This window comes from Streptomyces mutomycini (genome assembly GCF_001700505.1).
GTDB lineage: Bacteria > Actinomycetota > Actinomycetes > Streptomycetales > Streptomycetaceae > Streptomyces > Streptomyces mutomycini.
In genome coordinates, this window is record NZ_MAPV01000078.1 from 1 (window position 1) to 56036 (window position 56036).

Annotated in this window: 55 protein-coding genes, 1 pseudogene and 1 riboswitch (1 of these 57 running past the window's edge); of the genes and pseudogenes, 40 read left to right on the top strand and 16 right to left on the bottom strand. The window is 71.2% G+C overall.

What is annotated here, in order from left to right; translation table 11 throughout:
- The 4 genes and pseudogenes from BFF76_RS12110 to BFF76_RS12125 form a co-directional block, all read right to left on the bottom strand.
- A pseudogene (locus BFF76_RS12110) lies at nt 1-273 on the bottom strand (protease inhibitor I42 family protein); the annotation flags it as partial.
- Entirely contained in the window at nt 254-1837 is a 1584-nt protein-coding gene (locus BFF76_RS12115; RefSeq protein WP_031095128.1) for a peptidoglycan-binding protein, read from the bottom strand. The pseudogene BFF76_RS12110 and the gene BFF76_RS12115, both read right to left, overlap by 20 nt.
- Nucleotides 1838-1848: 11 nt before the next feature.
- Nucleotides 1849-2256, bottom strand: a complete 408-nt coding sequence (locus BFF76_RS12120; RefSeq protein WP_244167264.1) for a hypothetical protein — start codon at nt 2254-2256, stop codon at nt 1849-1851.
- 238 nt (nt 2257-2494) lie between these two features.
- Nucleotides 2495-3283, bottom strand: a complete 789-nt coding sequence (locus BFF76_RS12125) for a DeoR/GlpR family DNA-binding transcription regulator (RefSeq protein ID WP_079122379.1) — start codon at nt 3281-3283, stop codon at nt 2495-2497.
- Nucleotides 3284-3617: 334 nt separating this feature from the next.
- Here BFF76_RS12125 and BFF76_RS12130 point away from each other — a divergent pair, with 334 nt between their 5' ends.
- The 8 genes from BFF76_RS12130 (at nt 3618) to BFF76_RS12165 (ending at nt 12769) form a co-directional block, all read left to right on the top strand.
- On the top strand, nt 3618-4685 hold the full coding sequence (locus BFF76_RS12130; RefSeq protein ID WP_065848189.1) for an ABC transporter substrate-binding protein: 1068 nt from the start codon (nt 3618-3620) through the stop codon (nt 4683-4685).
- Nucleotides 4686-4719: 34 nt separating this feature from the next.
- Complete coding sequence (locus tag BFF76_RS12135) at nt 4720-5574, top strand: ATP-binding cassette domain-containing protein (protein WP_079122376.1); 855 nt, start codon at nt 4720-4722, stop codon at nt 5572-5574.
- Complete coding sequence (locus BFF76_RS12140) at nt 5571-6821, top strand: sugar ABC transporter permease (protein WP_053929664.1); 1251 nt, start codon at nt 5571-5573, stop codon at nt 6819-6821. The genes BFF76_RS12135 and BFF76_RS12140 overlap by 4 nt, the downstream gene beginning before the upstream one ends.
- Before the next feature lie 4 nt (nt 6822-6825).
- Nucleotides 6826-8337, top strand: coding sequence for an FGGY-family carbohydrate kinase (locus BFF76_RS12145; RefSeq protein ID WP_065848190.1), 1512 nt, complete (start codon nt 6826-6828; stop codon nt 8335-8337).
- Nucleotides 8334-9830 carry an FGGY-family carbohydrate kinase gene (locus tag BFF76_RS12150; protein WP_031095113.1) on the top strand — a complete coding sequence of 499 codons (1497 nt, stop codon included), beginning with the start codon at nt 8334-8336 and terminating at the stop codon, nt 9828-9830. The genes BFF76_RS12145 and BFF76_RS12150 overlap by 4 nt, the downstream gene beginning before the upstream one ends.
- A complete protein-coding gene (locus BFF76_RS12155; RefSeq protein WP_065848191.1) occupies nt 9827-10450 on the top strand; it encodes a histidine phosphatase family protein in 624 nt (207 codons plus the stop codon). Before BFF76_RS12150 ends, BFF76_RS12155 begins: the two co-directional genes overlap by 4 nt.
- A complete protein-coding gene (locus BFF76_RS12160) occupies nt 10447-11481 on the top strand; it encodes a 2-hydroxyacid dehydrogenase (protein WP_031095110.1) in 1035 nt (344 codons plus the stop codon). The genes BFF76_RS12155 and BFF76_RS12160 overlap by 4 nt, the downstream gene beginning before the upstream one ends.
- 118 nt (nt 11482-11599) lie before the next feature.
- A complete protein-coding gene (locus tag BFF76_RS12165; protein ID WP_031095108.1) occupies nt 11600-12769 on the top strand; it encodes a hypothetical protein in 1170 nt (389 codons plus the stop codon).
- A gap of 149 nt (nt 12770-12918) precedes the next feature.
- Here BFF76_RS12165 and aztA read toward each other — a convergent pair whose 3' ends face one another.
- Nucleotides 12919-13620, bottom strand: a complete 702-nt coding sequence (aztA, locus tag BFF76_RS12170) for a zinc ABC transporter ATP-binding protein AztA (protein ID WP_031095106.1) — start codon at nt 13618-13620, stop codon at nt 12919-12921.
- 65 nt (nt 13621-13685) lie between these two features.
- On the opposite strand from aztA, the gene aztB reads away from it, so the two are divergent.
- From aztB to BFF76_RS12220, 10 genes are all read left to right on the top strand, one after another.
- A complete protein-coding gene (aztB, locus tag BFF76_RS12175) occupies nt 13686-14579 on the top strand; it encodes a zinc ABC transporter permease AztB (protein WP_031095104.1) in 894 nt (297 codons plus the stop codon).
- Nucleotides 14576-15784: a hypothetical protein gene (locus BFF76_RS12180; protein WP_065848192.1), complete on the top strand. Its 1209-nt coding sequence runs from the start codon at nt 14576-14578 to the stop codon at nt 15782-15784. The genes aztB and BFF76_RS12180 overlap by 4 nt, the downstream gene beginning before the upstream one ends.
- Entirely contained in the window at nt 15781-16737 is a 957-nt protein-coding gene (aztC, locus tag BFF76_RS12185; protein WP_065848193.1) for a zinc ABC transporter substrate-binding protein AztC, read from the top strand. The genes BFF76_RS12180 and aztC overlap by 4 nt, the downstream gene beginning before the upstream one ends.
- 49 nt (nt 16738-16786) lie before the next feature.
- A complete protein-coding gene (gene aztD / locus BFF76_RS12190; protein WP_031095098.1) occupies nt 16787-17983 on the top strand; it encodes a zinc metallochaperone AztD in 1197 nt (398 codons plus the stop codon).
- A gap of 161 nt (nt 17984-18144) precedes the next feature.
- Nucleotides 18145-18328: riboswitch (cobalamin riboswitch) on the top strand.
- 30 nt (nt 18329-18358) lie between these two features.
- Complete coding sequence (locus tag BFF76_RS12195; RefSeq protein WP_065848194.1) at nt 18359-19069, top strand: energy-coupling factor ABC transporter permease; 711 nt, start codon at nt 18359-18361, stop codon at nt 19067-19069.
- Nucleotides 19066-19434 carry an energy-coupling factor ABC transporter substrate-binding protein gene (locus BFF76_RS12200; protein ID WP_065848195.1) on the top strand — a complete coding sequence of 123 codons (369 nt, stop codon included), beginning with the start codon at nt 19066-19068 and terminating at the stop codon, nt 19432-19434. The genes BFF76_RS12195 and BFF76_RS12200 overlap by 4 nt, the downstream gene beginning before the upstream one ends.
- A 6-nt stretch (nt 19435-19440) precedes the next feature.
- Nucleotides 19441-20190 carry a cobalt ECF transporter T component CbiQ gene (gene cbiQ, locus BFF76_RS12205; RefSeq protein WP_065848196.1) on the top strand — a complete coding sequence of 250 codons (750 nt, stop codon included), beginning with the start codon at nt 19441-19443 and terminating at the stop codon, nt 20188-20190.
- Nucleotides 20187-21023 carry an energy-coupling factor ABC transporter ATP-binding protein gene (locus tag BFF76_RS12210; protein WP_053929670.1) on the top strand — a complete coding sequence of 279 codons (837 nt, stop codon included), beginning with the start codon at nt 20187-20189 and terminating at the stop codon, nt 21021-21023. Before cbiQ ends, BFF76_RS12210 begins: the two co-directional genes overlap by 4 nt.
- Nucleotides 21024-21338: 315 nt before the next feature.
- Nucleotides 21339-21728 (top strand): hypothetical protein, encoded by a 390-nt coding sequence (locus tag BFF76_RS12215; RefSeq protein ID WP_031095087.1) that lies wholly within the window; start codon nt 21339-21341, stop codon nt 21726-21728.
- A 263-nt stretch (nt 21729-21991) separates the two neighbouring features.
- Nucleotides 21992-23476, top strand: coding sequence for a SulP family inorganic anion transporter (locus BFF76_RS12220; protein ID WP_065848197.1), 1485 nt, complete (start codon nt 21992-21994; stop codon nt 23474-23476).
- Between the two features lie 64 nt (nt 23477-23540).
- Here BFF76_RS12220 and BFF76_RS12225 read toward each other — a convergent pair whose 3' ends face one another.
- The 3 genes from BFF76_RS12225 to BFF76_RS12235 form a co-directional block, all read right to left on the bottom strand.
- The gene (locus BFF76_RS12225; protein ID WP_031095082.1) at nt 23541-24581 is read right to left on the bottom strand and encodes an NAD(P)-dependent alcohol dehydrogenase; all 1041 of its coding nucleotides are present in this window, start codon (nt 24579-24581) and stop codon (nt 23541-23543) included.
- Between the two features lie 260 nt (nt 24582-24841).
- On the bottom strand, nt 24842-26971 hold the full coding sequence (locus BFF76_RS12230) for an MMPL family transporter (protein ID WP_065848198.1): 2130 nt from the start codon (nt 26969-26971) through the stop codon (nt 24842-24844).
- 95 nt (nt 26972-27066) lie between these two features.
- Nucleotides 27067-27561 carry a MarR family winged helix-turn-helix transcriptional regulator gene (locus tag BFF76_RS12235; protein WP_079122377.1) on the bottom strand — a complete coding sequence of 165 codons (495 nt, stop codon included), beginning with the start codon at nt 27559-27561 and terminating at the stop codon, nt 27067-27069.
- Nucleotides 27562-27820: 259 nt separating this feature from the next.
- Here BFF76_RS12235 and BFF76_RS12240 point away from each other — a divergent pair, with 259 nt between their 5' ends.
- The 3 genes from BFF76_RS12240 (at nt 27821) to BFF76_RS12250 (ending at nt 31069) form a co-directional block, all read left to right on the top strand.
- On the top strand, nt 27821-28060 hold the full coding sequence (locus BFF76_RS12240) for a twin-arginine translocase TatA/TatE family subunit (protein WP_065848200.1): 240 nt from the start codon (nt 27821-27823) through the stop codon (nt 28058-28060).
- Nucleotides 28061-28181: 121 nt separating this feature from the next.
- Nucleotides 28182-29693: an SDR family oxidoreductase gene (locus BFF76_RS12245; RefSeq protein WP_065848201.1), complete on the top strand. Its 1512-nt coding sequence runs from the start codon at nt 28182-28184 to the stop codon at nt 29691-29693.
- A complete protein-coding gene (locus tag BFF76_RS12250) occupies nt 29690-31069 on the top strand; it encodes a cryptochrome/photolyase family protein (RefSeq protein ID WP_065848202.1) in 1380 nt (459 codons plus the stop codon). Before BFF76_RS12245 ends, BFF76_RS12250 begins: the two co-directional genes overlap by 4 nt.
- 51 nt (nt 31070-31120) lie before the next feature.
- On the opposite strand, the gene BFF76_RS12255 is transcribed toward BFF76_RS12250, so the two are convergent.
- Nucleotides 31121-31963 (bottom strand): DUF1206 domain-containing protein, encoded by an 843-nt coding sequence (locus BFF76_RS12255; protein WP_078850634.1) that lies wholly within the window; start codon nt 31961-31963, stop codon nt 31121-31123.
- 79 nt (nt 31964-32042) lie between these two features.
- Nucleotides 32043-32585, bottom strand: a complete 543-nt coding sequence (locus BFF76_RS12260) for a DoxX family protein (protein WP_053929674.1) — start codon at nt 32583-32585, stop codon at nt 32043-32045.
- Between the two features lie 218 nt (nt 32586-32803).
- On the opposite strand from BFF76_RS12260, the gene BFF76_RS12265 reads away from it, so the two are divergent.
- Both BFF76_RS12265 and BFF76_RS12270 read left to right on the top strand, forming a co-directional pair.
- On the top strand, nt 32804-34819 hold the full coding sequence (locus BFF76_RS12265) for an NADPH-dependent 2,4-dienoyl-CoA reductase (protein WP_065848203.1): 2016 nt from the start codon (nt 32804-32806) through the stop codon (nt 34817-34819).
- Nucleotides 34820-34852: 33 nt separating this feature from the next.
- Nucleotides 34853-35419 (top strand): PadR family transcriptional regulator, encoded by a 567-nt coding sequence (locus BFF76_RS12270; protein ID WP_031095056.1) that lies wholly within the window; start codon nt 34853-34855, stop codon nt 35417-35419.
- On the opposite strand, the gene BFF76_RS12275 is transcribed toward BFF76_RS12270, so the two are convergent.
- The gene (locus BFF76_RS12275; RefSeq protein ID WP_065848204.1) at nt 35416-36390 is read right to left on the bottom strand and encodes a DMT family transporter; all 975 of its coding nucleotides are present in this window, start codon (nt 36388-36390) and stop codon (nt 35416-35418) included. The genes BFF76_RS12270 and BFF76_RS12275 overlap by 4 nt on opposite strands.
- Entirely contained in the window at nt 36387-37199 is an 813-nt protein-coding gene (locus BFF76_RS12280) for a phosphatase PAP2 family protein (protein ID WP_107418424.1), read from the bottom strand. Before BFF76_RS12280 ends, BFF76_RS12275 begins: the two co-directional genes overlap by 4 nt.
- A gap of 151 nt (nt 37200-37350) precedes the next feature.
- Here BFF76_RS12280 and BFF76_RS12285 point away from each other — a divergent pair, with 151 nt between their 5' ends.
- The 6 genes from BFF76_RS12285 (at nt 37351) to BFF76_RS12310 (ending at nt 41735) form a co-directional block, all read left to right on the top strand.
- Complete coding sequence (locus BFF76_RS12285) at nt 37351-37995, top strand: TetR/AcrR family transcriptional regulator (protein WP_065848206.1); 645 nt, start codon at nt 37351-37353, stop codon at nt 37993-37995.
- A gap of 214 nt (nt 37996-38209) precedes the next feature.
- Nucleotides 38210-39223, top strand: a complete 1014-nt coding sequence (locus BFF76_RS12290) for an SPFH domain-containing protein (protein WP_053929677.1) — start codon at nt 38210-38212, stop codon at nt 39221-39223.
- Nucleotides 39220-40119, top strand: a complete 900-nt coding sequence (locus BFF76_RS12295) for an inorganic polyphosphate kinase (protein WP_031095047.1) — start codon at nt 39220-39222, stop codon at nt 40117-40119. The genes BFF76_RS12290 and BFF76_RS12295 overlap by 4 nt, the downstream gene beginning before the upstream one ends.
- 64 nt (nt 40120-40183) lie before the next feature.
- On the top strand, nt 40184-40678 hold the full coding sequence (locus tag BFF76_RS12300) for a nucleotide triphosphate diphosphatase NUDT15 (protein ID WP_053929678.1): 495 nt from the start codon (nt 40184-40186) through the stop codon (nt 40676-40678).
- A 55-nt stretch (nt 40679-40733) separates the two neighbouring features.
- The gene (locus tag BFF76_RS12305; protein WP_053929679.1) at nt 40734-41228 is read left to right on the top strand and encodes an FBP domain-containing protein; all 495 of its coding nucleotides are present in this window, start codon (nt 40734-40736) and stop codon (nt 41226-41228) included.
- 99 nt (nt 41229-41327) lie between these two features.
- Nucleotides 41328-41735: an SHOCT domain-containing protein gene (locus BFF76_RS12310; protein ID WP_031095038.1), complete on the top strand. Its 408-nt coding sequence runs from the start codon at nt 41328-41330 to the stop codon at nt 41733-41735.
- A gap of 93 nt (nt 41736-41828) precedes the next feature.
- Here the strand turns inward: BFF76_RS12310 and BFF76_RS12315 are convergent, their stop codons facing one another.
- Nucleotides 41829-42497 carry a GntR family transcriptional regulator gene (locus tag BFF76_RS12315; RefSeq protein WP_031095036.1) on the bottom strand — a complete coding sequence of 223 codons (669 nt, stop codon included), beginning with the start codon at nt 42495-42497 and terminating at the stop codon, nt 41829-41831.
- Between the two features lie 222 nt (nt 42498-42719).
- Between BFF76_RS12315 and BFF76_RS12320 the strand changes: the two genes are divergently transcribed.
- The 4 genes from BFF76_RS12320 to BFF76_RS12335 all read left to right on the top strand — a co-directional run bounded on the left by BFF76_RS12320 (nt 42720) and on the right by BFF76_RS12335 (nt 46899).
- Nucleotides 42720-43745 carry an amidohydrolase family protein gene (locus tag BFF76_RS12320; protein WP_065848207.1) on the top strand — a complete coding sequence of 342 codons (1026 nt, stop codon included), beginning with the start codon at nt 42720-42722 and terminating at the stop codon, nt 43743-43745.
- Between the two features lie 27 nt (nt 43746-43772).
- The gene (gene ligK, locus BFF76_RS12325) at nt 43773-44456 is read left to right on the top strand and encodes a 4-carboxy-4-hydroxy-2-oxoadipate aldolase/oxaloacetate decarboxylase (protein WP_031095032.1); all 684 of its coding nucleotides are present in this window, start codon (nt 43773-43775) and stop codon (nt 44454-44456) included.
- Between the two features lie 120 nt (nt 44457-44576).
- Nucleotides 44577-45497 carry an amidohydrolase family protein gene (locus BFF76_RS12330; RefSeq protein WP_065848208.1) on the top strand — a complete coding sequence of 307 codons (921 nt, stop codon included), beginning with the start codon at nt 44577-44579 and terminating at the stop codon, nt 45495-45497.
- Between the two features lie 43 nt (nt 45498-45540).
- The gene (locus tag BFF76_RS12335) at nt 45541-46899 is read left to right on the top strand and encodes an MFS transporter (protein WP_053929682.1); all 1359 of its coding nucleotides are present in this window, start codon (nt 45541-45543) and stop codon (nt 46897-46899) included.
- On the opposite strand, the gene BFF76_RS12340 is transcribed toward BFF76_RS12335, so the two are convergent.
- From BFF76_RS12340 to BFF76_RS12350, 3 genes are read right to left on the bottom strand one after another with little or no spacing between them, the layout of a single operon-like run.
- Nucleotides 46883-47701, bottom strand: coding sequence for an ABC transporter ATP-binding protein (locus tag BFF76_RS12340; RefSeq protein WP_031095026.1), 819 nt, complete (start codon nt 47699-47701; stop codon nt 46883-46885). The genes BFF76_RS12335 and BFF76_RS12340 overlap by 17 nt on opposite strands.
- 8 nt (nt 47702-47709) lie before the next feature.
- Nucleotides 47710-48819 carry a FecCD family ABC transporter permease gene (locus tag BFF76_RS12345; protein ID WP_053929684.1) on the bottom strand — a complete coding sequence of 370 codons (1110 nt, stop codon included), beginning with the start codon at nt 48817-48819 and terminating at the stop codon, nt 47710-47712.
- Complete coding sequence (locus BFF76_RS12350; protein WP_065848209.1) at nt 48816-49811, bottom strand: FecCD family ABC transporter permease; 996 nt, start codon at nt 49809-49811, stop codon at nt 48816-48818. The genes BFF76_RS12345 and BFF76_RS12350 overlap by 4 nt, the downstream gene beginning before the upstream one ends.
- A 249-nt stretch (nt 49812-50060) precedes the next feature.
- Here BFF76_RS12350 and BFF76_RS33750 point away from each other — a divergent pair, with 249 nt between their 5' ends.
- The 7 genes in view from BFF76_RS33750 to BFF76_RS12385 are tightly spaced (at most 58 nt apart) and all read left to right on the top strand, a layout consistent with a single transcriptional unit that may run on beyond the window.
- Nucleotides 50061-51041 (top strand): ABC transporter substrate-binding protein, encoded by a 981-nt coding sequence (locus BFF76_RS33750; RefSeq protein WP_065848210.1) that lies wholly within the window; start codon nt 50061-50063, stop codon nt 51039-51041.
- Nucleotides 51038-51826, top strand: a complete 789-nt coding sequence (locus BFF76_RS33755) for a 2,3-dihydro-2,3-dihydroxybenzoate dehydrogenase (RefSeq protein WP_065848211.1) — start codon at nt 51038-51040, stop codon at nt 51824-51826. Before BFF76_RS33750 ends, BFF76_RS33755 begins: the two co-directional genes overlap by 4 nt.
- 58 nt (nt 51827-51884) lie before the next feature.
- Nucleotides 51885-53084, top strand: coding sequence for an isochorismate synthase (locus BFF76_RS12365; RefSeq protein WP_053929687.1), 1200 nt, complete (start codon nt 51885-51887; stop codon nt 53082-53084).
- Nucleotides 53081-54730 (top strand): (2,3-dihydroxybenzoyl)adenylate synthase, encoded by a 1650-nt coding sequence (locus tag BFF76_RS12370; RefSeq protein WP_065848212.1) that lies wholly within the window; start codon nt 53081-53083, stop codon nt 54728-54730. Before BFF76_RS12365 ends, BFF76_RS12370 begins: the two co-directional genes overlap by 4 nt.
- 47 nt (nt 54731-54777) lie before the next feature.
- On the top strand, nt 54778-55410 hold the full coding sequence (locus tag BFF76_RS12375; RefSeq protein WP_065848213.1) for an isochorismatase family protein: 633 nt from the start codon (nt 54778-54780) through the stop codon (nt 55408-55410).
- Between the two features lie 5 nt (nt 55411-55415).
- The gene (locus BFF76_RS12380; protein WP_031095010.1) at nt 55416-55643 is read left to right on the top strand and encodes a phosphopantetheine-binding protein; all 228 of its coding nucleotides are present in this window, start codon (nt 55416-55418) and stop codon (nt 55641-55643) included.
- Nucleotides 55640-56036, top strand: partial view of a non-ribosomal peptide synthetase gene (locus BFF76_RS12385; protein ID WP_065848214.1) — the 5' end (the start) only. The gene runs 3551 nt beyond the window's last position; 397 of the gene's 3948 nt are visible here — the first part of the coding sequence; the start codon lies at nt 55640-55642; the stop codon falls past the right edge of the window. The genes BFF76_RS12380 and BFF76_RS12385 overlap by 4 nt, the downstream gene beginning before the upstream one ends.

A 56036-nucleotide genomic window follows, 5' to 3' on the forward strand; every position in this document is an offset into this window, starting at 1 on the left:
CGCGTAGTCCCGGCCCCGGCTGACGAGCACCGAACTGTCGGGCCCGGGGTCGACCAGATACCAGTACTCGCGGGTGGAGGCGTTCTGGTCGACGGTGAGCGTGAAGCGCTCGCCCGGCTCGGCAGTGATGCTGGTGTCCTTGACCGGGTGGCTCGTGGTGCGCGCGGAGCCGCCGGCCGGTTCGTCGCTGCCGGAGCCGCAGCCCGTGGCGAGAGCGAGGAGCGCGGCCGCCGCGATCGCGGCACCGCCCCTGCTACCGCGGAAGGTAGACACTGTACGCGTTGGGGAGATCACTGTCGGAAGCCTTGCCCATGTGGCCGTTGATGAAGTCGTCCTCGCTGACCCAAGTGGTCGAGCCCCAGGGGTTGTACACCTGAAGCATGTCACCCTCCTGGGCGATGATGGTCATCGCGTGGGCGCCGTCCTTGCCCGAAACGTCGACCGGCACCGGATGCCCCTGCGCCACCGACTTCTCGACTTCGGTGAGGACCGCCCTGCGGTCGGCGGCGCTGTCCAGGTCCTGACGCTGGTAGTCGCTGCCGGTGGCACTGCCGACGGCGGTGTCATTGATCCGTTCCTGCCCCTCGGGCCCCATGCCCGTCCAGTTCTCGCCGCCGTCGCCTTCGGTGTGCAGCCGGTGCTGTTCGGCCACCAGCCGCTGCCTGAAGGCGTCGGGGTCGTCCTCCTGCCCGTCGGGACCGCCGGTGAGTTCGAGCGCGTACAAGGGGTCGATCATGGCGCGGGAGGTGACGGTGGACGACGCCACGCAGGTGCCCTCCGAGCCGTCGCCGCCCTGGATCCACCGCTGACCGTCGAACGTGACGGAGTCCGTGTTGTTGTTCGAGCCGTTCGCCGCCAGGCCCTCGTCGTTCATGCTGTCCTCGGCGGTGACCACCGGAGTGAGGTGCCGGCGCATCCAGTCGGGGTCCTTGCCGTGGATCTTGTCCTGGAACTCCCCGATATCGGCGACACTGTGGCCGGCGGCCAGGGCCTTCATCAGATAGGCCCGCTCCTGCGGGTTCTCCGATTTCGCCAGCATCCGCTCCATGGCCATCTCGTCGTCGAGGCTCAGCAGGTCCATACGCGTTGACGCGCGCGCCAGCTCACCGGCCTTGAGGATCTCGTTCAGCTCCGTGTCGGCGCCCGCGACACCCGCGTCGGCGAGCATCAGCTTGTCGACGGCGGTGAGTTCGCTGGTCTCCATCTTCCCGGCCCGGGCCTCGGCGGCCCACTTGTTCAGGTCGCGGGCCGCGACGCGGGTGGCTTCCTGCGCCTCGGAGACGGCGGCGTGCATCAGGTCGACCGCGTAGGAGCCGAGGTGGGCGGCGTTCTTCCGGTCCCACTCCTCCTCGTCGTTCTCGCGCAGGTCGTCGAAGAACCCGTCCCTGCCGCCGAGCATCTTCTTCTGCTCCACCAGCTGTCCGCGGCCCTGCTCGTCCTTGCGCTGCGCGGCGCCGATCGCGTCGGCCAGCGTCAGCAGCACCGTCGCGCTTTCCTGGAACGCCTCGCTCATCTGGGTCGCGGCCCGCCCGGCGGCTTTCACCACGTCGGAGGCCAGGACGCCCGTGTCGCCGGCCCACACTTCCGGAAGACCCTTGCGACCCACCCGGTCGACCTGGTCGAAGACGCTGCCGACGTTGCCGACCTGGCTTCGGTAGAGGGTTGCCAGGCCCTCGATGACACCTTGGTTCCCGCCCGGTGCGGGCACCGAGAGGGCGTCGTCAATCAGGTCGAGAACCTCGTTCTTGCTCCCGGCACCGAGCAGCTTCTTGGACAGCCCGGCGAGCCACGCGAGGCGGAAGGAAGGGGAGTCGAAGGGAGAGGGGAGGAACGACACCGGCTCGCTCCTCAGTAGCTCGACAGGACCGAGCTGCGCCCGCCCTGCTTCGGTGTGCCGCTGACACTGCTCGTGCCACCGACGGAGACACTGTCCACGCCTGTCATCACCAGACCGTCGCTGCCGCGGTAGGCGCTCTTGGCCAACTGCACCTTGCCACCGAGCTCGTGCAACGCCGACGCCAGTGTCTTGGCCTCCGCCTCCCACGCCTTGACGAACGCGTTGAGCGCCGAGGCGGCGTCATCGCCGCCGGCGTCGTCGTACGAGTAGCTCGTGCGGGACTTGACGGCCGAGCTGACGCCGTCCATATCCGTTCCGGCGTCGTCGAGTTGCTGGGCCTGGCCGGTCATACCTGCCTTGATCCGGTAGCCGTCGAAGCCCACCGCGCCTCCCCCGTATGCGTTCGATCTTGACCGCACGCAGGCTAACACTCACTACATATAAGACGATCGCATGTCATCCGCCCCACACAGCTCCTCGACATCACCCACCCACGGCACTCCTGAGCGCTCGTCCCCGGCTCGGCGATCGGGCGTAACTCATTTAGGCGTGCGGCGCGTTCGGGCTGACGCCGAGGCCCACCCCTCTCTTCCTCGAACCCCGAACCTGCGCATCCACCTTGCAGGGCGGGCCCGGCGCACCCAGACCCGGAATCGACTACGGACGCGGCTGTTCGGGGCGGGCCACGAGGACCTCGACGCCGTCGGCCTGGAGCGCGTCGAGGTCGAAGGCCGGGATGCCGGAGTCGACGATGACGAGGTCGAAGGCGGTCACCGGGGCCAGCTGGTAGAGACCGCGGCGGCGGAACTTCGTGTGGTCGACGAGAAGGACCTTGCGCGCACAGGCGTCCATCAGGGCACGCTTCACCGCCACCGTCTCCTGCGACTGGTGGTAGCAGTGGCCACGCGTGATGGCGGTCGTGGAGGCGAAGAGCGTGTCGGCGCTGAGACTGGTCACGGCGTCCACGGTGCGCAGGCCGAGGAAGGCGTCGTAGGCCGGGTAGTAGGTGCCGCCCAGCGAGATGAGCTCGATGCCCGGGCTGTCGGCCAGCGCCTGGGTGACGGGCCCGAAGTTGGTGATGACGGTCAAGGGGGTGTGCCGGTCGAGGAGACGGGTGAGCGCCAGCGCCGTCGTACTGTCGTCGATGACGACCGCTTGCCCGGGTTTGACCAGGGGCAGGGCGGCGCGGGCGATGGCGTCCTTCGCCGCGGTCATGGCGCGGGCACGGTGGCGGACATCGCCGTGGAAGGCGGTCGAGGGCTGGGCGGTCGCGCCGCCGCGGACCTTCCTCAGCCAGCCCCGGTCCTGCAGGTGGTCGAGGTCCCGGCGGATCGTCATGGCGGTCACGCCCAGTTCGTCGGCCAGCTGATCGATCCGGACGAACCCCATGTCCACGACGCGCCCCTTGATCCGCTCCCTCCGCTCGCGGGGTTTCCTGCCGCTCATGTCGGCCGGGTGCCGGTCGTCTGCTCCCATGGAAGCTCCTGTTCCTTTTCTGTGAAGTGAACATCCCCGGACCGGCCCCTTGCCTCGTTCCCCGCTCCCTCCGCAGAGGCCGTCTGTGCACCTGCCGGCACTGTCGCCCGCTTCGGGACGACGGCATACGGCCGGACCTCTCATCACGCCTCGCGGATCCCACCCGCCCGCCATTTCGCCGAGCGAACATCGAAGGCCGGATAAGCGGCACGGCAATTGTTCAATTACTGCGGTCCGTTGACACAAATGAAACATCTGAGTTTCCTGAGCGTTGCCTTCAGTGTCCATGAGCAGGGAGTGGAACATGAGAAGACCGGCACGTCTTGCTCTCATAGGGATCCTCGCCATGGGCACGCTCGTATCGTGCGCGGAGGAACCGGCTACGAGTGGCTCCGACGACGGCAGCGGCGTGGGCAAGGTCGCGTTCCTGATGCCTGACCTCGCCTCCACCCGGTACGAGCAGTACGACGCCCCACTCTTCAGGAAGCGCATGCGTGCGCTCTGCCAGGAGTGCGGGGTCATCTACCAGAACGCCGACAGCGACGCCTCGTTGCAGCAGCAGCAGGCCAACTCCGCAATGGCGCAGGGCGCCAAGGTAATCGTGCTGGACCCGGTCGACTCCGACTCGGCGTCCACCATCGTGCAGACGGCGCATTCCCAGGGCGTCAAGGTGATCGCATACGACCGGCCGGTCTCCAAGAAGCCGGCGGACTTCTACGTCTCGTTCGACAACGAGGCGATCGGCGAGTCCATCGGCCGGTCGCTGGTCGGCCGTCTCGAGAAGGCGGGGGCGAAAGGCGGGCTACTCCAGGTCAACGGTTCTCCGACCGACGCGGCTGCCGGGCTGATCAAGAAGGGCATCCACAAGGCCGTGGATGACAGCGGGTTCGACCTGCTCGCCGAGTACGACACCCCGGAGTGGTCACCGGAGAAGGCGCAGCAGTGGGTGAGCGGTCAGATCGCCCAGTACCCCGGCGGGATCGCCGGTGTGGTGGCCGCCAACGACGGCACCGGGGGCGGGGCGATCGCGGCCTTCAAGGGCGCCGAGGTGGAGGTCCCTCCGGTCACCGGCAACGACGCCGAGCTGGCGGCGGTCCAGCGCATCGTCTCGGGCGACCAGTACAACACCATCAACAAGCCCATCAAGACGGTCGCGGAGGCGGCGGCGGAGGCCGCCCATCAGCTGATGGAGGGTGAGACGCCGAAGGCGGACTCGACGCTCTTCGGCACGCCGTCGCAGCTGTTCGAGCCGACGGTGGTGACCCGGGAGAACCTCAAGGAGGTCGTCTTCGGCCCTGACGGGGTGCTCAAGGCCGAGGACGTCTGCACCCGCGTGTACGCCGACGACTGCCGGCGGCTGGGCATCGAATAGCGGCCGTCCTGTGCCAGAGCGAGAGAGGGGACCCATGACAAGCTCCGCGATCCCCGGGACGGCCTCCGGTACGCCTCCCGGACCGGGCCCCGGAACCGCCGGGACCGGCGTGCTGTCGCTGAGGGGAGTGAGCAAGCAGTTCGGCGCGGTCGCGGCGCTGAGCGGGATCGACCTCGATGTCGCGGCCGGTGAGGTGGTCGCCGTGGTCGGGGACAACGGGGCCGGAAAGTCCACACTCGTGAAGATCCTGTCGGGGGTGTACGCCCCCGACGCGGGGACGGTCTCCGTCCACGGCAGGGAAGTCTCGTTCGATTCCCCGGGCGCCGCACACGCGCTGGGCATCGCGACGGTCTACCAGGACCTGGCGCTGTGCGAGAACCTCGACGTCAAGGCGAACCTCTTCCTGGGCCAGGAGCTACGGCCCTGGATGCTGGACGACGTCGCCATGGAGAAGCGGTCCTGGGAGCTGCTGCGTGAGCTGCGCGCCAGGATTCCCTCGCTCGACGTCCCGGTGGCCGCGCTCTCGGGCGGTCAGCGGCAGACGGTGGCGATCGCCCGGGCTCTGCTCGGCCGGCCGGAGGTCGTCCTGCTCGACGAACCGACGGCCGCCCTCGGTGTCGCGCAGACCGCCGAGGTGCTCAACCTCATCGAGCGGCTGAGGGACAACGGGCTCGGCATCGTCATGATCAGCCACAACATGGAGGACGTCCGGGCGGTCGCCGACCGGGTGGCCGTGCTCCGGCTCGGCCGCAACAACGGTGTGTTCGACGCCCGGGGGGTCTCCTCCGAGGAGATCGTCGCCGCGATCACCGGCGCCGCCGACAACGCCGTTTCGCAGCGTGCCACGCGGCGCGCGGCCATCCCTCGGGAAGAGGAGGAACAGCAGTGACCTCTCTCGGTTCTCCGGTGGCGGCGGCCACCGGCCGGCCGGACGAGCCTCCGGCGGCCCGGCACGGTTTCCGCGACAGCGTCCGCGGCACGGTCCGCCGGGCCCGGGACGGCGACCTGGGCATGCTGCCGGTCGTCGCCGGTGTCGTGGTGATCTGGACGATCTTCCAGTCGCTGAACCGCACCTTCCTGTCCAGCACCAACCTGGTGAACCTGGCGTTCGACATGGTGCCCCTGGGGGTGATCGCGCTCGGCATCGTGTGCGTCCTGCTGGTCGGCCAGATCGACCTGTCGGTCGGCTCCGTGAGCGGCGTCGCGGCCGCGACCACGGGTGTGGTGATGGTCCGTCACGAGCAGTCGGTGTGGCTGGCGATCCTGGTGGCGGCCGGCGTCGGCGCGCTGATCGGCTGGCTCTACGGGCAGGTGCTCAACCGTTTCGGTGTGCCCAGCTTCGTCGTCACCCTGGGCGGCCTGCTGGCCTTCCTCGGCACCCAGCTCTGGCTCCTGCGGGGCCAGAACGCCATCAACCTGCCGTACGACTCCGGCCTGGTGAGGTTCGCGCAGGTGTGGTTCGTCCCCGACGTGGCGGCCTACGCCCTCATGCTCCTCGCGGCGGGCGGTTTCCTCGCGGTCGGCCTGACCCGGGCCCGCAGCCGCCGCCGTGCCGGGCTGTCGTCCGTCTCGCCGCGGTGGCTGGCGGCGCAGTCCCTCGCGCTGGCGGCGGCGCTGCTCTTCGCGGTGTACTACCTGAACCGGACGCGCGGTGTGCCGTGGATGTTCGTGCTCTTCGTCGGCCTGGTCCTGATCCTGCACTACGTCCTCACCAGGACCGGGTTCGGCCGGTCGCTGTACGCGGTGGGCGGCAACGCGGAGGCCGCGCGCAGGGCGGGTATCGACGTACGCGGCGTGTACACCGCGGCGTTCGTCCTGTGTTCCACGCTCGCCGCGACCGGTGGGGTCCTGGCCGCGGCCCGTCTCGCCGCGGCGAACCAGAGCACCGGCACCTCGGACGTGAACCTCAACGCCATCGCCGCCGCGGTGATCGGCGGGACGAGTCTCTTCGGCGGCCGTGGTTCGGCTTTCGCCGCCCTGCTCGGCGTCGTCGTCATCCAGTCGATCTCCAGCGGGCTCACCCTGCTCAATCTCGACTCCTCGTACCGATTCGTCATCACGGGCTGCGTGCTGCTGGTCGCCGTCGGCCTGGACTCCGCCGCCCGCCGTTCGCGGCAGGCACACGGAAGGGGCTGAGGGCATGACGTCGCTGGCCATCGACGCCGGCACCACCACCGTCAAAGTGGTCGGATACGGATCGGACGGGGAGGAACTGACAGTCTGTCACCGGCCGACCCGGGTACTGCGGCCCCTGCCCGGCCGGGCGGAGCAGGACATGGGCCACGTCTGGGGGGCGGTCGCCTCCGCCACCCGCGAGGTGGTGGCCGCGCTGCCCGAGCCGCCGGAGCTGGTCGCCGTCACCGGGCAGGGAGACGGAGCGTGGCTCGTCGACGACCGGGGCAGGCCCACCGGGCCCGCCGTGCTGTGGAACGACGGCCGGGCCGCCGATCTGGTCACCGGGTGGGAGCGCGACGGCACCCTGGAGGAGGCCTTCAGGATCTGCGGCTCCCGGCTGTCCACCGGCATGCCCAACGCCGTACTGGCCTGGATGCGGGAGCACGACCCGGACCGGACACGTCGCTCGCGCCACCTGCTGACCTGCGGCGGCTGGCTCTTCCTGAAACTCACCGGAGAAGCGGCCGTGGACGAGTCCGAGGCATCGGCGCCCTTCCTCGACCTCGGGCGACGCACGTGGTCCGACCGGCTGTTCGAGCTGTACGGCGTGGAGTGGGCCCGCGACCTGCTGCCCCCGCTCCGGGACGACGACCACCGGGTGACCGCGCTCAGCAGCGCCGCGACCGAGGAGACGGGGCTGCCCGCCGGGATCCCCGTGGTGCTGGCGCCCTACGACATCTGTGCGACCGCCATCGGCTCCGGGGCGGTCAGCACCGGCCGGGCCTGCACCGTACTCGGCACGACCCTGTCCACCGAGATCGTCACCGACTCCGCCGACTGTGTGCTTGACGACGAGCCGGTGGGCATCACCGTCACCCTGGGCGTCCCCGGACACTATCTGCGCGCGTTCCCCACCATGAGCGGCGGCGACATGCTGCACTGGGGCGCACGGCTTCTCGGGCTCGGCTCGGTCACCGACCTGATGACCCTGGCCGAGCGCGGCGCCGAGGACACGGCCGGAGTGCGGTTCCTGCCCTATGTCTCCTCCGCCGGTGAACGCGCCCCGTTCTTCGACCCGGGCGCCCGCGGTTCCCTGTCCGGTCTGTCCCTGGACAGCGGCCGCGAGGACGTGGCCCGCGCGGTGGTGGAGGGCGCCACCATGGCCATCCGCGACTGCCTCGCCGCCTCCGCGGCCGCTCCGGAGCTGTTGACCCTCAGCGGCGGCGGTGCCCGGAGCGCGTACTGGACACGGCTGATCGCGGATGTCGTCGGTCTGCCGGTGGCGATCACCGCGGACACGGAGACCGGGGCCCGCGGCGCCTGGCTGACCGGCATGGTCGCGACCGGCCGTGAGCCGGACTTCGCCACCGCGGCGGCACGGCACGTGCGGATCTCCGCCACCTGCGAGCCTGACCCCGCCAAGGGCCGGGCCGTGGGCGACCGATACGCGGAGTTCCTGCGGCTGCGGGAGCTGCACAGGCCGATCTGGGCGCTCGGACGCGGCGGCGCGGGCCTCGCCGGCGGAGCCGGCGCGTGACCGGCGCCGCCCCGGACGTGTGGCTGGGAATCGACCTGGGCACCCAGGGAGTCCGTGCGGTCGCCGTGACCTCGGACGGCCGGCTGCTCGGCACGGGATCGTCGCCGCTGACCAGTCACCGGCGGGGCGAACGCCATGAACAGGACCCGCAACAGTGGTGGAGCGCGGTCTGCTCGGCCGTCGGGCAGACCTGCGCCGCAGGCGCCGATCCACGCCGTATCCGGGCGGTGGCCGTCGACGCGACCTCGGGAACCGTCACTCTGACCGACCGGCACGGCCGGTGCGTGACCCCCGGCCTCATGTACGACGACGGCCGCGCCACCGTGGAGGCGGAGCAGGTCAACGCGCTCGGCGAAGAGCAGTGGGCCAAGGCCGGCTACCGGCGGATGCAGCGGTCCTGGGGGCTTCCCAAGCTCCGCTGGATGCTCGACCGGTACCCGCACGCGGTGGCGGACGGCTGGCGCCTCGCCCACCAGAACGACGTGATCAACCGCAGGCTCGTCGGGCACGACGTGCCCACCGACACCAGCAACGCCCTCAAGTCCGGGGCCGACGCGGCGACGGTGACCTGGCCCGAGCAGGTGTTCGCCGAGCTGGCGATCCCCACGGGGGTCCTGCCCGGTCTGGTGGTGCCCGGCACGGTGGTCGGCGAGGTGTGCGCCGGTGCCGCGGCCGAGTGCGGGCTCGTCCCCGGCATTCCCGTGGTCGCGGGGATGACCGACGGCTGTGCCGCCCAACTCGGCTCCGGGGCGACCGCGGTCGGCAGCTGGAACTCGGTCCTGGGCACCACACTCGTCCTCAAGGGCGTCACCGAGGACCTGCTGCATGATCCGAGCGGCATCGTCTACTCCCACCGGTCCCCCTCCGGTCACTGGCTGCCCGGTGGCGCCTCCAGCACCGGGGCGGGCCTGGTCGCACGGGAGTTCGCGGGCGCCGGCCTGGACCGGCTGACCGACGAGGCGGCTCCCCTGCTGCCCACCGGCCTGCTGCGCTATCCGCTGGTCTCACCCGGGGAGCGGTTCCCCTTCGTCGCCCCGGACGCCGTCGCGTTCAGCAGCCGCGAACCGGCGGGCCGCGCCGAGGACTTCGCCGCACTGATGCAGGGCGTCGCGTATCTCGAACGCCTGTGCTTCGACTACCTGGACCTGCTCGGCGCCCCCACCGACGGGACGGTCGTCCTCACCGGCGGCGCGACCCGTAACCCGGTGTGGAACCAGCTGCGCGCCGATGTGCTGCGCCGGCCACTGTCCCTGCCCCTCCATGCCCAGCCCGCGCTCGGCATGGCCGTACTCGCCGCGTCCTCCTGTGGGGGTGCGGGCGGTCTGGACCGTGCCGCCGCCGCGATCGTACGGCCCGGCCGGGTCCTGGAGCCGCGGTCCGTGCATCGGTCCGCCCATCAGGAGGGCTACGCCCGGCTTCTCGATCTGCTGGTCCAGCGCGGCTGGCTGTCCGAGACCGTCTCGGCCCACGCACGGGAAAGGACCGCGCCATGAGCCTTCATGTCTTCCTCGTCCGGCACGGGGAGAGCGTCTGGCACGAGGAGAACCGCTACGCCGGGATCACCGACATCGACCTGTCCGAGAACGGCCACGTCCAGGCCGCCCTGCTCGCTTCCTGGGCGGGGCGGGCGGACCTCACGGCGGTGTGGTCCTCCCCGATGCGTCGCTGCCTGCAGACGGCGGAGGGGAGCGCGGCCCGCGCCGGTCTGCCGCTGTCGGTCGAACCACGGCTGCGCGAAGTCGATTTCGGCATCGCCGAGGGGATGACCCGCGCCGAGATGCGGGAGCGCCTGCCGGGCACGCTCAAGGCATTCGAGGCCGATCCTGTGGGCAGCCACTTCCCACAGGGAGAGGATCCCGCCGCGGCCGCCGAACGCTGTGCCGGCTTCCTCGCCGGCCTGCGGGCCGGTCAGCGGGAGGGACGCGTCCTCGTCGTGGCCCACTCCACCGCGATCCGGCTCACTTTGTGCCGACTGCTCGGTGTGCCACTGCGGGACTACCGCCGTGTCTTCCCCCACCTGGCCAACTGCGCGCTCAACGAACTGATCCTCCGCGACGGCACACCCTCCCTGCTGGCGCTGAACCAGCACGTGACCCCAGGAGTACCGGAGTGACCACTATTCTCGCGGCCGGCGACCACTTCGTCCGCAGCTCCCTGTTCACCGACAGCCTCCGTCCGCTCGCGCCCGGAGCCGCCTTCCGTGAACTCACCCTGCCCTGGCCCGTCGAGCCCTTCGGTCCGGTGGCCGAGGTCCACGAGGCCTCCGGCACCGAGGAGCAGCTCATCGAGGCCCTGGACGGTGTGGACATCTGCGTGACCCAGATGGCACCGCTGACGGAACGGGTCCTCGACGCGAGCCCCGGGCTCCGCCTGTTCTGCGTCGGCCGGGGCGGCCCGGTCAACGCCAATCTCGCGGCGGCGACCCGGCACGGTGTCGCGGTCACCTTCGCCCCCGGCCGCAACGCGACCGCCACCGCCGAGCACACGGTCGCCCTGATGCTTGCCGCGACCCGCCGCGTCCCCGAAACCCACCACGACCTCACCGGGGGCATCTGGCGGGGTGACTACTACCGATACGACAGCGTCGGCCCCGAACTGGAGGGCAGCACGGTCGGCATCGTGGGATACGGCGCGATCGGCTCGCGGGTGGCCCGCATCGTCCGCGGTTTCGGTGCCCGTGTCCTGGTCGCCGACCCGTACGTCGGCGAGGCGGACCTGGGCCCTGCGGAACTGGTGGACCTCCCCGAACTGATGCGCCGCTCCTCCTTCGTCACCGTGCACGCCCGGGCCACCCCGAAGACCGAGGGGCTGCTCTCCCACGAGCTGATCGGGCTCATGCCTCCCGGCGGCGTTCTCGTCAACTGCGCCCGCGGCTCCCTGCTCGACTACGACGCCGTGTGCGACGCCCTGGACGAGGGACGGCTCTTCGGCGCCGCCTTCGACGTCTTCCCCGAGGAGCCGCTCCCGGCCGGCTCCCGGCTGCGGCGTACCCCCAACGTCGTCATGACCCCGCACCTGGCCGGCGCCAGCAAGCAGACCGCCCACAACGCGTCCGCTCTCGTGGCCGATGAGGTCGCCCGCTTCCTGGCGGGCCGCGCCCCGGCCCACTGCGCGAACCCGGAGGTGCTGCGGACCCAGCACTGACGGGCACCCCAGGCGTTCTCCCCGCTCGGGCACCACCGGGTTCGCCCCGCGCTCGCCCCTCGGGCGTCGCGGGGCCCACGGTGCGGCCCGGCTCACGACCCCGTGGAAAGGAAACCGCGTGCGCCGCGAACTCCGGACGTTCCGCTCCGTTCTCGTCGCCGGGATCAGTGTCCCGGCCTTCCTCCTTGCCGCCTCTTCCCCCGGCAACGCCGCCGAGGGTGACCGCGGCGGACGGCAGCCCGCGCTCCCGTCCTACGTACACGGCGGAGCCTGGCCGACCAGCCATCTGCAAGGGGTGACAGTGGACCGCAAACGCGGTTTCGTCTACTGGTCGTTCACCCAGAAGCTCGTCAAGACCGACCTCGGCGGCAAGGTCGTCGGGACCGTCGAGGGCCTCACCGGTCACCTCGGTGACATCGACGTCGACGACCGGGACGGCAGGGTCTACGGATCGCTCGAGTACAAGGCGGCGGAGTCGTTCTACATCGCGGTCTTCGACGGCCGCGGGATCGACCGGGTGGGGATGAACGCCGAGCGGGACGGCGTCATGACCGCGGTCCATCTCGACGAGGTGGCAGCGGACTTCACCGCCGACATGGACGGCAACGGCGTCTTCGACGGCGACACCGCCGCCACCCCTGACCACCGCTACGGATGCAGCGGCATCGACGGCGTGTCGTTCGGCCCCGGGTTCGGCGAGCGGGGCGGCAGGCAGACGCTGAAGGTCGCCTACGGCGTCTACTCCCACACCGGCAGGACCGACAACGACCACCAGGTGATCCTGGAGTACGACATCAGATCCTGGGGCAGGTACGCGCGGCCGCTCTCCCAGGACTCCCCCCACCACAGCGGCCCCGATCACCACGACGGCAAGTTCTTCGTCCACACCGGCAACACCACCTACGGCGTGCAGAACCTCCAGTACGACCCGTACACCAGGAACTGGATCATGGCGGTCTACAAGGGCAGGAAGGCGGGCTTCCCCAACTACTCCTTCTTCACCGTCGACGGCTCCGCCGAGCCGGTGCGCGGCGAGATCAAAGGACAGCCCGTGCCGGAGACCGGCCGTCTCCTCACGCTGCGCGACGCGGGTCTGCGCGACGACGCGACGGGCATCCGGGGCTGGGAGTTCCACGGCAGCTACGGCTTCGACGCGCTGGGCGACGGACGTTACTACGTGGCCGAGGGCCGGGCCGTGGAGAAGGACGGCGTCGTCCAGCAGGAGGGCGAGATCCGTCTGCACCGCTGGACGGGCGAGACCCCGGGACCGTTCGCCCCCCTCGGCTGACGGCCGCAGGACCGGACCTCGCCCACCCCGGCCACCGGCTGACGGCCACCGGACCGGGCCGTCGCCCATCCGGGCCGCCGATGAATACGTCCGCCGATCGCCCGGTCGGACCGCCGGCCCCGGACGGCGCGATCGCCGCCTCGCCCGCCTCACTCCCTCCGCGGAAGTTGCCAGACCTCGTCGATCGCGTCGCCGGTCAGCACCTCGCGGGGGTCCCCCTGCCCCCGCAGCCGGCCCTCCTGGAGCAGCAGGACGTGGCCGGCGGACCTGGCCACCTCGAGGTCATGGGTCGCCTGCACGACCGTCACCCCCTCCTCCGTGACCTCGGCCAGCACATCGGCGATGAGCCGCTGAGCCGTCGCGTCGAGGCCGGTGGTGGGCTCGTCGAGCACGAGCAGATCCGCCTCCTGCGCCAACCCCTGCGCGACGAGGGCGCGCTGGCGCTGGCCCCCCGACAGCTCCCCCAGCTGCCGGTGGGCGAGGGAGCTGATGCCGAGCCGGCGCATACTCGTCTCCACGACGTCCAGGTCCCGCCGTGAGAGCCGTCGCCACGGCCCGCGCGCCCCCCACCTCCCCATCGCCACGGTGTCCCGCACGGTCAGCGGCAGCGCATCGGCCGCCCTGCTGCGCTGTGTCACGTACGCCGCCCGTCCGTCGGTCCGGCGCTCCACCTCACCCGCTGTTACCCGGATCACCCCGGCGATCACACCGAGCAGCGTGGACTTGCCCGAGCCGTTCGGTCCGACCACGGCGGTTGTGGTGAACGCCGGTATCCGCAGGGTCAGTTGATCAAGCACCGCACGGTTCGCATAACCGGCCGACACGCCGTCGAGCCCCACCTGTCGCTGCATCTCCGAGCCTCTTTCCGCCGTGCTTGATTGTAGTGATAATCATTTTCATTGTAGTGTCCTGCCGCATGGAATGGTTGATGGGCCCCTTCGAGGTGGCCTTTGTCCAACGGGCCCTGTGGGGCGGCATGCTCGTGTCGCTGATCTGCGCCCTGGCCGGTACGTGGGTCGTGCTGCGCGGCATGGCGTTCTTCGGGGACGCGATGTCGCACGGCATGCTTCCCGGCATCGCCCTCGCCTCGCTGACGGGAGGCAACCTGCTCGTCGGCGCCGCCGTGAGCGCCGCCGTCATGGCTCTCGGCGTCAGCGTCGTCGGCCGGTCACCCCGGCTGTCGCAGGACACCAGCATCGGCCTGCTGTTCGTGGGGATGCTGTCGCTGGGCGTGATCATCGTGTCGCGTTCGCAGTCGTTCGCGGTCGACCTGACCGGGTTCCTCTTCGGTGACGTGCTCGCCGTGCGTCCGGCCGACCTGGCCTACCTCGGGGGCGCGCTGGTCATCGCACTGGTGATCTCCGTGCTCGGCTACCGGCCGTTCGTCGCGCTGGCCTTCGACGAGCGCAAGGCACACACGCTTGGGCTCCGGCCGCGCCTCGCACATGCGGCTCTGCTGGCCCTGCTCACACTGGCCATCGTCGCGTCGTTCCACGTGGTGGGGACGCTACTGGTCTTCGGCCTGCTGATCGCGCCGCCCGCAGCCGTGCTGCCGTGGGCCCGGCGCATCCCGGTGATCATGATCGGCGCCGCCTGCCTGGGAGCGAGCGCGACCTTCATCGGTCTGCTGCTCTCCTGGCACCTCCACACGGCTGCCGGGGCGAGCATCGCGGCGACGGCGGTCGTCCAGTTCCTGCTTTCCACCGCCGCCTCCGGCCTGCGCAACCGGTGGGTGCGCTCTGCCGCCGTGCCCGCGCCCGCCACCTCCACGACCCAACGCCCGCACATGGAATACGGACACCCGTCATGACACCCAGGAAGATCCGAACCGCAACAGCACTCTCCTGCGCCGCCCTTGCCTGCTCCGGGCTGCTCGTCGGTTGCCAGAGCGACAGCGACACGAAGGCACCGCCGAAGGTCTCGGCGAAACCCCACGGGTACGTCGAGGGAGCCGAAGAAGCATCCGAGCAGCAGTCCCGGCTCGTACTCGCCGACGCGGGCACGGGTGCGGTCAGGGTCCTGGACCTGATCACCGAGGACATCACCTCGCTCAAGGACGGCGACGGCGTACGAGGTCTGCGCACCGACGGCCGGTTCGCCTACCTGAGCGGCGCCGGCGGCACCCACGTCGTCGACACCGGTGCCTGGACGGTGGATCACGGCGACCACGTCCACTACTACCGTGCCGCCGTTCGAGACGTGGGACGCATCGCGGGTCCGGACGCCGCCCACATCCACAGCGATCAGGCGGTCACCGCGGTGTCCGCACAGGAGGGCGGCACCCGGCTGCTGGACCGCGGGAAGCTCGAGGCCGGCACCGTCCCCCGTGCCGGCGAGCTCACCGGCGCGGGAAGCGGGCCGGTCGTCCCCTACAGGGAACATCTGCTGGTCACCGGGGCGGGTGCCGGAGAGGACACCGTCGAGGTCCGCGACCGGGAAGGCGTCCGGGTCATCGCGCTGAAGGAGCCGTGCGCCCAGGTGGGCGGCGAAGCCGTCACCCGCCGGGGCGTGGTCTTCGGGTGTGAGGACGGCGCGCTGCTGGTCAGCGAGGACAAAGGCACGTTCGAGGCGGAGAAGATCCCGTACGGCGCGGCGGTGAAGGACGCGGAGAGGGCGGTCGGCTTCCACCACCGGGCGGGCAGCACCACGCTCGCGGCCAGGTCGGGAGACGACGCCGTCTGGGTCCTCGATGTCACCGACCGCGCCTGGACGCGCGTCGACACCGGCCCGGTCGTGGCCGCCAACACCGCCGGGGAGGGGTCTCCGCTGCTCGCGCTCGGCAAGGACGGGGTGCTCACCGCCTACGACATCGACACCGGGAAGAGCGTCGCGCGCAGGCAACTCCTGTCCGAGGGGGCCGAGTCGGCCTCGGTGGAGGTCGACTCCACCCGCGCGTACGTCAACGACGCCGCGGCCAGGAAGGTCTACGAGATCGACTACAACGACCGGCTCCGGCTCGCTCGGACCTTCCCGCTCGGCTTCGCCCCGACGTACATGGTGGAGGCCGGCCGATGAGCACCGGTTCCGCGACCTTGCGCAGGCGCCGGGTGGCCGGGCGTCTTCTGCTCACCTCCCTGGCCGGCGTCCTGCTCCTGGGGGTGGTGAGCGGCTGCGCGGGCAGCGAGCGGGGCCGCCCCTCGGTGGTCGTCACCACGAACATCCTCGGCGACATCACCCGCAACGTCGTCGGCGACCAGGCCGAGGTGACCGTGCTGATGGAGGCCGGCGCCGACCCGCACTCCTTCGGTGTCTCGGCCCCGCAGGCGGCGGCCGTCGAGCGGGCCGATCTGGTCGTCCACAACGGCCTCGGACTGGAGGAGAACGTGCTGCGCCATGTGGCGGCCGCCGAAGAGGCCGGCGTCCCCGTTCTGGCGGTCGGGGAGGCCGTCGATCCGATCACCTACACCACCGGGGAATCCGCCGACGAGCCCGATCCTCACTTCTGGACCGACCCTGAACGGGTCGGTGACGCGGCCGTGCTGATCGCTGATCAGGTCACCGAGCACGTGCGGGGCGTCGACAAGGACGTCGTCGGGAGGAACGCGTCCGCCTACGGATCGCAGGTCGCCGAACTGACCACGTGGATGCGGGAACAGTTCGACGAGATCCCCTCGGAACGCCGCCGGCTGGTGACCAACCACCATGTCTTCGGATATCTGGCCCAGCGCTTCGGGTTCCGGGTCGTGGGCGCTGTGATCCCGAGCGGGACCACCCTCGCCTCGCCGAGCGCGTCCGACCTCAAGTCCCTGGCCGACGCCATCGAGACGGCGGGGGTGAAGGCGATCTTCGCCGACTCCTCGCAACCGGACCGTCTGGCCCAGGTACTCCGACGCGAGAGCGACATCGAGGTGGACGTCGTGCCGCTGTTCTCCGAATCCCTCACCACGAAGGGAGAGGGGGCGGCCACCTACCTGGAAATGATGCGCGCCAACACCCGGTCCATAGCCACGGGACTGGGCACCGAATAGCCACGCTGTCGCCGGTCATGAGCGACAGCCATGGAGAGGAAAACACGAAGTGAAGCATGTAGCACGCCCGAGGAACGCGGCTGCCGTCGCCGTACTGCTCGCGGTCTCCGTAGCGCTCACCGCCTGCGGGGGTGGCGACGGGGAGCCCGCCGCGAAGACGGCGGACAAGGCGTCCGGTTCACCCGCCGGACAGGTCGCGGACCCGATCGTCACCACCTACGACGGGGGCCTGTACGTACTCGACGGTACGACCCTGAAGCTCGCCGAGGACATACCGCTGGAGGGTTTCAACCGGGTCAACCCGGCAGGCAGCGACCGCCATGTGATGGTCTCCACCACGACCGGCTTCCAGGTGCTCGACGCGGCGAACCGAAAGCTCACCGGCGTCGAGTTCGAAGGCAGCAAGCCCGGCCACGTCGTACGTCACGCGGGCAGAACCATCCTCTTCACCGACGGTACCGGCGTGGTCACGGTCTTCGACCCGGAGGATCTGGGCGACACGAAGCCCCGCGCCGAGACGTACACCTCGGCCGCCCCGCACCACGGGGTCGCCATCCAGCTCGCGGACGGCAGGCTGGTGACCACCCTCGGCACGGAGGAGAAGCGTGTCGGAATCGCCGTACTGGACAAGAACCGCAAGGAGATCACCCGCAGCGAGGAGTGCCCCGGCGTCCACGGGGAGGCGGCCGCGCAGGGCGAGGCGGTCGTCATCGGCTGCGAGGACGGCGTCCTGGTCTACAAGGACGGCACCATCAAGAAGGTGAAGAGCCCCACGGAGTACGGACGGGTCGGCAACCAGGCCGGGTCCGAGGAGTCGACCGTCGTCCTCGGCGACTACAAGAAGGACAAGGACGCAGAACTGGAGCGGCCGGAGCAGGTGTCGCTCATCGACACGGAGACGGGCAGGATGCGGCTCGTCGACATCGGGACGAGCTACACCTTCCGTTCGCTTGCACGCGGTCCGCACGGCGAGGCCCTCGTCCTGGGCACCGACGGCCGTATCCATGTCATCGACCCCGCCACAGGCAAGGTGACCAGGAAGATCTCCGTCCTCGATGCGTGGCAGGAGCCTCTGGACTGGCAGCAGCCCCGCCCGGCACTGTTCGTGCGCGACCACACGGCGTACGTATCGGACCCGTCGGGCAAGAGGCTGCTGGCCGTCGACATCGAGTCGGGCAGGCAACTGGCCTCGGCGGAACTGCCCGAGGCGCCCAACGAGCTGAGTGGCGTCGTCAAGCAGCACTGACTCCCCTCCGGGGCGCGGGGGGGCGCGTTCCCGCAGGGCGGGAGCGCGCCCCCCGTGCAGTGGACCGCCCGGACTTGCGCAGGTCACCGCGTGCACGGCCGTCTGCTGTGCGACGGGCGTCCACGGGTACTCCCCGGCTTGTCATCGTCCCCCGCCTGGCACTACTGTCGCCACGCCTTGGTGATCGGGAAATCGGTGTGATGCCGGTGCGGCCCTCGCCACTGTGATCGGGAAGTCCGGCTCCGGCCCTCGCGGGCAGCCACTGGGTCCTTGTGACCCGGGAAGGCGGAGTTTCGGGCGGTGTTACCCGTAAGCCAGGAGACCGGCCAAGGCACTTCAACCATCCACGAGGTGCTGGAGAGGGTCTGCTGAGCCATGCACATAGCCGAGGGATTTCTGCCTCCGGCGCACGCGATCGCATGGAGTGTCGCGTCCGCGCCGTTCGTCGTCCACGGAGTCCGGTCACTCACGCGTGAAGTCAGGGAGAACCCTGAGAGCACGCTGCTTCTGGGGGCTTCCGGAGCCTTCACGTTCGTACTGTCCGCACTGAAGCTCCCCTCAGTGACGGGAAGTTGCTCCCACCCCACGGGTACGGGGCTCGGGGCGATCCTGTTCCGCCCTCCGATCATGGCGGTCCTGGGCACCATCACCCTGCTCTTCCAGGCCCTGCTGCTCGCCCACGGCGGCCTGACCACGCTCGGCGCCAACGTGTTCTCGATGGCGGTCGTCGGCCCCTGGGCGGGTTACGCGGTGTACAGGGTGCTGCGCCGGTACGACGTGCCGCTGATGGTGGCGGTGTTCTTCGGCGCGTTCGTCGCCGACCTGTCCACCTACTGCGTCACCAGCGTGCAGCTGGCGCTCGCCTTCCCGGACCCGGGCAGCGGGTTCCTGGGAGCGCTCGGCAAGTTCGGCTCCATCTTCGCGTTCACCCAGATCCCGCTCGCGGTGAGTGAGGGGCTCCTGACCGTGCTGGTGATGCGACTCCTCGTGCAGTCCAGCAAGGGGGATCTGACCCGGCTCGGGGTGTTCCTCGCCGGCAAGCAGGCCCGGACCAGGACGGTTGAGACGGAGACGGTGTCCCGATGAACAAGAACACGAGGATCAACGCCCTTCTCCTGCTCGTCGTGGCCGCGCTGGCCGTCCTGCCCCTGGCCCTCGGCCTCGGCGACGGCCAGGAGGAACCGTTCACGGGCGCCGACGCCCAGGCCGAGACGGCGATCACCGAGATCGCTCCCGATTACGAACCCTGGTTCTCCCCGCTGTACGAACCGCCGTCCGGTGAGATCGAGTCGGCACTGTTCGCCCTGCAGGCCGCGCTCGGCGCGGGAGTCCTCGCCTACTACTTCGGCGTACGGCGCGGGCGCCGTCAGGGCGAAATGCGCGCGACCGCCCGACAGGACGGCGGGGGTGCCGGACCCGGTGCCGGGAAGTCCGCGGCGCGGAGGAACTGAGCGCACGTGCTGCCGATCGACGCGGCGGCGCACAGCAGTCGCTGGCGCCGCCGCCATCCCGTGGACAAGGCCGTGCTCGGACTGGGACTCACGGTCCTGGCCATTTCGCTGCCGCCCTGGCCAGGGGCGGCCCTGGTCCTCGTCGCCGCCCTGGCCGTGCTGCTGGGGCCGGCGGGCGTGACCGCCCGTCACCTGTGGCGGGCCTACCGGGTGCCCCTGGGATTCTGCGTCACCGGGGCTGCCACACTCCTCGTCCAGGTCGGCGGGCCCGAGGGGCTCGTCGGTCCGGCCGCCGGCGGGCCGGTGCGCGCGGGTGAGCTGCTGCTGCGCACCTCGGCCGCGTCGCTCGGGGTCCTGCTGTTCGCCTTCACCACTCCGATGTCCGACCTGCTGCCCCGCCTGGTCAAAGCTGGGGTACCCGCAGCCGTGGTGGACGTCGCCCTGGTGACGTACCGCATGAGCTTCCTGCTCCTCGACTCGGTGCGCCGGATCAGGGAGGCCCAGGCGGCCCGGCTCGGGCACACCACCCGGGCGGCGGCGTGGCGGTCCCTGGCAGGGCTCGGAGCCACCGCGTTCGTCCGGGCCTTCGACCGGGCCGCGCGGCTCCAGGCGGGGCTGGCCGGGCGCGGCTACGACGGAACCCTGCGCGTCCTGGTGCCCGAAGCCCGCCTCTCCACACGGTTCGTGGCGGTGAGCGTCGCGCTGCTCGCGGCCCTCACCTCCCTGACCTTCGCCCTGGAAGGGCCCCTGTCATGAGCGAATCCGCACTGCTCGCCCTGCGGGGCGCGTCCTACGCGTACGAGGACGGCCCCGCCGTGCTCAGCGGTCTCGACTTCGAGGCGCGCGAAGGACGTGCGCTCGCCCTGCTCGGCCGCAACGGCAGCGGCAAGACCACCCTGATGCGGCTCCTCAGCGGCGGACTGCGCCCACGCGACGGGCAGCTGACGGTCGGGGGCCGTCCCGTCACGTACGACCGCAAGGGGCTGACCCGGCTGCGCACCACTGTCCAGCTGGTGGTGCAGGACCCCGACGACCAGCTGTTCGCCGCTTCCGTCTCCCAGGACGTCTCGTTCGGACCACTGAACCTGGGCCTGCCCGATACCGAGGTACGCGCCCGGGTGGACGAGGCGCTCACCGCCCTCGACATCACCGCCCTGGCGGACCGTCCCACTCACCTCCTCTCCTACGGGCAGCGGAAACGGACCGCCATCGCGGGCGCGGTCGCGATGCGACCCCGTGTACTGATCCTCGACGAGCCGACCGCCGGGCTCGATCCGGACGGCCAGGAACGGCTGCTCGACACGCTCGGCACCCTCCGTGAAAGCGGCACCACCGTCATGATGGCCACGCACGACGTCGATCTCGCCCTGCGCTGGGCCGACGACGCCGCCCTCCTCACCCCGGCCGGTGTCCGCGCCGGTCCCGCGCCGACGATGCTGGCGCGCAGGGAACTCCTGCGGGAGGCGGGGCTACGGCTGCCCTGGGGCATCGCGGCCGCTCACACGCTGCGCGCCCACGGCCTGTTGGGCGAAACCGCCCCCGGTCCCCGCACCCCCGAGCAGCTCGCGGCGGACTTCGGCCCGTCATGAACCAGGGTGCCGATCCGACAGTCGATCGAGTGAACCCCAGTCGCATTTCCCGCCGGTAACCACTTACTCACATGCCGAACCACTGTACGAATATGACGAGCGACACCCCACAGGTAGATGCAATAGCCACCCAGTCGCGGATGATCTCAAATACTGAGAACCGATTGTGAGGCACATCCCCAGGCCACAGCGTTCCTGCTATTGATCCGGCTCGATCGGCGTCGACTTTCGGACTCTTCACAAAGGGTTAACTCCATATGCCCTTCGGCCTGTTAGCGTCCCTAAGGAAGGGTGCGGTCCAGAAGGAGGTGCAGGGTGCGCGCAGCAGCGGTCCGGTTCGTGCTCGCGTTCCTGATGGGCTTCCTGCTGGCCCCCTTCTCCGGCACGTCGTCGACAGAAGTACACACGTCCGCCCGGGAAGTTCATGCGGACGGTCTTCGGGATGCGACCGCCGGAACGCCGCACCGCGCGTACGCCGCATGCGGCACCCTCGATCGCGGGGGTGAGCCGAACGGCCTTCTGCGCCATCGTGACCGGCACCGCTCCGCGACCGTTCCCCCTCCCGAGACGCCGTCGCGAACCGCGGTGACGGGTGAGGCCGGAGGCCTGCTCGGACCGGCTGCCGTCGCTGCGATGGGCACGCATCACTCCTCCAGATCCTCGAACGCGCACTCCACTCCCGTGCTTCAGGTGTTCCGTTGCTGAGCTGACCGGACACACTCGTCGCCGCCCCTGACCGCAGCCCTGCGGGCCTCGTCCTCGGGGGCCGCGTCGACCTGCCTTCCGGGCCCCAGTTCTCGTACGCATACCGACGCGCCGGTCTTCGGCGCGCCAGGAGGAACTACTGGCATGCAATCAATCGTCGATCACTCCGCGGCAGAACCCCCGCACGTCAGCGACAGCGCCGTCTGGGCCCCCCCGCCCGGCGACGTACGCTCGGCCCCCTTCCGCACGGGATGAGGGCCGCCATGGACCGTCTCGCCACGTTTCCCCATCTGCGGCAGGATTTCGCCGCTTCACTCGTCGTCTTCCTGGTCGCGCTGCCGCTGTGTGTCGGCGTCGCCGTCGCGTCGGGGGTGCCGGCCGAACTGGGCCTGATCACCGGCATCGTGGGCGGTCTCGTCACCGGCTTCATGCGCGGCAGCAGCCTCCAGGTGTCGGGTCCGGCCGCCGGTCTCACCGTGCTCGTCTTCGAGGCCGTCCAGTCCTTCGGACTGCCCGCGCTCGGGGTGATCGTGCTGACGGCGGGACTTCTGCAGCTGGCCATGGGCGCCCTGCGGCTGGGCCGCTGGTTCCGGGCCATCTCCGTCTCGGTCGTCGAGGGGATGCTCGCGGGCATCGGCCTCGTCCTCATCGCGGGTCAGCTCTACGCGGCCGCCGGCATCGAGGCGCCCCTTTCCGGTACGGGCAAGATGGCCGGTATCCCGGGACTGCTCACCGACGCCCTGTCCAGCCCAGCGGCTCTCGCCTCGCTCGCGGTCGCGGCCGGGACGATCGCCCTGGTCGTGGGGTGGAGCAGGATGCCGAAGCGGGTGCGGGCCGTTCCGGGCGCCCTCGCCGCGGTCGTGCTGGCCACCCTGGCCTCGCTGGTGTTCGACCTGCCCGTCGGCACCGTGCAGGTCCAGGGGCTGCTCGACGCGGTCCGGGTGCCCGCCCTGTCGGAGTTCGGCGGGCTGGCGAGCCTGAGTCTGCTGGGTACCGTGGCGGCCTTCACCCTGATCGCCTCCGCCGAGAGCCTGTTCAGCGCGGCCGCGGTGGACCGGCTGCACGACGGGCCGCGCACCCAGTACGACAAGGAGCTGATGGCCCAGGGCACGGGCAACACCGTGTGCGGCCTCCTCGGCGCACTGCCGATGACCGCGGTCATCGTGCGCAGCTCGGCCAACGTCCAGGCGGGCGCGCGGACCAGGGCCTCCCGGGTGCTGCACGGCGTGTGGCTGCTCCTGTTCGCGGCGCTGCTCCCGTCGGCCCTGGCTCTCATCCCTCTGCCGGCCCTCGCCGGGATCCTCATCCACGCGGGATGGAAGCTCATCCCTCTGCGCTCGCTCGCCGCCCTGTGGCGCGAGCACCGCGGCGAGGCGCTGATCCTGGTCGTCACGGCCCTGGCGATCGTGACGGTGAACATGTTCGAGGGTGTCCTGACCGGTCTCGCCCTGTCGGTGGCCAAGGCCGCCTGGGACGCTTCCCACATCAGGCTGGAGGTCGTGGACAGCAGTGCCGACGGCGTGCGGGCGCGACTGTCGGGTAATGCGACCTTCCTGCGGCTGCCGAAGATACTCGACAGCCTGGAGGCCCTGCCCAAGGACCGCCCCATCGCCCTGGATCTCTCCGGACTGCACCATCTGGACCACGCCTGCCGCACGGCACTGGAGAACTGGGCGGAGCGGCACAGCTCGTCCGGCACCGAGCCCGTACAGCTGACCCGGACGGACGCGGTGACGACCGCGATCTGAACCGGAAACACGGACGACTCGCCGGGGCGCCCCAGCAGGCGTCCCGGCGAGTCGTCGCCGGTGGTCAGCCGTTGGGCAGGATGACCGCGCGGCCGTTGATTTTGCCTGCGTGCAGCCGCTCGTAGGCGAGCGGGGCCTCGTCGATGGAGTATGTCTCGACGTGGACGTCGACGTGACCGGCGTGGGCGAGTTCGATGACTTCGGCGAGCTCGCTGCGCGAGCCCCAGTACGGCGCGGAGACCGACGTGGAGAACGGGAGGACGCCGAATCCCACGGGCAGCACGCCGCCGCCGATGCCCACGATGGTGATGTCGCTGTCGACGGAGGCCATCGCACCGGCGGTCTTGACGGTCGGTGCGGCGCCGACGAAGTCGAAGACGGCCTTGGCACCGATGCCACCGGTGAGTTCGCGGACCTTGGCTGCCGCGTTCTCGTCGGACAGCACGGCTTCGTGGGCGCCGACGGCCCGGGCGAGCGCCAGCTTCTCCTCGGTGACGTCGAGCGCGATGACACGTACGGCGGTCATGGCGCGCAGAAGCTGGATGGCGACGTGACCGAGGCCGCCGGTGCCGATGACCACGGCGGTGGCGCCGGGCAGCAGCTTGGGCAGCGAGCGCTTGATCGCGTGGTACGGGGTGAGGCCCGCGTCGGTCAGCGAGACCGTCCTGACGGGGTCGAGGCCGCCGATGGGGGTCAGGTGACGGGCGTCGTCGACGATCATGTACTCGGCCATGGCACCCGGGTTGCCGAGTCCGGGCGGGTTGATGCCGAGGTCGGCGGCCCGCAGGCAGTAGTTCTCCCGGCCCTCCGCACAGTTCACACAGGTGCCACAGCCCCATGGGCCGTAGACGGCGACGGCGTCCCCCACAAGAACGCCCTCGGCACCCTCGCCGAGCGCGGCGACCGTACCGACGCCCTCATGGCCGAGCGTGAGCGGCAGTTCGTAGGGGAACCCCTCGGCGGGCCAGCTCATCACCGCGATGTCCGAGTGACAGACACCGGCGGCGGTGACCTTCAGCAGGATCTGACCGGGGCCGGCCACGGGCTCGGGAATCTCGACGACCTCGGGTGCGGCGCCGATGGTGCGGTACTGGACGGCTTTCATGAGGCTCCTTCGTTCTCCGTACTTCCTTTGTGAACCCCGCGGTGGCTGTGCGCCACTCGGGGATCAGGAGGCGCGTGTCGGTGAAGCCCGGGCAGACCCTGTTGATCCCGACGTTCCGTGCCGCGTGCGCGTGCGATGTCCGAGGCACGCGTGGTGGAAGGCAGTAGTGGAGGAGAACATGACTGCGGCGCGCCGGGCCGTGCGGGGGTGTGAGACCCCCGCACGGCTGACGCGCCGCGGTCCGCCGACAGGCCCTCCGGCTAGGACAGGGATTCCGCCTCTTCCGGAGTCTCCTTCCGGTCCCGGCTCAGGGCACCCGGCCACCAGGCGGTGCGTCCGATGTCCATGACCAGTGCGGGCACCAGGAGCGAGCGCACGACGAGCGTGTCCAGCAGGACGCCGAAGGCGACGATGAACGCGATCTGCACCAGGAAGGCGAGCGGGATGACCCCCAGGGCCGCGAAGGTCGCCGCCAGGACGACGCCCGCCGAGGTGATGACTCCGCCCGTGGTGGTCAGTCCGCGCAGTACGCCCTGCCGGGTTCCGTGGATCAGGGACTCCTCGCGGACGCGGGACATCAGGAAGATGTTGTAGTCGACGCCCAGGGCGACCAGGAAGACGAATCCGTACAGCGGCACGGAGGAGTCGGTGCCGCTGAAGCCGAAGACGTGCTCGAAGACCAGCGAGGAGATTCCGAGGGTGGCGAGGAAGTTGAGCGCCACCGTGGCCACGAGGAGCAGCGGCATCAACAGCGAGCGGAGGAGGCCGATCAGGATGACGAGGATGATGACCAGCACCACCGGCACGATGATGTTGCGGTCGTGCTCGGCGGTCTTCTGGGTGTCGTACTGCTGCGCGGTGTAGCCGCCCACGAGCGCCTCCGCACCCGGTACGGCGTGGACCGCATCGCGCAGCCGGGTGACCGTCTCCTTGGCCGCGTCACTGTCCGCCGCGTCCTCCAGGGTGGCGTCGATGCGCACCCGGCCGTCCACGACGAAGGGTTCTCCGCCGCCGGGGCGTCCGGATTCCGTCAGCACGGAGACGCCGGCGACACCGGGGACCTCCTCGGCGGCGGCGACCACCCGGGCCGACCGGTCCGCGCCGGCGATCACGACGGCTGGGTTGCCGGATCCGCCGGGGAAGTGCCGGCTCAGGGTCTCCTGCGCCGTGACGGACGGGGCGTCGTTGACGAAGGTCTCCTTGAGGGGCACGCCCTTGGAGTTCAGCGTCGGCATGAAGGCCGCGCAGGCCAGGAGGCCGATCAGTGTGACGGCCCAGACCTTGCGCGGGGAGCGGTCGACCAGCCCCGCGACCCGCGACCAGATTCCCGTGGAACCGGACTCGGGCTCGGTCCGGCCCTTCTTCGGGCCGGACGGCCAGTACGCGGCCCTGCCGAGCAGGACCAGGACGGCGGGCAGGAAGGTGAGAGCGCTCAGGACGGAGCACACGATGCCGATGGCACCGACGGGTCCGAGAGCGCGGTTGTTGGTCAGGTCGCTGAGCAGGAGGGCCAGCAGCCCGAGGGCCACGGTGGCGGCGCTGGCCGTGATCGGCCCGGCGGACTCACGCAGCGCTGCGCGCATGGCGGTCCACCGGTCGGGCCGCCGTACGAGCTCTTCACGGAACCGCGCGGTGAGCAGCAGCGCGTAGTCGGTCGCGGCTCCGATCACCAGGATCGACAGGATGCCCTGGACCTGGCCGTCGACGCGGACGATGTCGTGGTCCGCCAGTACGTAGACGATCGCGCAGGAGACGCCGAGCGCGAACACCGCGCCGATGATGATGATCAGTGGCAGCAGGACGCTGCGGTAGACCAGGAGCAGGATGACGAGCACGGTCACCAGTGCGACACCGAGCAGCAGCCCGTCGATTCCCGCGAAGGCGTCCGAGAGGTCGGCCTGGGACGCGGCCGGGCCCGCGAGCCCGACCACGGTGCCCGGGACGTCTTCCACCGCGCTCCGGACCTGCGCGAGGGCGTCGGGGAGCTCGTCCCCGAGATCGGGCCTCAGCTGGACCACGCCTTGCAGTGCCTTGCGGTCCTCGGACAGGAGTGCGGGACTCACCTTGCCGGTCACCCCCGGCCCGCCCTCGACCGACGCCAGGGCGGCGGTCGCCGCCTTCTGCTGCTCCGGACCGAGCTCCCCGTCGTCCTTGTCCGACGTCCAGACCACGACGGCGGGCACGGTCTCCTGCCGGCTGAACGCCTCCTGGGCTTCGACGACCCGGGTGGACTCGGCGCTCTGCGGCAGGAACGCGGCCTGGTCGTTGGTGGCTACCTCGCCGAGTTTCCCCGCGTAGGAGCCGAACGCGCCGCCTACGACGAGCCAGGCGAGGACGAGGAAGACGGGAACTAGAATCAGCCGGCGAACCGGCTTCGATGCGGTGGACATGGCACTCCTGGGTCGGCCGCTATCTCTCAATCATGATGTATCTCAATCATTGAGATTACATGCTCCGCGAGGCGCCCCCGCACCGGCACGGCGGTTCAGCGTCGGGGAACCTGCATACGTGCGAGTTCACCGTTCATCCGCGCGAGGAAACGCAGCGCGGCCTCCAGCTCCTGCGGCTCCGCCTTTGCGCGCGCGCCGGCGGCCGCCTCCGCGAGCGGCATGAAGAACGACCGTGCGGCCGCCCTGGCTCCGGACTCGTAGTAGAGATGCACGACGCGGCGGTCGGAGCTCTCCCGCGCACGCCTGATGTGACCCGCACGCTCGAGCCGGTCCAGGCACGCGGTGACCGCACCGGAGGTCAGTCCGAGGTGTTCACGCAGCCGGCCGGGGGTCAGCGGCGCCTCGGAGTCCAGGATGGCACCGAGCGCCTGCACGTCCGTCGCGTGCAGGCCCTGCGCATGCGCGAAGGAGTGGACCATCCGGTTGATCTCGCCGTTCATCCGGCGCAGCTCCACGGCGAGGGCCTGAAGCTCCGACATCCCGGTCGCATCCGCACCAGAACCGTCGCGAGGGTCGTCTGCACTGTCCACCGCCCCATACTAGGGCGCCTGCGGCAGCAGGCCGGCCCCCTCACCCGGCCGTGGGCACCACGGTCGCCGCCGAAGTCATCGACGAGGTGGGCGACTCCTTCGAGGACGAGGAGAGCGACAAGGGCTGACGCCGGGCCGGGAGACGTCCCGCCACCTCCTTCTACAGTGCTGTAGATTTGGCGCGCCGCCGCGGCAATGGGGAAGTCCCGGGGCGGCGGCCGGGAGAGCACCCACACCCACCAGGGAGAAGACAGCCGTCATGTTCGGAATCAGCGAGATCGCGATCTTCCTCATCATCGCCGTCCTGATATTCGGTGCCAGGAAGCTCCCCGAACTCGCCCGCTCCCTGGGCAAGTCGGCGCGCATCCTGAAGAGCGAGGCGCGGGCCCTCAGGTCCGACGGCGTCTCCCCCACCGTCCCCTCGGAGCCGCGGGCGGACGGAACGGACGACCCGCGCGTCATCAGGGGCACAGCCACCGAGAAGCCCGGCCCTCACTGAGTCCGCGCCCGCCCCGCCCCCGCAGGGGTGGGCTTCGGCGTGTCCCGGCCCCGTCGGCAAGCGGAATCCCCCGTACGGGGTACACGGTGGACGGAGGAAACACGAGCCGGAGCGAGGGGTCATGGAGAGCAAGGACGAAAGCGGCGGGCTGCGGTGTCTGGTGACGGGCGCGACGGGGTACATCGGGGGGCGCCTCGTGCCCGAGCTCCTGGAGGCCGGCCACCGGGTGCGTTGCCTGGCTCGCACTCCGGAGAAGCTGCGGGACTATCCATGGGCGGGCGAGACCGACGTGGCCAAGGGTGACGTGACCGACGCCGAGTCCCTGGGCGCGGCGATGCGCGACATCGACATCGCCTACTACCTCGTCCACGCGCTGACTTCCGGGCCGGGCTTCGAGAAGACCGACCGCGACGCCGCACGGATCTTCGGCGAACAGGCGAAGGCGGCCGGGGTCCGGCGCATCGTCTATCTGGGCGGGCTCACCCCCGCCGACGTCCCCGCACACGAACTGTCCCCGCATCTGCGCTCGCGGGCCGAGGTCGGACGCATCCTGCTCGATTCGGGCGTACCGACGACCGCGCTCCGTGCCGCGGTCATCATCGGTTCGGGTTCGGCGTCCTTCGAGATGCTGCGCTATCTCACCGAGCGGCTGCCGGTCATGGTCACCCCGAGCTGGGTGTCGACACGGATCCAGCCGATCGCCGTGCGGGACGTACTGCGCTACCTGGTGGGCAGCGCGCACATGCCCTCCGAGGTGAACCGCACCTTCGACATCGGCGGCCCCGACGTCATGACCTACCGCGACATGATGCAGAAGTACGCGAAGGTCGCAGGGCTTCCCCACCGGCTGATCCTGCCGGTCCCGATGCTGTCGCCGGGGCTCTCCAGCCACTGGGTCGGGCTGGTCACGCCCGTACCGGCGTCGATCGCCCGCCCGCTCGCGGAGTCCTTGCGCTACGAGGTCGTGTGCCACGAGCACGACATCGCCGACCATGTACCGGACGGTCCCGGGCAGCCCTTCTCCTTCGACACGGCTCTCTCACTCGCGCTGCAGAGGGTGCGTGAGGCGAGGGTGAGCACCCGGTGGTCCTCCGCGTCCACCCCGGGCATCCCGAGCGATCCGCTCCCCACCGACCCGGACTGGGCAGGCGGGAGCCTGTACTCCGACGTGCGCGAACTCGACGTGGACGCACCGCCCGAAGCCCTGTGGAGGGTCGTGGAGGGCATCGGCGGTGACAACGGCTGGTACTCGTTCCCGCTGGCCTGGGCGGTCAGGGGCTGGCTGGACCGTCTGGTCGGCGGCGTGGGCCTGCGCCGGGGCAGGCGCGACGCCCAGCGGCTGAGGGTCGGGGACTCGCTGGACTTCTGGCGGGTCGAGGAGATCCAGCCCGGCAGACTGCTCCGGCTGCGCGCGGAAATGCGCCTGCCCGGCCTGGCCTGGCTGGAGATGTACGCGGAGGAGGGGAAGGACGGGCGTTCGCACTACCGGCAGCGGGCCGTCTTCCATCCGTCCGGACTGCTCGGACACGCGTACTGGTGGAGTGTGTCGCCCTTCCACGCGGTGGTCTTCGGCGGGATGGCTCGCAACATCGCACAGGCGGCGGCCCGGGGGCCGGCAGGTGGCCGACGATGAGCGTGGCGATCGTACTCTTCACGTCGGACCTGCGGCTGCACGACCATCCGCCGCTGCACGCGGCGCTCGCTTCGGCCGACGAGGTGGCGCCCCTCTTCGTGCTGGACGACGGTGTGGAGGCCGCCGGGTTCGGCGCCCCCAACCGGCGCGCGTTCCTTGCCGACTGCCTCCGGGACCTGGACTCGGGGCTGCGCGAGCGCGGTGGACGCCTGATCATCCGTCAGGGCGACGTTGCCGACGAGGTCGGCCGGCTCGTCGAGGAGACGGGGGCGGGCGCGGTCCACATGGCGGCCGGCGTCAGTGGTTACGCGCAGCGGCGGGAGGAGCGGCTGCGCGAGACCCTCGGGCGCGTGGGCTGCGGGCTGAACGTGCACGACGCGGTGATCACCACGCTCGCGCCCGGTGCGGTGGTTCCCTCCGGGGCGGGCAGGGACCACTTCGCCGTGTTCACCCCGTATTTCCGGCGGTGGTCCGAGGAGGGTCTGCGCTCTCCGTTCCAGGCGCCCCGCACCGTGCGCGTACCGGAGGGCCCGGCGTCCGCGGCGCTGCCGACGCGGACCGGTCTGCGCGGCCTGTCGCCGGGGCTGGCTGAGGGCGGGGAGACCGAGGGGCGCAGGCTGTCCGCCGCTTGGCGCCGTCACGGGCTCGCGTCGTACGAGGAGCGCCACGACGACATGGCGGGCGACGCGACCTCGCGGCTCTCGCCGCACCTGCACTTCGGCACGCTCTCCCCCGCCGAGCTGGTCCACCGTGCCCGCGCCGCGGGCGGCCCGGGCGCGGATGCCTTCGTACGGCAGGTGTGCTGGCGGGACTTCCACCACCAGGTCCTGGCCGCTCACCCGGCTGCCGCCCGCTCCGACTACCGTTCACGGCAGGACCGTTGGCGCACCGGGCGGGCGGCGGAGGACGAGACCGCGGCGTGGAGGGAAGGGCGCACCGGCTATCCGGTGATCGACGCGGCGATGCGCCAGCTGCTCCACGAGGGCTGGATGCACAACCGGGCACGGCTGCTGACCGCGAGCTTCCTCACCAAGACGCTGTACGTGGACTGGCGGGCCGGAGCGCGTCACTTCCTGGAGCTGCTCGTCGACGGGGACATCGCCAACAACCAGCTCAACTGGCAGTGGGTGGCCGGGACGGGGACGGACAGCCGGCCCAACCGGGTCCTCAACCCGGTGACGCAGGCCAAGCGGTACGACCCGGACGGTGCGTACGTACGCCGCTGGGTGCCCGAGCTCGCTGGGATCTCCGGGCCCGCCGTGCACGAGCCGTGGAGACTGCCGGAACGGGAGCGCGCCCGCTACGACTACCCGGAGCCGGTCGTCCAGCTGTCCGAAGGGCTGGCCAGGTTCAAGGAGGCGAGAGGGCTCGGCTGAGCCCGCTCCGGCCGAGCCGCGCGGACCCGGCGGGCCGGTCCGCGCTCCGGCTCAGACCTTGCGGTAGCGGGCGTTGGCCCAGGAGAAGAGGCCGAAGGCTGCCAGCCCGAGGGCTATGAATGCGAGCAGCCACGGGCCCGCGGGTGTCTCGGTGAAGGAGCGCAGGGTGTCGTCCATGCCCTTGGCGCGGCCCGGCTCGTGCTGGACGGCCGCAGCCACGGCGAACCCGCCCGCGGTCGCGAAGACCGCGCCCCGCACGGTGCCGCCGAAGACGCCCAGGATGTCGACGGCCTGACGGGTCTTCTTCGTCATCTCGGACATCTTCAGGTGCTTGTGGTACTTGCGGGCCAGGGCCCGGTAGGCCATCCAGAGGCCCGCGCCCGCCACCGCGGCACCGGCGATCCCCACGATCCACTGGCCGCCCGTCCATTCGAGGGCGCGTGCCGTGACGTCGTCGGTCTGGCGGTCGCTCGATCCGCTGCCGCTCCCCTTGTCACCGGCCGCGTAGGAGAGCACGGAGTACGAGACGAAGGCGTAGAAGAGGAAGCGTCCGGCGGCCATGGCCCGCTTGCCCGCCTTGTGGCCGTCGGGGCCTGCCTGGCCGAAGAGCGCCTCGGACAGGCGCCACAGCGCCATGCCGGCCAGCGCCACGCCGAGGGCCCACAGCAGAACGCTCCCGAAGGGCTTCTCGGCTATCTCCGAGATGGCACCCCCTCGGTCGGCCTGTTCGCCGCCTCCGTCGGAGAAGGCGATGCGCAGGGCCAGCAGGCCCACCAGCAGGTAGATCACTCCGCGCGCCACGAACCCGGCGCGGGCCCCGACGTCCATGGTCCGGCTGCGCGCGGCTCTTCTGGCCTGACCACGTGCGTTCATCGACAGTGCGTTCGCATTCATGCACTGCCGGATGCCCCTGAAACGGCGATCAATGCGGGGACCAGGGTTCGCGAGCCCGGGGCGATCCGGACGAGAGGTCCTACGCGCCGTCGTCCCCCGGCTCGCCCTCGTCCGACGACGCCCGGCCCTTGGCCCGCCGGCTGACGACGGCGGCCGCGGCCAGGGCGCTGCCCGCGAACGCGAGGGCCACGACCCACGGCCGGTCGAGGACGTGTCCGGTGGCATGGTCCAGGGAGTAGCGGCCGGCACCCGTCACACCGATCGCGGCGGCGGTGAAGCCCAGGAACGCCGGGTACTCGTAGCCGCCACCCATCGCGAAGAAGCCGGCGGGGGCGTGTACGGCGACGGCCCCCGCCATCGTGCCGGCCGCGGCGGCGCCGGCCGCGGGGGTGGCGAGCCCGAGGGCCAGCAGGACCCCGCCGCCCGCCTCTCCGATCCCGGCGGCAAGGGCGCTGTGCTTCGGCGGGTCGAAGCCCATGGCTTCCATGGCCGCGGTGGTTCCCTCGATGCCCCCGCCACCGAACCACCCGGCCAGTTTCTGGCTCCCGTGGGCCGCCAGCACGGCTCCCGTACCGACCCTGAGCACGAGCAGTCCGAGGTCACGTCGGTTGATGCAGGTCATGGGGTGTCTCCCGTGGATGAGGCGGAACGAGGAGGAGCGGCGGCGTCGGGCCGTACGGATCCACTCTCGTCCGGGCCGGGCGGCGGGGTCCGGTGGTGCTGGGCCATTCGTGGACCGGCCCCTGGGAGAACTGCGACGAAGGTCATTGTGCAACTAGTTGCATAAAGGCGCGCGGGTGGTCTACAACTGGGCTCGACGACACCTGCGAGGAGACCCGGATGAGCCCGTACCCCACCCTGCTGAGCCCGCTCGACCTCGGATTCACGACGCTTCCGAACCGGGTCATGATGGGGTCGATGCACATCGGCCTCGAGGAGGTCGAGCGCGGATTCGAGCGGATGGCCGCCTTCTACGCGGCCCGCGCGCGCGGCGGGGTGGGGCTCATGGTCACCGGGGGTATCGCACCCAGCGAGCGTGCGTGCTCCTTCCCGGGCGGCGCCAAGATGACGACCGAGGCGGAGGCGGAACAGCACGCCGAGGTGACGGCGGCGGTGCACGCGGCGGGCGGCAGGATCGCGATGCAGATCCTGCACTTCGGGCGCTACGCCCACCATCCGGACCTGGTCGCGCCGAGCGCGCTCAAGGCGCCGATCAGCGGCTTCACCCCGCACGCGCTCAGCGACGACGAGGTCGAGGAGACCATCGAGGACTTCGTCCGCGCCGCCGGGCTGGCACAGCGCGCGGGTTACGACGGTGTCGAGATCATGGGCTCGGAGGGCTATCTGATCAACGAGTTCATCGTCGCGGCGACCAATCACCGCGACGACCGCTGGGGCGGCTCGTACGAGAACCGCATCCGCTTCCCCGTCGAGATCGTGCGCCGGGTACGTGAGCGGGTCGGCCCCGACTTCATCCTGATCTACCGGCTGTCCATGCTCGACCTGGTACCCGGCGGTTCCACGCTGGATGAGGTCGTCCGCCTCGCCCGCGAGATCGAGGCGGCCGGCGCGACGATCATCAACACCGGCATCGGCTGGCACGAGGCGCGCATCCCGACCATCGCGACCTCCGTGCCGCGCGGCGCCTTCACCTGGGTGACGGAGAAGGTGCGGGGCTCGGTCTCCGTGCCGCTGGTGACCAGCAACCGCATCAACACCCCCGAGCTGGCCGAGGAGATCCTCGCCTCGGGCCGCGCGGACATGGTGTCGATGGCGAGGCCCTTCCTCGCCGACCCCGACTTCGTCGCCAAGGCCGCCGAGGGACGTGCCGACGCGATCAACACCTGCATCGGCTGCAACCAGGCCTGCCTGGACCACATCTTCAGTCTGCAGATCACCTCGTGCCTGGTGAATCCGCGTGCCTGCCACGAGACCGAGCTGGTGCTCTCACCGACCCGCGTCCGCAAGCGCGTCGCCGTGGTCGGCGCCGGGCCCGCAGGACTGGCGTGCGCGGTCACGGCCTCCGAACGCGGTCACGCGGTCACGCTGTTCGACGCGGCCGACGAGATCGGCGGTCAGCTGAACGTCGCGCGCCGGGTCCCCGGCAAGGAGGAGTTCGACGAGACGCTGCGCTACTTCCGCACCCGGCTCACCGAGGAGGGGGTCGAACTCCGGCTCGGCACGCGGGCCACGTCCGCGGCGCTCGACGCTTACGACGAGGTCGTCCTGGCCACCGGCGTCGAGCCCCGCTCCCCCGCGATCCCCGGCGTCGGCCACCCCCGGGTGGTCACCTATCTCGACGTCCTGCGCGACGGCGCACAGGTCGGTGACCGGGTGGCGATCGTGGGCGCGGGCGGCATCGGCTTCGACGTCGCCGAATTCCTGACGGACGGGGGCGACGGGGCGAGTCTCGACCCGGAGGTCTTCTTCCGGCAGTGGGGCGTGGACACCGGGTACGCGGACCGGGGCGGGCTGCGCACCCCCGAACGTCCGAAGCCGCCGCGCACGGTGTACCTGGTCCAGCGCAAGGCGACCAAGGTCGGGGCGGGTCTGGGCAAGACCACCGGCTGGATCCACCGCACCGAACTGCGTCACCGCGGCGTGACGATGATCGCGGGCGCGTCCTACGACCTGATCGACGACGAGGGCCTGCACCTCACCGTGGACGGGGAGCAGCACCTGCTGCCGGTCGACACCGTGGTGATGTGCGCGGGCCAGGAACCGCGCCGTGAGCTGTACGAGGAGCTGCGCGCCGCGGGCCGCCCGGTGCATCTCATCGGCGGCGCCGACGTGGCGGCCGAGCTGGACGCCAAGCGTGCGATCCGCCAGGGCACGGAGCTCGCCGCGGAGTTGTGAGAGCCCGGTCCTGCCGTCCCTAGGATGCAGTCCATGTCACTCCCGCACGCGATCCTCACCGCCCTGCTCGAGAAGCCTTCGTCGGGCCTCGAACTGACGCGCAGGTTCGACCGGTCGATCGGCTACTTCTGGCCGTCGACGCACCAGCAGATCTACCGCGAGCTGGGCAGGCTGGAACAGGCCGGTCACATCCGGGCCCTGCCCACGGCTCAGCCGGCCCGCGGCCGGAAGAAGGAGTACGAGGTGCTGGCCGCGGGCCGTGAGGAGCTGGCGGCCTGGGTGTCGCTCGCCGAGGACCCGCGGCCCGTCCGTGATCCGCTGCTGCTGAGGATGCGGGCGGCCGCCGTGGTCGGTGCCCCGGGACTGGCCGGGGAGCTGCGCAGGCACCTGGTGCTGCACCAGCGGCAGCTGGCGGAGTATCTGGAGATCGAGGAGCGGGACTTCCCGCCGGAGCGCACTTCGGAGGAGGACCGGCTGCGCCGTCTGGTGCTGCGCGGGGGCATCGACCTGGAGACGTTCTGGACGGGCTGGCTGACCAGGGCGATCGGCGACCTGGACGGTCCGGTGGCGGGGAGCGGGACCGGACCGGGGGCTTCCTAGCCGGGGCCGGACCGGCTCCCGACCGGTTCCGGGCGCAGCGTGCGTGGCCCGGGGGCGCGTGGGGTGGTCAGGGACTGACCGGTGATGACGACCCTGGACGGCGGCCCCGTGACGACGGGCGGGGAATCGGGTCCGGCGTCGGCCGTGCTCCGTGCCTGCGCCCGGCTGAGCAGGAGCACGCCCTCCACGGCGGCCGCGGCTCCGACGACCGCGGGGATCAGCCCCAGCACCCCGCCCTGGAGGCGTTCGCCGAGCAGGACCAGGCCGATCGCGGCGGCGGCGACGGGGTTGGCGAGGGTGACGACGGCGAGCGGCGCGCCCAGGCCGCCCCGGTAGGCGGTCTGGGAGAGCATCAGGCCGCCCAGGGCGAAGAGGGACACGAGCGCCGCCACGGTCACCAGCCGCCAGCTCAGCAACGGGCCCGAGTGATCGGTGGCGGCGACCGTCAGGGTCTGGGTGAGGGCGGAGGCAACCCCTGACGTGATGCCCGAGGCCGCGGCGTGCCGGAGCCCGGGCCTGGCACCCGGCCGGCCGAGCACGGCGACGAGCGCCATGGTGACGGCGCCGACACCCAGGGCTTCGGGGAGGCTCAGGGTGTCGTGCGGCGCGGCGCCGCCCGCGGCCAGGAGCAGCGCGGCGAGCCCGACGAGCGTGAGGAGTGTGCCGCGCCACTCCGTACGGCTGACCCTGCGGCCCGCGGAGCGGGCCCCGAGCGGGACGGCTGCGACGAGTGTGAGCGCGCCGAGCGGCTGGACCAGGGTGAGCGGTCCGTACTTCAGCGCGGCGACGTGCAGCAGTGCCCCGCCGGCGTTCAGGCCGACCGCCGACCACCAGGCTCCGCGGCCCAGCAGGCGCAGCGCTCCGGCGGAGGGGTCGGTCCGGCCGGCGAGCCGGGCCTGCGCGACCGCGGCGGCCGCGTAGGCACCGGCGGAGACGAGGGAGAGCGCGACGGCTGTGAGTGTGGGGTTCATCGCCGTGCTCCGGAGCGCGCGTAAGCGGGGGGCCCGTAGCGCTGGGCGGGTACGACGGCGGGCCGGGACAGGCGCGTACGGACCGGTGTGCGCGGCAGCCTGAGCGCGGCGTAGGCCACGGCGAGCAGGGCGGCGACCACGATCGCGTCGAGCCAGTAGTGGTTGGCGGTTCCCACGACGACGAGCAGAGTGAGCAGCGGGTGCAGAAGCCACAAGAGGCGCCAGCGGGAGCGTGTGGCGACGATCAGCCCGACGGCGACCGCCAGGGCCCAGCCGACGTGCAGTGAGGGCATGGCCGCGAACTGGTTGGCCATCGAGTCGGTCGCGGGGCTGTCTGCGTACACCGTGGGCCCGTAGACCTGCCCGGTGTCGACGAGGCCCGCGGCCCGCAGCATCCGTGGCGGGGCGAGCGGGAAGAGCAGATGCAGGGCGAGCGCGGCGCCGGTGAGTGCGGCGAGGACCCGGCGTGACCAGACGTAGTGGCGCGGACGGCGCCAGTACAGCCAGGCAAGGAACGCGAGCGTCGCCGGGAAGTGCACGGTGGCGTAGTAGGTGTTCGCCGCCTGGACGAGTGTGTGGCTGTGCAGCAGTGCGCCCTGTACGGCTCCTTCACCGGGCAGGCCGACGGCTCGTTCGAGGTTCCAGATGTGTCCGGCGTTGCGGAAGGCCTCTTCCACATGGCCGTTCGCGGCCTGCCTGCCGAGCTTGTAGACGAGGAAGAGTCCGGCTATGAGAAGCAGCTCACGGACGAGGGGCGGTCGGGCTGAGGTGTCCGGCTCCCGCTCCGCAGGCTCGCTGCGGGTGTGCATCACCCGTGCCCCTTTGCTGACGGTGCGCTGTTACGACGCCGACATGGCGAGTCCATGCCGTATCGATACGCCAGTGTACCGATACGTCTCCGTATCGGTACACTGGCGTATCGAGGGTCCCCAGCCGCACAGGTCGCAGAGAGGGAAGCAGATGCCGTCGCCCGGTTCCGCACAGGAGTCAGCACCCGCGTCACGCCGGTCGAAGATCACACCGGAGCGGGCACAGGAGCTCTACAACGCCGTGCTGGACCTGCTCCGGGAGAGCGGTTACGACTCACTGACCATGGAGGGCGTCGCCTCGCGCACCCGGTGCGGAAAGTCGACGCTCTACCGCCAGTGGGGCTCGAAACCGGAGCTGGTCGTCGCCGCACTGCACGGCACCCGTCAGACCCTGTTCTCGGACATCGACACCGGCAGCCTGAGCGGCGACCTGCACGAGGTGGCCCACGCGGTGGACGCGGCATCCGGCCAGGACACCGCGCTGATGCACGCACTCAGTCACGCAGCGCTGCAGAATCCCGATCTGCTCTGCGCACTGCGCTCCACGCTGATCACACCGGCCATCGCAGCGATCGACGCGATGGTCGAGCGTGCCGTCCGGCGCGGCGAGCTCGACCCCGACAACCCCGCGACGGACTACGTGGCCGCCCAGGTGCTGGGCATCATGCGCGCCCGGCCGCTCCTGGAGGGGCGGTACGCCGACGACGGCTTCCTCACCCGCTTCATCGAGTGCGCCGTGCTTCCGGTGCTCGGACTCCCCTCCCTCCCGCAGGCCCCTCGGGAAAGCGGGAGCTGATGAACGTGGGCCGTCGCCGGAGCGGATGACGACGACCCGCCCGTGCGCCGCACCGTGGGGACGGGGTCGGCGCACAACCGGCCGGCCGGTGGTTTCCGAGGGGACCACCGGCCGGCCGCTTCACACCCCGCACCCACCACCCCTTCTCGTCGGCTTGACGATATGCCGGTGAGCCCATTATCGTCGCCATGACGAGAAAGAGGGGGTCCCCGACATGGCCGACATCACCAGGCGCTTCGGCTGGCGGCACCTGCGCTCCGCGCCCACCGCCCACATCCGCCACCACCGGCGCGGCAGGCTCACCCACGACGGCCCCGGGCTGAGCTTCTGGTACCGCTCGCTCTCCGCGGCGCTCTCCGAGGTGCCGGTCGACGACCGGGAACTGGCGATGGCGTTCCACGCCCGTACGGCCGACTTCCAGGACGTGACCGTGCAGGCCACGGTCACCTACCGCATCAGCGATCCGGCCGAGGCCGCCGCCCGGCTCGACTTCTCGGTGCACCCCGACACCGGGGTCTGGCGGGCCGCACCCCTGGAGCAGATCGCCACCCTGCTCACCGAGACCGCACAGCAGCACAGCCTGGACGTCCTGGCCCGCACCCCGCTCGCCACCGCCCTGGTGGACGGCGTCGCGACCGTACGGGAGCGGGTCGCCACCGGGCTCGCGGCCGAGCCCCGGCTGCCGGCCACCGGTATCGACGTGGTCGCCGTGCGCGTCGTCGCCATCCGGCCCGAGGCGGAGGTCGAGCGCGCCCTGCGCACCCCGGCCAGGGAGCAGATCCAGCAGGAGGCGGACCGGTCGGTGTACGAGCGCCGGGCGGTGGCGGTCGAGCGCGAGCGCACCATCGCCGAGAACGAGCTCGCCAGCAAGATCGAACTCGCGCGCCGCGAGGAGCAGCTGGTCGACCAGCGGGGCACCAACGCGCGGCGCGAGGCGGAGGAGAAATCCGCGGCCGACGGAGTGCGTGCGGCCGCCGAGGCCGCCCGCACGGTGCGTCTGGCCCGCGCGGAGGCGGAGGCCGCCCGTGAGGTGGGTGCGGCACGGGCCGAGGCACAGGCGGCGTGGCTTCGGGCGCACGCGGACGTCGATCCCGGCACGCTGCACGCCCTGGCCGCGACGCGGCTGGCCGAGAATCTGCCCCGCATCGACAGCCTCACGCTCTCCCCCGACGTCCTGACGGGCCTGCTCGCCAGGCTCGGCAGGCCGGAGCCGGAGGAGCGGGCGTGAGTCTGGCCCCGCGTGCGGTGCTGGTGCACCGCACGACCGAGTACGAGGAACTCCTGGCCCGGCACGGGACGCACGGGCAGGCCGCGTTCGTGCTGGCCGGCCGCGGCCGGTCCGTCGACGAGGTCGCCGAGCGCCACCGGCGCAACGAGCGCGCGCTGGCCGAGGTGGCCGCCGCCGTGCCGTTGCGGTGGCGCAGCACCCGGGTGGAGCGGGCGGACCTCGACCGCTTCCTGTTCGGGCCGGAGGACGTGGTCGTCGTGGTCGGGCAGGACGGACTGGTCGCCAACGCCGCGAAGTACCTGACCGGCCAGCCGGTCGTGGGCATCGACACCGACCCGGGCCGCAACCCCGGAACCCTCGTACGCCACCGGGTCCGTGACGCGGCGGCACTGTGCCGGGCCGCCGTGTCGCCCGGCGGGCGGGTGGACGCACTCACGATGACCGAGGCCGTCGCCGACGACACGCAGCGACTGCTCGCCCTCAACGAGATCTACCTCGGATCACCCGGCCATCAGACCGCCCGCTACCGCATCGGCCCCGACGGCGCCCCGACGGCCGGCGAGCCCCAGGCGTCCTCGGGCGTCCTGGTGGGCACCGGTACGGGCTCCACCGGCTGGCTGCGCTCCCTCTGGCTCGAGCGGGGCGGTCCGGTGCGGCTGCCGGCCCCTTCCGATCCGCGGCTGGTCTGGTTCGTGCGCGAGGCCTGGCCCTCGCCGGCCACCGGCACCTCGACGGTCGTGGGCGAACTGGGGCGCGGAGACGGCCTCAGGCTCACCGTCGAGTCGGACCGCATGGTGGTCTTCGGCGACGGGATGGAGTCCGACGCGCTGGAGTTGACGTGGGGTCAGTCCGTCCGGCTCGGCATCGCGGACACCACCCTCAACCTGGTGGCGTGACCGCCGTGCGAGGATGGCGCGGTCCGTGCGGACCCGTGTCCGACCAGCCGGGAGCAGAGCAGCGATGACCACTGATTCCGCGAACACTCCCTCCCGGAACACCCGCCCGCCGCTCGCCCAGGCCGCACTCGGGGTGGGCGTCGTCGTACAGGACGGGGAAGGCAGGATCCTGCTCGGCAGGCACCGGAGCGGTACCTGGGAGCTGCCCGGCGGCAAGGTCGACCCGACGCACGAGTCGGTCGCGGCCGCCGCCGCCCGCGAACTGCGCGAGGAGACGGGGCTGCGGGTGCCGGAGGACGCCGTGACGGTCTTCGCGATGGTGCACGACGTGGTGGGCGGCATCAACCGGATCAGCATGGCCGCTCTGGTGCGGGTGGAGTCCGCGGACCCGCAGGTCACCGAACCCCATCTCATCAGCGCGTGGCGGTGGACCGCCCCCGAGGAGCTGCCGGGCCCCCTGTTCGACCCGTCGGCCCAGATACTGGCTGTCTGGCGCCCGGATCTCGCCGTCGAGCACCCGGCGGCGCACCATCTGCGGATCGCACCTCCAGGAACATGACCTAGAACCATTAATTATTTGCCTAGGCCTCATAGGCAGAGTTAGCGTCGATGCCATGAGAGCCGTAAGTGAGCAGGACATCCGGGCGTCGTTCGTCAACTGTTCCAAGGGAGAGGCGAAGCGCCTGCCGCTGCCGCGCGACCTGGAGGAGCGGCGCTGGGACGATCTGGACTTCCTGGGCTGGCGCGACCTGTCGGCTCCGGACCGCAGCTACATCGTCACCGAGTTGCGCGGCGAGCTGGTCGGCATCACCCTCCGCTTCCCGTCGCAGCAGCGCGGATTCCTGCACCGCAGCATGTGTTCGGTCTGTCTGACCACACACCCGGGCAGCGGGGTGTCCCTGATGACCGCGCGGAAGCGGGGACAGGCGGGCAGGGACGGCAATTCGGTGGGCATCCACCTCTGCACCGACCTGGACTGCTCGCTGTATGTGCGCGGCAGGAAGACCGCGGCCCCCGGCGGGCGCTTCGAGGAGTCGCTGACCGTCGAGCAGCAGATCGCGCGGACCAGGGACAAGCTCTCCGCGTTCCTGGACACCCTTTCCGCCTGACCGGCAGAACATGCGGCGACAGGGCGGCGGATGTACCAATAAGGGGATATTCCGCGAGATCGGAGCAGACCCATGGACGACTACGATCGGAGCAGACCCATGGACGACTATCCGCTGCTGAACCTCTTCCTCACCATGATGTATCTGTTCCTGTGGGTCCTGTGGTTCTTCCTGCTCTTCAAGGTGGTCACGGACATCTTCCGGGACCACTCGATGAACGGCTGGGCCAAGGCGGCCTGGGTGATCTTCGTGATCGTGCTGCCCTATGTGGGCGTACTCGTCTATCTGATCGCCCGGGGCCGGGGAATGGGGCGCCGCGAGGTCAAGGAGGCGGAGAACCGCGAGGCCGCGTTCCGGCAGTACGTGAAGCAGGCCGCCCGCGACGGCGGTGACACCGGAGCCGGCGGCGGCCACGTGTCCGACCTCGCCAAACTCTCCGAGCTCAAGGAGAAGGGCCACCTGAGCCAGGAGGAGTACGAGAGGGCCAAGGAGAAGCTGCTCGCCTGACACCGGCGCCACCTCCCGCCCAGGTCACCGGACCCGGGCGGGAGATCCATGTCCGGGCCCCGCACCCCGACCACCGGCCGGGCCACAGGCCCGTCAGCCCAGGCGGGCCGGTACGGGCGTTTCCCGCAGCGCCTCGACGACGCTCTCGACGTGCGCCCGCGCGGCGGCCTCCGCGGCTTCGGGATCGCCCGCGACCACCGCGTCGATGATCGCCAGGTGCTGCGGCAGCGACTGTGCCGGACGGCCGGGACGCAGCGCCAGACGGAACTGGTAGCGCACCATCTGGCCGTTCATCCGTTCGAGCAGGGCCTGAGCCACCTTCTGGTCGCTGACCTCACCGATGGACTCGTGCAGCCTGCGGTTGAGCACCGAATAGGCGTCCGGGTCCCCCTCCGCCACAGCGCGGCCCATCGCGGAGCCGATGTCCTTCAGCTCCTGGCGCACCTCCTTCGAGGCGTACTCCGCCGCCCGTCTGGCGCACAGACCCTCCAGCAGAGCCCGGCACTCGGTGATCTGGATCGCCTCCTCGACGGAGACCACCCGCACCCGCGCTCCGCGCCTGGGAATCAGCTCCACCAGGCCTTCGGCGGCCAGATCCTGCAGCGCCTCCCGCACCGAACTCCGCGTCGCCCGGAAGACCTCGGACAACTCCTGCTCGACCAGGCGCTGTCCGGGCACCATGTCGCCTGCCGCGAGCGCCTCCCGGATACCGCTGGAGACCGCACTCCGGCCCGTCCGGCCGGTGACCTGATTCGACGTCACCCCTCCGCCTTCCGTACATCGTCGGAACATCCTCGTCGCCGCGTGGAACCCACGCCGCCACCTCAGCGATGATGCCTGAAACTTTATCGTCAGGCATATTGTCAACAATTTCATCGACGGTTACGGTGGCGTGACAGCCGGCCGGGCGAGCCGGGACCTGGAGCGGCCTTGCGGCCGGATACTCCCGGGCGACACACGCAGGCACTTCGAAGAGGAACAGCGATGATCATCGACTGCCACGGTCACTACACGACGGCCCCGCCCGCGCTGGAGGCGTGGCGGCACCAGCAGATCGCCGGTCTCCGGGACCCCTCCGTGTCACCGCGGAAAGCAGATCTGAAGATCAGCGACGACCAGCTGCGCGAGAGCGTCGAGCCGAACCAGCTGAGGCTGATGGACGACCGCGGCATCGACATGACGGTCTTCTCGCCGAGAGCGTCCTTCATGGCCCATCACGTGGGGGATTTCAGCACCTCGGCCGAGTGGGCGGCCATCTGCAACGAGCTGTGCTTCCGTGTCGCCAGGCTCTATTCCAAGCGCTTCGTCCCGGCCGCCATGCTTCCGCAGTCGCCGGGCGTCGACCCCGCGACCTGCATACCGGAACTCACCCGGTGCGTCGAGGAGTACGGCGCCGTCGCGGTGAACCTCAACCCGGACCCCTCCGGAGGGCACTGGACCGCCCCGCCCCTCACGGACCGCTCGTGGTACCCCCTGTACGAGAAGATGGCCGAGTACGACGTCCCGGCGATGGTCCATGTCAGCACGAGCGTCAACCCCGCGTTCCACACCACGGGGGCGCACTACCTGAACGCCGACACCACCGCGTTCATGCAGCTCGTGCAGGGCGACCTGTTCACGGACTTCCCCACGCTCAGGCTGGTCATCCCCCACGGCGGCGGCGCCGTTCCCTACCACTGGGGCAGGTTCCGCGGCCTGGCGATGGCGCTGGGAAAGCCGCCGCTGGAGGAGCACGTCCTGGGCAACGTCTTCTTCGACACGTGCGTCTACCACCAGCCGGGCTCGGATCTCCTCTTCGACGTCGTGCCCACCCGGAACATCCTCTTCGCCTCGGAGATGATCGGGGCCGTCCGGGACATCGACCCCAGGACCGGCCGTCACTTCGACGACACACGCCGCTACGCCGAGGCCGCCGGGCTCTCCCCGGACGGGCTGGCCGACATCCAGGAGCACAACGCGCGGTCCGTTTACCCGCGTCTGGACGCCCTGCTGAAGCGCCAGGGCCGCTGAAACCCGCGGAAGGAAGTGAGCACAGCCATGTACGAACTCGGAGTGGTCCACCGCACGGTCGAACGCCCCGGCCCGGCGGACATCGAGGCCCTGAAGCCCTTCGGTGTCAGCACCGTCCACGAGGCCATGGGCCGCACCGGCCTGATGCGCCCCTACATCCGCCCCGTCTATCCGGGGGCGGCGTTCAGCGGTACCGCGGTCACCGTGCTCCTGCAGCCGGGCGACAACTGGATGCTGCACGTGGCCGTGGAACAACTGCAGCCGGGCGACGTCCTCGTGGCGGCCTGCACCACCGAGTGCGAGGACGGGTTCTTCGGCGAACTGCTCGCCACGTCCGTACGCGCCCGGGGCGGCGTGGGCCTGGTCATCGACGGCGGATGCCGTGACGTCCGCGAACTGCGGGCCATGGACTTCCCGGTCTTCAGCCGTGCCGTCAACGCGAAGGGGACCGTCAAGGCCACGCTCGGCTCGGTGAACGTGCCGGTCGTGTGCGCCAACGCGCCGGTGCACCCGGGCGATGTCGTGGTGGCGGACGCGGACGGTGTGGTCGTCGTTCCCTCGGGCCGGGTCGCGGAGGTGGCCGATGCCTCCCGCCGCCGGGAGGACAACGAGGAGGGCAAGCGCCGCCGTCTGGCCGCGGGTGAGCTCGGCCTCGACATGTACGGCATGCGCGGGCCACTGGAGGCCGCCGGGCTGCGCTACGTCGACTGACCGGCGGTGCGGGGACGGCCGGGCGGACAGGGGCGAGCCGCCCGGCCGTCCCCCGGGTGCGCCCGCGCTCCAGGACCGGCGCGCCCCCGCACCCTTCCCCACGACCCACGAGGAGATCTCATGAGTGTTCGTTCCCCCAGAACCCCTGGCTGGCTGGACTGGTACCGGGATCCGTCCGTGCCCGCGTTCCGGCTTCCGTCGGGTACCGTCGACGCCCACTGCCATGTGTTCGGACCGCAGGCCGAATTCCCCTTCGCCCCCGAGCGCAAGTACACGCCCTGCGACGCCGGGAAGAGCGAACTCGCCGCACTGCACAGCCACCTCGGCATCAGCCGCGCCGTCGTCGTACAGGCCACCTGTCACGGCGCGGACAACACGGCGATGCTCGACGCGGTCCGCGCGGCCGGTGGCAGGGCCCGGGGGATCGCGACCGTCCGTCCGGACATCTCCGACGCCGAACTGCGCACGCTGGACGCGGCGGGGGTGCGAGGGGTGCGCTTCAACTTCCTCCGCCGCCTGGTCAGTACCTCACCGAAGGAGGACCTGGCCAGGATCGCCGAGAAGGTCGCACCACTGGGCTGGCACATCGTGCTCTACTTCGAGAGCGCTGATCTCCCCGAGCTGGAGGGCTTCTTCGGCTCCCTGCCCACCCCGCTCGTGGTGGACCACATGGGCCGGCCCGATGTGACGCTGCCGGTGGGTGGTCCGCAGTTCACCCGCTTCCTCCGCTTCGTCGCCTCCAACGACGTGTGGGTGAAGGTGTCCTGCCCCGAACGCCTCAGCGTGACCGGTCCCGCCGCCCTCGGCGGCGAGAGGCACGCCTACACCGATGTCGTGCCCTTCGGCCGCCGCGTGGTCGAGGAGTTCGGGGACCGGGTGCTCTGGGGCACGGACTGGCCGCATCCCAACCTCACCGACCACATGCCCGACGACGGGCTCCTGGTCGACCACGTGCCGCAGGTCGCGGTCACCCCCGGGCAGCAGCACAGGCTCCTCGTCGACAACCCCATGAGCCTGTACTGGCCCGGCGAAGTCGTCTGACCCCCTCCCCGCCCGCACCCGCACTCCGACAGGGACCGTCCCCATGCAGCACGCCAATGCGGCGAACCGGCTGGACCGGCTGCCGATCTCCCGCTTCCACAAGACCACCCTGCTGGCCGTCGCCTTCGCCTACTTCTTCGAGTTCGCGGACATCAACAGCTTCGCGACGACCGCCCCCAAGCTGATCGACCTCTGGGGCGTGACGGTCAATCAGGTCGCCTACGTCACCTCACTGTCGTTCGTCGGCATGTTCATCGGCTCCATCGTCGCGGGAGCCGTCGCCGACCGGTGGGGCCGTAAGAAGACCCTGCTCCGCACCATACTGTTCTTCGGATTCTTCTCGTTCGTCTCGGTGTTCTCCTGGGACGTCTTCTCACTGGGCGTCTTCCGGGTGCTCACCTCGGCGGGTCTGTCGGCGATGACGGTCGTGGCGGTCATCTACGTCAACGAGATGTATCCGGCCGCCGTCCGCGGCAAGTACCAGGCGTACGCCATGGTCATCGGCATCTGCGGTACGCCGGCCACCAACCTGATCGCCAGTCTCGTGGTTCCGCTCAGCGACTGGTCCTGGCGGCTGGTGTATCTGTGGGGTGCGCTCGGCGTCCTCCTCGTGCTGTTCTCCAAGCACCTCAAGGAGTCCCCCCGCTGGCACGAGAGCAGGGGTGACCACGCCGCGGCCGACGCGGTCCTGCGTGAGATCGAGGCATCGGTGATCGCCGAGAAGGGGCCGCTGGCCGAACCGGCGGAGCCCGTCGAGGAGCCCCCGGCGGTCAAGGCCCCGGTGCGTCTGCTGCTGCAGAAGAGGTACCTCGCACCGACGCTGCTGCTCACCGTCCTGTGGGTGACCCAGACCATCGGCTTCTTCGGATACTCGAGCTTCGCGCCCACCCTGCTGGCCAAGGAGGGCTTCAGCGTGGAGAAGTCCGTCTTCTACATCGCTCTCACCACGGTCGGCGCACCCCTCGGCTCCTTCCTGGCCTCCCTGGTCACCGACCGGTTCGAGCGCAAGTGGTGTCTCGTCGCCTTCGGCACGGTCATCGCGCTGTGCGGTCTGCTGTACGGGCTGACCTTCGACCCGGTCCTGATCGTGGTCTTCGGCTTCCTGGTGAACCTCTTCGAGCGCGGCTACACCGCTCTCGCGTACGCCTACTCCCCCGAGCTCTTCGACACCCGGAGCCGCTCCCTGGGGACGGGGATCACCTACGGGATCGGCCGGCTGTCGAACGCCGCGGGACCGCTGATCATCGCGGCGCTCTACAACGGCACCGGCTACCAGAGCGTCTTCTACTTCATCGCCGGTGTCTGGATGGTGGGCGCAGTGGCCCTGGCCGTCTTCGGTCCCCGGACCCGGCCGTCCCGTCCGGCCGTACGGAAGCCGAAGGCCGTCACCCCCGCTTCGTGAGCCGCCGGGCCCTGGGCACCACGACCGGGGAGCCGTCGCCCGGTGCGCCGAGTATGTCGGCGTCCACCCCGTAGAGCTCCTTCACGAGGGCCTCGTCGACCACCTCCTCCGGCTTGCCCCGGGCGACGACGCGCCCGTCCTTCATGGCGACGAGCAGGTCGGCGTAGCGGGCCGCGGCAGCGAGGTCGTGCTGCACCATGACGACGGTGCGTCCGGTGGCGGCGACCTCCCTCACCAGTTCCAGGACCTCCACCGCGTGGCCGAGGTCCAGGGCGCTGGTCGGCTCGTCGAGCAGGATGACCGGGGTGTGCTGGGCGAGGACCATCGCGAGCCAGCACCGCTGGCGCTGGCCGCCCGAGAGCCTGTCCAGGCGCTCGGCGGCCAGTTCCGTCGTTCCGGTGGCGGCGAGTGCGTCGCGTACGGCGTTCTCGTCCTCCCTGGACCACTGGCGCAGCAGCCCCTGCTGGGGGTGGCGGCCGTAGCGGACGAGCCCCGCCACCGTGACGGCCTCCGGCGCGCGCGGCGACTGGGGCAGCAGCGCGACACGATGGGCGGCCCGGCGCCTGCTGAGCTCCCAGATGTCCTCGCCTCCCGCCCGGACGGTTCCCGATTCGGGACGGTGCAGGCGCGCGACGGTGCGCAACAGGGTGGATTTCCCACAGCCGTTGGGGCCGACGATCGCGACGACCTGGCCGGCGGGGACGGTGAGGCCGACGTTCTGGACGACGGGGCGTCCGGGATAGCCGGCGTGCAGGGCGGTGACTTCGAGACCGGGGGCGGTCTCGCGGGATGCGTCGGTCATGGGGACGGTCAGGCCTTTCCGGTGGCACGGTCCGGGCGGAACAGGACCCAGAGCAGGAAGGGGCCGCCGAGGACGCTGGTGACGACGCCGACGGGCAGTTCGACGGGTGCGGCGACGCGTCCCAGCGCGTCGGCCGCGGCGATCAGGGCGGCTCCGGTCAGTGCGGAACCGGTGATCGGCACCCGGGTGGGTCCGGCCAGCCGCTGGGCCAGGACCGGAGCGGCGAGGGCGACGAAGGCGATGGGTCCGCCGACGCCGACGGCCGTGCCCGCGAGGGCGACGGCGAGCGCCAGCGCTCCCGCGCGCAGCCGGCGCAGATCGACGCCCAGCGAGGCGGCCATGTCGTCGTCGAAGCGCAGAAGTTGCAGCCGGTGTCCGACGGCGAGGGCGAGCGGGACCAGCACCAGCAGGACGAGTGCCAGCGGCGTACCGACGCCCCAGTCCCGTCCGTTGAGACTGCCCACGGCCCACAGGAAGACGCCGCCCGCGGTGTTGTCGTTCTCACGGGACATGATCAGGTCGCCGACCGCGCCGATGAACGTGGAGACGCCGATGCCCGTCACGAGGACGCGGTAGCCGGCACTTCCCGCTCCGCCCGCGCACAGGACGACGATCGCGGCGGCCGCCACGGCGCCGATCGGGCCGAGCCACCAGTTGCCCACCACGGCGGTGGTGGAGCCGGCCGCGACGGCGACGACGGCTGCCGTGGCGCCGTCGTTGACACCGACCAGGTCGGGGGTGGCGAGGCGGTTGCCCGCCAGGGTCTGGGTGAGGCAGCCTGCGATGCCGAGTGCGGCGCCGACCATGAGGCCGGCGAAGATGCGGGGCAGCCGGAAGTCCCGCACGATCATGACGGTGCCGGGATCGCCCGTGCCGAGGAGCCCGGAGACGGTTTCCGGCAGGCTCATTCCGGTCGAACTCGCCATCACCGCGAGGGCCGTGAGGACGACGAGGACCGGCACGAGGAGCGCGGCGGCGAGCGCGCTGCGGCGCGGGAGGAGCCAGGAGAGCGTCCCACCGCGCAGCACGGTGCTGTCGGGCGGTGTCACGTCGGCGGCCCCGGTGTGCGCGCCGCTCCCGGCGGTTGAGGTGCGTCCGGCCGCTTTCAGGTCGGTCATGCCTCGGCCCCCGCGGTGGACAGACGGGAGGAGCGGGCGATCCAGACGAGCAGCGGACCGCCCACGAAGGCGAGCAGCACGCTGACCGGTGTCTCCCAGGGGCGGATGACGATCCGGGCGAGGATGTCGGCCAGGATCATGATGTCGGCCGCGATCAGTGCGGACAGGACGAGTTGGGCCGTCATGCGGGGTCCGCTCAGTGCCCTCGCGGCGTACGGGGCCAGCAGGCCGAGGAAGGCGATGGGGCCGGCCACGGCGACCGCGCAGCCGGCGAGCAGCGAGACCGCTGCTGCGACGACGAGCCGGATCCGGCCCGGGTGGTGGCCGAGCGAGCGGGCGCCGTCGTCGCCGAGGCCGAGCGCCGACAGCGGGCGGGCGCAGCCGAGCGCGGTGAGCAGGCCGAGGGCCGCCAGCGGCAGGAGGGGGACGAGATCTGCGGTCTCGACCCCGGCGAGCGAGCCGATCGTCCAGTACCGGTAGGTGTCGAAGGTCGACTGGGTGCCGAGCAGGACGTAGGAGGTGCAGCCGTGGAAGGTGGCGCCCAGTGCGGATCCGGCCAGGACGAGGCGCAGCGGTGAGCCTGCCGTACGCCCCGATCCGGCGAAGAGCAGGACGACGGCGCTCGCCGCCATGCCTCCGGCCAGCGCCCACACCAGCAGCGCGGCCGGGGAGTCGGCGCCGAAGAAGGTGAGCCCGAGGACAACGGCGAAGGCGGCACCGGAGTTGACGCCCAGCAGGCCGGTTTCGGCGAGCGGGTTGCGGGTGGCGGCCTGGAGGAGGCAGCCGGCCGCTCCGAGGCAGGTGCCCACCAGGAGGGCGGCGAGGGTGCGCGGAAGGCGTACGTCCATGACGGCCAGCCGGATCCGGGCGTCGGCGCGGGCGGCGGGGTCGCCGATCAGGAAGTCCCAGGCGCGTGCGGCAGGGCTGTCACCGGTGCCGATGACCAGGGAGAGCAGCACAAGGATCACGAGGAGAAGCAGAAGTCCCGCCATGGCCGGGAGGGTTGAGCGCCCCTGGGCCGGGGGACCTTCGGATGGGCGGGATCCGGCTGATCGTGGCCGACCCCCTTGCGCTATCGACATAAGGGTAGCCTAACCTAAACGCACTCGTCCGATTCCGGCGGGTCATGGGCACACCTGTGCCCTGAAGTGGCGCGCCGTGCACCGCTTCTCCCCGATGCAGACGTCGGGGGCGCCCAGCCGGAACAGGATTCGCCTGAATGCAAACGGAGATCCCAGGCCATGGCGCCGTATTCGTCCCCTTCGTCCCGCGGTATCGCACGTCCCGTCGTGTCGGCGACGCTGCTCAGCCTCTGCGCCCTCACGCTGAGCGCCTGCGGATCCGAGGACAAAGCCGGCTCCGCCGGCGTGGATGCCGCGGCGACGGCCCAGGTCACGGACGCGACCGGGACGAAGGTCGAGATACCGGCCGCGCCGGAGCGCGTGGTCGCCCTCAGCGAGATGGACCTCGACGCCGCCCTCGCCCTCGGCGTCGAGCCGGTGGGACTGACCGCCGGCCGGGGCCAGAAGGGCGCACCCCAGTACCTGGCGGACCAGGCGAAGAGCATCCCCGTGGTGGGCGCCGTCACCGGCCCGGACATCGAGAAGGTCGTCCGGGCGAAGCCGGACGTGATCCTCGCCGGTCAGCTCGCCGACGAGCAGGTGCTCGCGCAGCTGCGGAAGATTGCGCCGACGGTGGTCACCATCGGCGACGACAAGGACTGGAAGAAGGCCCTCCAGCTCACCGGGACGACGCTCGGCAAGCCCAACGAGGCCGAGAAGTTCCTCGCCGGCTACGAGAAGGAGGCCGCGGCCCTCAAGGCCGATCTCGGCTCGCGGGCCGGCGCGGACGTGTCAGTCGCCCGGTATTCGGCCAAGGGCACCGCGGTCATGCAGCAGGGAGTCTTCATCAGCGACGTCCTGAAGGACCTCGGCTTCGGGCGGCCGGGGATCCAGAACGAGCAGGGCGAGGGGCACTCGACGCCGCTCAGCGACGAGAACCTCGAGGAGATCGACGGCGACTGGCTGTTCATCGGCTCCCTCGACGCCGGCACCGACGCGGACCTCCTCGCACGGCTGGCGGAGAAGCCCGCCTATGGGCAGCTGGGTGCCGTGCGGGACAAGCACGCGACGGTCATCGACGGGACCAAGTGGACCAGCCTCGGTGGTGCGCAGGCAGCCGTCTCCGTGCTCGACGACATCCGGAAGGCCATGGTCAAGTGAGCCTCGGTCAGGAACTCGCAGGCCGTACCGCCCTCGTGACGGGAGCGGGCCGCGGCATAGGCGAGGCGGTCGTGCACGCCCTCGCCGGGCGCGGCGCGCACGTCCTCGCCACCGATCTCGCCGCGGAGGGCATCGCGGCGCTGGAGAAGTCGTACGACGGCCTGGTGACCGCCCGCACCCTCGACGTCACGGACCCCACCGCCGTCGAGGACGTCGTCGCGGAGGCCGAGCGCTCGCTCGGCCCGCTGGACATCGCGGTCAACGTGGCCGGAATCCTCAGTGGTTCGGCGGTCGCGGACCTGTCCGACGAGGAGTGGGCCGCCACGTTCGCGGTGAACACCCACGGTGTGTTCCACGTGTCACGGTCCGTCTCCCGCCGGATGACCGAGCGGGGTTCGGGCAGCATCGTGACCGTCGCCTCCAACGCCGCGGGCGTCCCCCGTACGAACATGGCGGCGTACGCGGCCTCCAAGGCCGCGGCGGTGATGTTCACCAAGTGTCTCGGCCTGGAAGTCGCGCCCCGTGGCGTGCGGTGCAACACCGTGTCCCCCGGTTCCACCCTCACCGACATGCAGCGCGGCATGTGGACGGCCGGGGACGAGGAGGCATCCGCCCGCCGCGTCCTCGAGGGGGACCCGGCGACGTACCGCACCGGGATACCGCTCGGCCGGATGGCGGACCCGTCCGACATCGCCGACGCGGTCGCCTTCCTGGTGTCCGACCGCGCCCGGCACATCACCATGCACGACCTGTACGTCGACGGCGGGGCCACCCTGCGGGCCTGAATCCCGCCCCGCCCCGTCATCCTCCCGACGCTCGAGCCATCCCCACCGGAGACCACCCATGTCTGCATCTCTGCGCGTCCCCGCCGCTCCTCCCCCGGTCGGCTCCCCCGGCGCGGCGACCGCCCTGCTGGAGGCCTACCGGCCCGGCACGGACCGCTTCCTCGCCACACCCCGGCACACCCTGCTCGGCTCCGGCACCACGGCGGCGGTGCCGCACGACGCACGGCCCCTGACCCTGCGGGTGCGGGAGGTCCTGGACGGCGCCCGGCGCGCGGGCGGTCCCGCCCCGGTCGTCGTGGGCTCCGTCCCCTTCGCGCCCGGCGGGGTGGCGGCACTGGCCGTCCCGGAGACCGTCAGATGGGCGGCCGCCCTGCGCGCGGACCCGCTCATCGCGCTGCACCGCCCGGACGCCGGCCAGGGCGACGACTGGCGCATACGTGAGGTCCCGGCGGCGGAGGAGTACTCCGCGGCGGTGGCCGCCGCCGTGGAGCGGATGCGGGCCGGGGAGTTCGACAAGGTGGTCCTCGCCCGCACGCTGGAGCTCACCTCGGCGCGTGACCTCGATCTGCCGGCCATGCTGAGCCGGCTGGCACGCCGCGACCCGGACGGGTACACCTTCGCGGTACCCAGCGGTCCGGGCCGCACGCTCCTGGGGGCGAGCCCCGAACTCCTCGTGGCCCGCCGGGGCGACCGGCTCGTCGCGAATCCGCTGGCCGGTTCGGCACCGCGCAGCAGCGACCTGGCGGAGGACGTCCGCAGGGCCGCCGCGCTGCTGGACTCGCCGAAGGACCTGCACGAACACGCGGTCGTGGTCGATGCCATCCGCGAGGCTCTCGCACCGTTCTGCGTGCGCCTGGACGTGCCCGAACGCCCCACCCTCGTACGGACCGCCGCCATGTGGCACCTGTCGACGACCCTGACCGGAGAGCTGCGCGACCCGTCGTCCACCGCTCTGGACCTGGCGTCGGCCCTGCACCCCACTCCGGCGGTCTGCGGCACGCCGACCGAGGTGGCCCGGCAGGTGATCGCGGACTCCGAGCCCTTCGACCGCGGCGCGTACACCGGCATGGTCGGCTGGCAGAACGCGGACGGCGACGGCGACTGGGTCGTGACCATCCGCTGTGCCGAGGCCGAGGGCCGGACGCTGCGGCTGTTCGCCGGGGCGGGCGTGGTGGCGGAGTCCTCGCCGGCCGCCGAGACGGCGGAGACCGGTGCCAAGTTCCGGACCTTCCTGAGCGCCGTGGGAGCCGCACTGTGACCACCCCCCGCACACCCGACGCGCCCACCTGGCCGCGCGAATTCGCCGAGCGCTACCGCGCGGCGGGCCACTGGCGCGGGGAGACGTTCGGCGGATTCCTGCGCGAGCGCGCCGCCGCCCACCCCGACCGCGTCGCGGTCGTCGACCCGGCGCCCGAACGCCGCGAGTGGACCTACCGTGAGCTGGACGAGCGGGCCTCGCGGATGGCCGCGGGTTTCGCGGCACGCGGCATCTCCCCGGGCGACCGGGTCGTCGTACAGCTCCCGAACACGGCGGAGTTCATCGAAGTCGTCTTCGCGCTCTTCCGGATCGGCGCCCTGCCCGTGTACGCGCTGCCCGCACACCGGGAGACGGAGATCGGGTACTTCTGCTCGTTCACCGAGGCCGTCGCCTATGTGATCCCCGACCGGCACGCGGGCTTCGACCATCTCTCACTCGCTTCGAAGGTCAAGGAGCGCACGCCGAGCCTGAGACACGTCTTCGTCGTCGGCTCGCCGGGTGAGCACACCGCCCTGTCGGAGGTGCCGTGCGCGCCCTCGGGGGTCGCATACGAGCCGCAGCCGCACGACCTGGCGTTCCTCCAGCTGTCGGGCGGCACGACGGGCGTTCCCAAACTCATCCCGCGTACGCACGACGACTACATCTACTCGCTGCGCGGGTCCAACGAGATCTGCGGCGTCGACGGTGACACCCGCTTCCTCGTCCTGCTCCCCGCCGCGCACAACTTCCCTATGAGTTCCCCGGGCTGGCTCGGCGCACTGTACGCCGGAGGGACCGTGGTGCTGTGCCCGAGCCCCGACCCGGCGACCGCCTTCCCCCTCGTGGAGCGCGAACGCGTCACGATGACCGGCATGGTTCCGCCCCTCGCACTGGTGTGGACCGAGGCCGGTCCCGGCACCGAGCACGATCTGTCGAGCCTGGACCTGGTGCTCGTCGGCGGAGCAAAGTACAGCGAGGCGGCGGCCCGCCGGCTCGAGCCCGCGCTGGGGTGCCGGCTCATGCAGGTCTTCGGCATGGCCGAGGGACTCGTCAACTACACGCGCCTGGACGACGACCACGAGACCGTCGTCACCACCCAGGGCCTGCCGATCTCCGGGGACGACGAGATCCGTGTCGTCGACGACGCGGACGAGGACGTGCCCGAGGGGGACTTCGGGCATCTGCTGACCCGCGGTCCGTACACGATCCGCGGCTACTGGCGCGCACCCGAGCACAACAGCAAGGCCTTCACCGAGGACGGCTTCTACCGCACCGGCGACATCGTGCGCCGCACCCCGACGGGCCACCTGGTCGTCGAGGGGCGCGCCAAGGACCAGATCAACCGGGGCGGTGAGAAGGTCGCCCCGGAGGAGATCGAGAACATCATCCTGGGCCACCCGTCGGTGCACGACGTGTCCGTCGTGGGGGTGGCCGACGAGTACCTGGGCGAACGCACCCTGGCCTACGTCATCCTGCGCGAGGGCGCAGAGCCGCTGAAGGCACTGGCGGTCAAACGCCTCGTGCGTGAACGCGGTGTCGCCGCGTACAAGATTCCCGACCTCGTCGAATTCGTCGACGCGTTCCCGCAGACCGGCATCGGCAAGGTCAGCAAGAAGGGCCTGCGCTCCGACGCCGCACCCGGCCGCACCGTACCCCCTCAGTTCTGAGATCAGCACCGTGTTCCGCCCAGAGCGGCACCGAAAGGTTCCACCCCATGGCTCTTCCCGCCATCGCCTCCTATGCACTGCCGACCGAAGCCGAACTGCCCGCCAACCGCGTGGACTGGACCGTCGACCCCGCGCGGGCCGTGCTCCTGGTCCACGACCTGCAGAACCACTTCCTGGGCGCCTTCCCGCCCGGTGAGCAGCCGCTCACCGGCATGCTCGCCAACACCTCCCGCGTGATCGAGGAGTACCGCCGCCTCGGTGTGCCGGTCGTCTACTCGGTGCAGCGGGGCGGCCAGACGGCGGAGGAACGCGGTCTCCAGCTCGACTTCTGGGGCCCCGGCGCCGCCGACGACCCCGAGGCGCTCGCGATCCCCGGCGCCGTCGCGCCCGCGGACGGCGACACCGTGCTGACCAAGTGGAAGTACAGCGCGTTCGTGCGCACCGAACTCGAGTCCCTGCTGCGCGGGTCGGGGCGCGACCAGCTGGTGATCACCGGTGTGTACGCGCACATAGGCGTACTCATGAGTGCCTGCGACGCATGGATGCGCGACATCCAGGCCTTCGTGGTGGCGGACGCCGTGGCGGACTTCTCGCGCGAGGACCACGACATGGCGTTGCGCTGGGCCGCGGGCCGCTGTGCGGTCGTCACGTCGACCGACGCGCTCCTGAAGGGGGTCTGAACACCGTGGCGCTCACCCTTGAACTGATCCGCCACGATGTCGCCGACGCCCTCGGTGAGGACCCCGCGGACATCCCCCTCGACGAGAACCTCCTGGACTACGGGCTGGACTCGGTACGCATCATGGCGCTGCTGGGCCGCTGGCGCCGGGACCACGGTGTGAAGGCGGACTTCGCGGACCTCGCCGAGCAGCCCGCCATCGAGTCCTGGGCACCGCTGTTGGAGGCCTCATGACCGCCCTGCTCACCGACGCCGACGGGGCCGGACCGGAACACCGCCCGGACGCACCGGACGCCCCCGCCGTCGAACTGCCGCTGACCGCCGCCCAGTCGGGCATGTGGTACGCGCAGTCGCTCGATCCGCCCAGCCCCGCGCAGAACACCGCGGAGTGCCTGGAGATCGACGGGCCGCTCGACCCCGAGCTGTTCGCGGCGGCTCTGCGCCGCGTGACCGCCGAGGCCGACGCCTTGCGGGTGTCCGTCGTGGACTCCCCCGACGGCCCGCGCCAGCGCGTCCTCCCCTCGGTCGCGCTGCCGCTCACGACGCACGACCTGCGGGACGCGAGCGATGCCGTCCGGCGGGCCGAGGAGTGGATGCGCGCCGACCTGGCCGAGCCCTTCGACCTGA

Bases quoted from the DNA above. Each gene is read 5' to 3' on its own strand.
- BFF76_RS12320 (WP_065848207.1), top strand. From the start codon at position 42,720: ATGATCATCGACTGCCACGGTCACTACACGACGGCCCCGCCCGCGCTG.
- BFF76_RS12125 (WP_079122379.1), bottom strand. From the start codon at position 3,283: ATGAGCGGCAGGAAACCCCGCGAGCGGAGGGAGCGGATCAAGGGGCGC.
- BFF76_RS12280 (WP_107418424.1), bottom strand. From the start codon at position 37,199: ATGCACACCCGCAGCGAGCCTGCGGAGCGGGAGCCGGACACCTCAGCC.
- BFF76_RS12135 (WP_079122376.1), top strand. From the start codon at position 4,720: ATGACAAGCTCCGCGATCCCCGGGACGGCCTCCGGTACGCCTCCCGGA.
- BFF76_RS12130 (WP_065848189.1), top strand. From the start codon at position 3,618: ATGAGAAGACCGGCACGTCTTGCTCTCATAGGGATCCTCGCCATGGGC.
- aztA (WP_031095106.1), bottom strand. From the start codon at position 13,620: ATGCAGCGACAGGTGGGGCTCGACGGCGTGTCGGCCGGTTATGCGAAC.
- BFF76_RS12275 (WP_065848204.1), bottom strand. From the start codon at position 36,390: ATGAACCCCACACTCACAGCCGTCGCGCTCTCCCTCGTCTCCGCCGGT.
- BFF76_RS12270 (WP_031095056.1), top strand. From the start codon at position 34,853: ATGTCACTCCCGCACGCGATCCTCACCGCCCTGCTCGAGAAGCCTTCG.
- BFF76_RS12345 (WP_053929684.1), bottom strand. From the start codon at position 48,819: ATGACCGACCTGAAAGCGGCCGGACGCACCTCAACCGCCGGGAGCGGC.
- BFF76_RS12285 (WP_065848206.1), top strand. From the start codon at position 37,351: ATGCCGTCGCCCGGTTCCGCACAGGAGTCAGCACCCGCGTCACGCCGG.
- BFF76_RS12225 (WP_031095082.1), bottom strand. From the start codon at position 24,581: ATGAAAGCCGTCCAGTACCGCACCATCGGCGCCGCACCCGAGGTCGTC.
- BFF76_RS12330 (WP_065848208.1), top strand. From the start codon at position 44,577: ATGAGTGTTCGTTCCCCCAGAACCCCTGGCTGGCTGGACTGGTACCGG.
- BFF76_RS33750 (WP_065848210.1), top strand. From the start codon at position 50,061: ATGGCGCCGTATTCGTCCCCTTCGTCCCGCGGTATCGCACGTCCCGTC.
- BFF76_RS12250 (WP_065848202.1), top strand. From the start codon at position 29,690: ATGAGCGTGGCGATCGTACTCTTCACGTCGGACCTGCGGCTGCACGAC.
- BFF76_RS12230 (WP_065848198.1), bottom strand. From the start codon at position 26,971: ATGTCCACCGCATCGAAGCCGGTTCGCCGGCTGATTCTAGTTCCCGTC.
- BFF76_RS12310 (WP_031095038.1), top strand. From the start codon at position 41,328: ATGGACGACTATCCGCTGCTGAACCTCTTCCTCACCATGATGTATCTG.
- BFF76_RS12335 (WP_053929682.1), top strand. From the start codon at position 45,541: ATGCAGCACGCCAATGCGGCGAACCGGCTGGACCGGCTGCCGATCTCC.
- BFF76_RS12145 (WP_065848190.1), top strand. From the start codon at position 6,826: ATGACGTCGCTGGCCATCGACGCCGGCACCACCACCGTCAAAGTGGTC.
- BFF76_RS12350 (WP_065848209.1), bottom strand. From the start codon at position 49,811: ATGGCGGGACTTCTGCTTCTCCTCGTGATCCTTGTGCTGCTCTCCCTG.
- BFF76_RS12210 (WP_053929670.1), top strand. From the start codon at position 20,187: ATGAGCGAATCCGCACTGCTCGCCCTGCGGGGCGCGTCCTACGCGTAC.
- aztC (WP_065848193.1), top strand. From the start codon at position 15,781: ATGAGCACCGGTTCCGCGACCTTGCGCAGGCGCCGGGTGGCCGGGCGT.
- BFF76_RS12200 (WP_065848195.1), top strand. From the start codon at position 19,066: ATGAACAAGAACACGAGGATCAACGCCCTTCTCCTGCTCGTCGTGGCC.
- BFF76_RS12240 (WP_065848200.1), top strand. From the start codon at position 27,821: ATGTTCGGAATCAGCGAGATCGCGATCTTCCTCATCATCGCCGTCCTG.
- BFF76_RS12245 (WP_065848201.1), top strand. From the start codon at position 28,182: ATGGAGAGCAAGGACGAAAGCGGCGGGCTGCGGTGTCTGGTGACGGGC.
- BFF76_RS12300 (WP_053929678.1), top strand. From the start codon at position 40,184: ATGACCACTGATTCCGCGAACACTCCCTCCCGGAACACCCGCCCGCCG.
- ligK (WP_031095032.1), top strand. From the start codon at position 43,773: ATGTACGAACTCGGAGTGGTCCACCGCACGGTCGAACGCCCCGGCCCG.
- BFF76_RS12155 (WP_065848191.1), top strand. From the start codon at position 9,827: ATGAGCCTTCATGTCTTCCTCGTCCGGCACGGGGAGAGCGTCTGGCAC.
- BFF76_RS12375 (WP_065848213.1), top strand. From the start codon at position 54,778: ATGGCTCTTCCCGCCATCGCCTCCTATGCACTGCCGACCGAAGCCGAA.
- BFF76_RS12255 (WP_078850634.1), bottom strand. From the start codon at position 31,963: ATGAATGCGAACGCACTGTCGATGAACGCACGTGGTCAGGCCAGAAGA.
- BFF76_RS12180 (WP_065848192.1), top strand. From the start codon at position 14,576: ATGACACCCAGGAAGATCCGAACCGCAACAGCACTCTCCTGCGCCGCC.
- BFF76_RS12195 (WP_065848194.1), top strand. From the start codon at position 18,359: ATGCACATAGCCGAGGGATTTCTGCCTCCGGCGCACGCGATCGCATGG.
- BFF76_RS12220 (WP_065848197.1), top strand. From the start codon at position 21,992: ATGGACCGTCTCGCCACGTTTCCCCATCTGCGGCAGGATTTCGCCGCT.
- BFF76_RS12290 (WP_053929677.1), top strand. From the start codon at position 38,210: ATGGCCGACATCACCAGGCGCTTCGGCTGGCGGCACCTGCGCTCCGCG.
- BFF76_RS12265 (WP_065848203.1), top strand. From the start codon at position 32,804: ATGAGCCCGTACCCCACCCTGCTGAGCCCGCTCGACCTCGGATTCACG.
- aztB (WP_031095104.1), top strand. From the start codon at position 13,686: ATGGAATGGTTGATGGGCCCCTTCGAGGTGGCCTTTGTCCAACGGGCC.
- BFF76_RS12340 (WP_031095026.1), bottom strand. From the start codon at position 47,701: ATGACCGACGCATCCCGCGAGACCGCCCCCGGTCTCGAAGTCACCGCC.
- BFF76_RS12365 (WP_053929687.1), top strand. From the start codon at position 51,885: ATGTCTGCATCTCTGCGCGTCCCCGCCGCTCCTCCCCCGGTCGGCTCC.
- BFF76_RS12305 (WP_053929679.1), top strand. From the start codon at position 40,734: ATGAGAGCCGTAAGTGAGCAGGACATCCGGGCGTCGTTCGTCAACTGT.
- BFF76_RS12260 (WP_053929674.1), bottom strand. From the start codon at position 32,585: ATGACCTGCATCAACCGACGTGACCTCGGACTGCTCGTGCTCAGGGTC.